Raw genomic sequence first — 49992 nt, forward strand, 5'->3', positions numbered from 1 at the left:
CAGACGGGTGAAGTCAATGGCGGGATCAACCGATTCTTCGTCGGGCCAAAAATGAATCGGGTACGCCGCACCCTGGGCACGCTGCAGCACGGGGCTTTCAGCGAGCACGGGTTCTGCCACGAGCTCGCCGAAGAGGGAGCGCATTTCGTCGCGTCGGTAGTGGTGTTCGCTGTCGTTGGGGCGCATCTTGTTAATAACTACTCCCGCACCGTCAATGCTGATGCCGCTTTCCTGCTGAAAGCGCACGATGGCGCGCAGGGTTCGTTCGGTGCCCGCCACGGAGAAGAGGGAGGGCTCTGCTACCGAGAGGATACGCTCACTCACCGCCCAGCCCATCGAAGACAGGGTTCCGAGGAACGGCGGGCAGTCAATCAGAATCACGTCGTAGGCGTCCGCTGCCGCCTCCACCATGCGCTTGAATCGGCGGATGAACGGCGCGGCTTCCTGCCGGTCCACGAGGGTGGAGCGCGCCGAGCCTCGCGCCACCTTCACGCTACCGGTGGTCACGGGGTTATTGGTCAGCAGGGTGGGTTTGCCGACGAGCGCGTTCCAGGAGGAGCTACCGGCTTCCTCCGCGAAGGCGCGTTCATTGGAGCTGGCAATCAGGGAGGCGACGTCGGGGATGGTTTCATCCACTGCCAGGCCGGTGCTGGCGTCGCCGTGGGGGTCGAGGTCAATAACAAGTGTGGAGAGTCCGCTGTGTAATGCCGCGGAGGCGAGCCCCAAAGTGATGGACGTTTTGCCAACGCCACCCTTGAGGCTGCTGATACTGACGATGCGGGGCATGCAGGTCCCTTTTATGAGTGAGGTGTAATGCCCCTTTATTTTAGCGAATCTTCGCTTTTCTTCTGGCTCTGACAGGGGTGTATCTTGAGTTTTTTCTCAAGTGAGCATTGAATATTCCCTCGCATTTAAAGCTTCAGCCCGCGCTCGCTACCCGATAGGTAGTGAGCGCGGGCTGATTCACGTTTTGTGTTTTATGCCTGTGCGCGGCGGGCACGGCGGGCGGCGAGTTCGTCGCCTTCGAAGTTTTCATGCATTTCTTCGCCGGGCTGGCCGTTGAGGTTCATTTCGATTTCGCGCCAGACGCGACCGATAGCGATACCGAAGACGCCCTGACCTGCCTGAACCAGGTCAATGACCTCGCTCGGGGAGGTGCATTCGTAGACGGTGGTGCCGTCACTCATGAGGGTAATGTTCGCGAGGTCGTCAATGCCGCGGGTACGCAGATGCTCGATGGAGGTGCGAATCTGCTGCAGGGACACGCCGGTGTCGAGCAGTCGCTTCACAATCTTAAGCACGAGCACATCGCGGAAGCTGTAGAGGCGCTGGGTACCGGAGCCGGAGGCGCTACGCACGGTGGGTACAACCAGGTCGGTGCGTGCCCAGTAGTCGAGCTGACGGTAGGTGATGCCTGCTGCCTTGCAGGCGACGGCGCCACGGTAGCCGAGGTTTTCCTCGACGACAGAGACAGGGTCGGTGAAGAGTACGCCCTGTTCACCGCGCGGAGGCGGTGCTACAGGGAAGAGGGTATCGAAGCCATCCAGGGGCTGGTCGAAGCCCTGGGGTGCGTGCGTGGTTGCGGCCTCGCCTGCATTTTCGGCTACCTGCTGCTCTAGCACGGTCCCTCCTTTTCGTTAAACCCTTTTAAGTGCTTCACCGCGCCCCATCAAATGCAGTCGATATCGTTCCGGTGTAGACCCGATTCTCGGGGTGAGATATCGGGGTGAGATTCTAGGGTTGAGGTCTAGAATCTGCGTCTATGATTCGCGTGGCTCCTCTACTGGGTTCCGGCGCGGTTTTCAATACTACACAGCGGTTCGACAGTGCGACCGATGCGCGATAGGCGCGGTTGTTCAATCCATTTTAACTGATAGAGGGCTCTACTTAAAATTGAACCCACCGAAGCGAATGATCTTTTCAGATTCATTCTTGCCTCATTAACGCCTCATAGGGGCGCCCCTCCCCCACTGTTCCCTTCGCTTTTCTGGGCACCCACCCCACAGAGGGAGTTTATGCAGGAGGAGTTTAAAAAGTAAATGCGTACGGACTGGTAGTCCGTACGCATTTACCGCTGAGTTGAGTGAATAGCCTTGGCAGGCCGGGAGCCCCCTGGTGAGAAAGCTCTTCGTGTTGGACGAAGGGGTAGAAATTCCGAGCGTGCCAGCGTCGGCTTCGTCCAAGTCTAGAGGCCGCTACCCGTTGGTGCAGGTAGGGACTGTAGAGGGAATCACCGTGGTCAGTGGTGTTTCCCGAGGGAAATCCCCGTTCGGGGTGCGGTGGAACCGCATGGGTTTTGAAGGGTAGACAGTCCGGTCGTCTGCGTCTTCGGTCGCCTACTCGTAGGTAGGCATCGCCGATTCGACGAGAGTTGCATGCAGCTGCAGGCACAACTTGCGAATCTTGTTGGCTCGTTCCTGCGCCTGAGCCTGGGAGGCTGCGTCGCGGCGCGAAGCCAGCGGAGCCACCGCAATTTCCACGAGGGAAATTTCACGGTCTGCCGCAGACTTAAATGCGCGCAGGTGGCGGGGCTGAATACCGTGCTGGGTCAGTTCTGCACTAACGCGGGCGATCAGCACATCGTAATCGGTGTACTCCACATCCGAACCGTCTTCGAGCAACCCAAAGTCAATCAGCTCGCGAATCAGTTCAGGGGTGGTGTCAGCGTATTCTGCCAGCTCGCGGAGAGTGTAGGTGCGACCTTCCTGCTCGTTCGGGCCGAGGACGGTGTCTAGCACGTCTTCGCTTACGGTGGCAGGCATAGAGTTCAGTACGCGACCGGCTTCCAGGTCCTCCAGGTGCTGACGGATTACCTTGAGCGGCATATAGTGATCGCGCTGCATAGTGAGGATGTAGCGCAGGCGCTCAATGTCAGTCTGGGAGTACTTGCGGTAACCGGTTTCGGTACGGCTGGGGTGCACCAGGCCGCGCTCCTCCAGGAAGCGAATCTTGGATGCGCTAATTCCGGGGAACTCCAGGTCAAGCTGGCTAAGAACCTGACCAATGGTCCGGCTCTTAACGTCACGCGGGTTACGGTCAGAGTCGCCGTTCTCCACGTCCTCTAGTTGAACCTCAGCGTTAGTGAGGTTCTCATCGATGCGTGAGGTCATCTATGTCTTTCGGGTACTTGTTCGGTCGATGACGATACTCGCCGTATTTGAGTGAATGGCTCGTTCCCCCGGTCGGGGGTCTCGCTCCGTGCCGAACATCTTTGCTTAGTGTTGAGAGTGTGATAGATAAGTTTAGTTGTTTATCACGAAATGATAAACCGCAAACCTTCGAGACAATCTTATAGCCTCACAAGGCATTTTGCTATTTAGTTCGCCCTTTTCAGAGGCTTTTTGAACCCAAAAATAGCCACACAATCAAACATTAATCAGTAGAGACAGTACCAATTTTAGCAAAATTCCAATACTTCGAACACATATATCTCATATTGGACTGCTTTACGAGGAAAATTTTATCTTCTCGCGATAGTTGAAGTTTTCATCACATTTAACTTGAAAGAGGCCCCCACTAGGGGTTTAGTCATCCTTCAAGCCCCTTTAGTGAATTCCTGCACCTTCAAGACGAACCTTAAATGCGCCCAACTATTTGCGTTTGTGTGCATTTTAAAAGAAAAACGGCGAGACCAATCGGTCTCGCCGTTTCATCAGTACGTACCTCTTAACACGAGGGACGCCAGAGCTATAGAGTCTATCGAGCTAGACTATCGACTTAGAGCTTAGCCAGCTCAGCCTTGTACGCCTCTGCATCCAGCAGGTTAGCCAGGTCATCAGCGTTCTCGGGGCGAATCTCAATGATCCAGCCCTCGCCGTAGGGATCGGAGTTAACCAGTGCGGGGTCATCCTCCAGGCCCTCGTTCACTGCGACAATCTCGCCCGCAATGGGAGCGAAAAGATCAGAGACAGACTTGGTGGACTCAATCTCACCGAAGCTATCCTCAGCAGCTACAGAATCGCCGACAGAGGGAAGGTCGACGTAGACGACGTCACCCAGTGCATCCTGAGCGTGGTCGGTAATACCAACACGTACGGTGCCCTCGGCGGTGAGAGCGGAAACCCACTCGTGCTCAGAAGTGTACGAGAGTTCTGCGGGAACGTTGCTCATAGCAGCGGTGTCCTTTCAGTGTGTTCTTGCGTAGCGCGGACCGTCCCGCGCACGGTGTCGTTCCGTATGTGGGATGACGGAACGTCCTACACCAATTATCACATAAGAAGTAACGCGGGGCACGTCCAAACACCCCCGTACCACTTCTATGACACTATATTTTCCTTATCCTATCTAACCGCTCAACAAGCGCCCCTTCCCAAGGCCCTAGAAGCACCCCTATTACTCACCTCCAGCAGGGAGCCATCAGACACACCAAAAGGCTCAGGGCCCCACACCATGATGGTGCAGGGCCCTGAGCCTTAGGCTAGAGAGCTAAACTCTCACAGCGCCTTAGCGGGAAGAAATGACGCGCTCGGAGAAGCGGTTCGGGTTACCGAAACGGTGTGCGGTAATCGAAACAGCCTGCTCGCGGAGGAAGGGCAGCATCTCGATACGGCCAGCCTCGGTGACGGGTGCGAAGTACACTGCAACGTCCGGGCGACCACCCAGTGCGGTGTAGAGGGACTTCTCATCGTTACCGATGTAGCGGATACGGGTGCCTTCCAGCGGGGTACCAGCCAGTGCGCGAACCGGGGTCTTAGCGTTCGAAGCCAGGTACTCGCGGAACTGAGCGTCCGACTTGACTTCGTACTTGATGCCCTTGTTCTCGAGGACGCCACGGACGTCGACCGGCAGGTCCTTACCGACGGACAGAGCAACCGGTGCGTTAGCTGCCAGACCGGCGAGCACAACGCGCAGGGTCTCTGCTGCGGATGCGGACTCGTCTGCACGAACCAGAACCTGGGTGGGTACGTAGCGCAGGATGTTGCGCTCCACGCCCAGCTTCGAGGGATCGTGGCCGAAGCCGAACTCGGTGTCCCAAGCGTGTGCGTCAGAGGAGACACCGCGCTTGATGAATGCGAAGTCCTCGCGCTTGCCCAGCTCGGAGTTCTCGATGGTAGCCAGGGTCTCGCGGACGGTCACGGACTGGGTGACAGCGGTTGCGGTTGCCTGTGCGGGCTCCCAATCGGACAGAGCGATCAGGTAGCTGGGGCCACCAGCCTTGGTACCGGAGCCAACGGTGGACTTCTTCCAACCGCCGAAGGGCTGACGCTGAACGATTGCACCGGTAATTGCACGGTTGACGTACAGGTTACCTGCCTGGACCTTGGAGAGCCACAGCTCGAGCTCGTCAGCATCCAGCGAGTGCAGACCTGCGGTCAGGCCGTAATCGGGTGCGTTCTGCAGCTCGATTGCCTCTTCCAGGGTGTCAGCGGTCATGATGCCCAGGATGGGGCCGAAGTATTCGGTCATGTGGTACTCGGAACCGGGCTTGACGCCTTCGCGAACACCGGGGCTCCACAGGCGACCGGTCTCGTCCAGTTCCTTGGGCTGGATGAGCCAGCGCTCGCCCGGGCCGAGGGTGGTCAGACCGCGCAGCAGCTTCTCTTCCGGCTTCTGAACAACGGGGCCCATCTCGGACTCGATGTCCTGCGGGTGTGCCACGTGCAGGGAGCTGACAGAGTCAATCAGCTGACGACGGAAACGCTCGGACTGTGCAACGGAGCCAACCAGGATGACGGTCGAACCAGCGGAGCACTTCTGACCTGCGTGACCGAATGCCGAGTAGACGACGTCCTTGACGGCGAGGTCGATGTCAGCGTTCGGGGTGACGATGATGGAGTTCTTACCCGAGGTCTCACCGAACAGGGGCAGGTCATCACGCCAGGAGCGGAAGAGCTCAGCGGTCTCGTAACCACCGGTCAGGATCAGGCGGTCAACCTCGGGGTGCGAGATGAGCAGCTTACCTGCAGCGCGGTCAACAACCTTGACGAGCTTCAGAACTTCCTTGGGAACGCCTGCATCCCACATGATCTCTGCGATCAGGGCACCGGTGCGAGCGGTAATGGTTGCGGGCTTGAAGATGACAGCAGAACCTGCAGCCAGACCAGCCAGAACACCACCGGCGGGAATAGCGGTCGGGAAGTTCCACGGGGGAACAACCAGGGTCAGGTCAACAGACTTGGGCTTTGCGCCGTCGATCTTCTCGAGGTCCTCAGCCAGCATTGCGTAGTAGTATGCGAAGTCGATTGCCTCGGAGACCTCGGTGTCGCCCTGCTCCAGGGTCTTGCCAGCCTCAGCTGCCATAACCTCCAGCAGGTCACCGCGGCGCAGTGCGATAGCCTTACCGACCTTGCGCAGAATCTCTGCACGCTCGTGGCCGGAGAGCTTGCCCCATGCCTTACCAGCTTCCTCAGTTTCCTTGATCAGCTTCTCAGCGTCAGCTTCGCTGGTCAGCTCGTTAGCCTTGAGGGTTTCGATGCCCAGCTTGGTGGTCTTGGAACGCTCGAGGATTGCGCGGCCCCACTCGCGGTTACCGGAGAGTGCAGGGTCGGTGTCGGGGGTGTTCTCGAAGCGGCCTGCCGGTACGAAGACGTTGTCCTCGTTCTCGGTCAGACGGTTCTGGGTGCGCTTGGATGCGGGAACCTCGTCGGTGACGGAGTTCAGCGCACGCATGAAGCGGTCCTCTTCGCGCTTGAAGATGGACTCGTCGGTTGCCAGGTCGAAGATACCGGACATGAAGTTCTCGGAGGAAGCGTTCTCCTCGAGACGACGGATCAGGTATGCGATAGCAACGTCGAATTCCTTGGGGTTCACGACGGGCACGTACAGCAGCAGGTGGCCAACGCGACGGCGGATGATCTCTGCCTGCTGCTCAGCCATACCAATCAGCATCTCGAACTCGACGCGGTCCTTCACGCCGCGGTCCTCGGACAGCAGCAGTGCGAAAGCAACGTCGAAGAGGTTGTGACCTGCAATACCGAGGCGAACGTTCTTCACGTGCTCGGGGCGCAGTGCGTAGTCCAGAACGCGCTTGTAGTTGGTGTCAGCAGCCTGCTTGGTGTCCCAGGTGGTCAGCGGCCAGCCGTGCATAACAGCTTCCACGATTTCCATGGAGAGGTTTGCACCCTTAACCAGGCGAACCTTGATGCCTGCGCCGCCAGCAGCAACGCGCTTTGCGGACCACTCCTGCAGGTGCTGCATTGCAGCCAGGGTGTCGGGCAGGTATGCCTGGAGCACGATACCGGCTTCCAGGTCCTTCAGGTGGGGCTGGTCCAGAATCTTGGTGAACACCTCAATGGTGAGGTCCAGGTCCTTGTATTCCTCCATGTCCAGGTTGATGAACTTCTTGGGGGAGGTGGATGCAGCCAGCTCGTACAGGGGGGTCAGGCGACGAACTGCGGTCTCAACGACCTCGTCGAATGCCCAGTGCTGGTGGGGGCCGGAAACAGCGGACACCTTGATGGAGACGTAGTCAACGTCGTCACGTGCCAGCAGGCGCTTGGTCTCAGCCAGGCGGTGCTCTGCTTCCTTGTCACCCAGAACTGCCTCACCGAGCAGGTTGACGTTCAGGCGGTTACCGGTCTTGGTCAGCTCTGCAATTGCGTCGCCCAGCTTCTCCTCGGAAGCGTCGACGATCAGGTGACCAACCATCTCGCGCAGCACGCGGCGTGCAACGGGAACGGTGGGCCATGCGACCTTGCCAGCCAGCTTGCCACCGAAGCCAACAGCGGACTTCATGTACCAGGGCAGGAAGGAAGGTGCCAGGCCGGAAATGCGGGAGAGGTTGCGGCCGGAGACGTTGTCGTCTTCGGGGCGAATAACGCCATCAACAAAGCCGACGGTGAAGGGAAGACCATTGGGGTCCTTCAGAACACCGGCGAGCTGCTCAGCTGCGAAGGTGGGCTTGATCGACTGGGACTCATTTACCCACTGGCGAACAAGCTGACGAGCTTCCAGAGCCATCTTCTGGTAGTGCTCAGATGCGAAAGGATGGGTCATCCTTGACTCCTAACTATCTTACTGTGTGCGGTACACACCACGTTTGGCGATGTCTCTATTTCACCACAAAAGGGTAATAAATACCTCATTAGAAAAACTGAATGTTTTTTCCAAAATTCATTTAGATTTTCTTAATGATTGTGCGGTGAGGTTTTCACCCCGCGCCCCCTCCGAACCTCCTGTTCGAAGAGACAAGGTGAAGTTTGTAGCGACATCGCTATCCATCTCTCTCAGGCTAGCACTTTCAGAGCGCAAATATCGAACCCACTTCGTAACAGACGAACACTTCAAAACCAGTCCCAAAAGCATCTTCAACCCCAAGAATCGTCACATTCAGCGCGAAAATACTCGCTACACAAGCCAACATGCCGGCACCCCATTTCAGGCGTCTCAAAAAGAGCCGGCCGGAAGCCTGCGCGGTACCATATACAAGAGTCCACGATGAGAGACGCACCATGGAATACGGTGGCAGCCACAGCCAGCGCAATGCCGAGTGCACCAGGGAGGAAAATATGTCCATCTACGACATCCGACGTATGCAAATGCTCCTCGAAATCCAAGAACGCGGCACCGTCATCGCCGCAGCCGAAGCACTCAGCCTCACCCCCTCCGCCGTCTCCCAGCAGATTGCCACCCTCGAAAAAGAAACCGGCACCCCGCTTTTGCAGCGCATCGGCAGGCGCGTACAGCTCACCAGCGCCGGACTCATCATCGTCGACAGCGCCCGCAGCATCCTGCGCGAACTCGACCGCATGCAAACCTCCGTCGCCAACCTCACCGGCGAACCCGCAGGCATGGTCCGCCTCGCCATCTTCCAGTCCGCGGCCTTCGCACTGCTACCGGAAACCCTCAGCTACCTTGCCGAACACGCACCCTCACTCACCCTGCAAGTACTGCAAATCGACCCCGAAACCGGAACCTCCCTGACCCGAAGCCGCGAATACGACATGGTGCTCTCCGAAGCCTACCCGCACCACCACATCCCCGAATACCCCGAACTGCATTCCGAGCTACTCACCGAAGACCCGCTCAGCCTCATCGTGCCCAGCACCTCCACCATCACCTCGATTGAGGAAGCGCACGCACTGCCCTGGGTCCTCGAAATGGAGCAGAACACCTCCCGCAGCTGGGCGCTCAACCAGTGCCGCACCGCAGGATTCGAGCCGGTCATCCGCTACAGCGCCAATGACATGATTACGAACTCCAACCTCGTCAAAGCAGGATTCGCCGTCACCATCGTGCCCGGCTTCATCCTCTCCTCCCTCTCCACCACCGAGGGGCTACGCATCGTGGAGCTGCCCGGCAAGCCCTGCCGCAAAATCTTTACCGCCGTACGCCGAGAGTCCGCCGCCAACCCCGCCATCGCCATGGTGCGCGAAGCACTGCACCACGCGGTGCAGGTGGCATTCGGCGAACACGACAGGACCGAAACCGCATAGGAAAAATCAGCTACCGCTCACGCCGGCAGACTAGACAATGCAAAGGTCGGGGCCGTTCCCAGGAACGACCCCGACCTTTCAACATACCTTTTTGAACAGGCGCCTATATATAAGGTATAAAAACACACAACGGAGCCACTCCCCCGCCGTGCCCATCCTTCACAGGAGCCAGCCCAACTGCTAGTTCAGCGAAGCAACCACAGCCGAGCTCTGCACCTCGTAGAACGAAGAGGACAAACCAGCCGCCGCCATATCCAGCACAGCGCTCACATGAACCTGCTTCAACGCAGAACCGGCAACACCCGAAGCCACCTGATAATTCAGCTGAACATCCAGGCGATGACCGCGAGGAATAGCAGTGCGCAACTCCAGAACGTTCTCGCTACCGGCACCAGCCTGACCGGTCTGCTCGCTACGGCGCACCGCATCAAGATTCAGAGCATCCACAGGAGCCACCAGGGCCGAAGCACCCAGGTTACCCGAAGGCAGCACCGCCTGACCCGAGGAAACACGAAGAGTCACCGCTGGCTTCAACAACAAACCAGTCTTCGGGTCCTGCGCGCGAGCACGCACCATCAGGCGAGTACCCACCGGCAGCGTCGAATTGCCCTCATTAATAATGCTCAGGCGAGTCGGCAGATTCCGGAAAGCAACAGTACGCGCCGGCTGACTCTGCAAAGGCACAGCCTGCACACCGTTAGCAGCCTTCAACTCCAGGCGGATGCACGACTCGTTATAGCGTATCGGCACCTGCGCCAGAGCGGAACTCGCCGCGCCACCGTGCTGTCCACCGCCGTGCTGACCGCGCTGCCCGCCACGCTGTCCGCCAGGACGCTGGGTCACCGGGGTCACGCGAGCGCGCTTACCGCCCGAACGAGTTGCCGCCTCCGCAGCGCTCACGCCGCCAGCCACCAGGGCAGCCGAAGCGCCCGCAACCTTCAACGCGGTACGGCGAGAAGCGTTCATCAGATTATTCTTAGTCATTTTCTACTCCCCTAAGCCTTCGCGATACGGTACACGCCGCTAATCGTGCCCTGCCACCAAGTGCCGTAACGGTCAATCGTGCCCACCATCTGCAGGGTGTCGCCACCGCCAAGCAGCAGGCTCACATGCTGAGGCAGGCGCTGCTCGTGCATCGTCTTACCGGTTTCCATGTCCAGCGCGACAGCCCACGCGTAGGCACCATTCGCTAAACCAGCCGGGCCGCGGCGACGCTCACAGGTGTAAATTAGACCGTCAGCGGTGGAATAGCGAGGAACAGCCGAAGAGTATACGTCCTTACGATCCCAAATCTTACGCAGACCGCGATTGGTAATATCCCAACGCTCCATACCGGGAGCAAAAAGCGCGTTCGCAGGAACCGACGGGCCGGCACCCTCCGGGTACTTCGGGTAGGGGTAGCCGTAGGTGCTTGCACCGACCATCGTGTTACCCACACCAATCATAGAATTCTCAGTGCCAGAGGTACCGGCAGTAAACAGGCCGGCGCTACCGACCTTCGCACCGTTATCAGTGCGGTACACAATGACCGACTCCTGAATATCAGAGTTATCGGTCAGCATCACGTAATCCGAACCGTTCGGGCCAAAGAACGTCGGGGAGGCACCGGAACCCCACGCGAGCTTACCCGGCTTGCGGGCGCTACCGCGGTCGTACGCATGCCACCATTTGAGGGTGGGCGCACCGGTTGCAGTAGCGTTCAGCATATAAATAGCGTGAGAAGTCACCACGCTCACGCCCTGCGGGCACGCCGAAATCGAGTTATCAATACGCTCACCCGCAATCGACGCCTTATTCAGGCGCATCGAGCGAATCGTGCCGCGGGCAGAATCAATCACCGCAATGTAGCCGTTCTTCGTCGCAACCCAAATGCGGCCGGACCAGTCGGGTACCAGACCGACCACAGCGTCATTGGCACTCTGCGCGAGCATGCGGCTCAGGTCAATACGCTCATCAACTCGGATGCTGCGACCGTCAGCAGAGTGGGAGAGGCGTAGCAGGCACTGAGAGCCATCCACCAAAACCATGCGGTCCTGCGCGTCAAGGTAGGCATACACACCACCGAGCAGTGCGCCCTTCGGGATGTCCAAGTGGGAGAGCTCGCGGCCGGTATGCGGGTCAAGGATAGAGAGCTTCGGGGTAATGAACTCGCCGTGGGCGAAGACCTGGGTGCAGAGCACCTGAATGAAGCCGTCGCGTCCGGCAAGGATCGTCGGGCAGGCGCCGCCGAGCTTCGTGCCGGTAATCTTCCAGTCGCCAGCGCCGGGGCCAGCAAGAGGAGTAGCGTCAGAGGACTGGGCATCACCGTGCATGGTGGTAATGCCGGGTGCGCCCAGGTGCGGATTCACCTGGGCGTTATAGGTGGGGGTCATGGTTGGTTCTTTCTAACGGTGAGTGGCGCACACCTTCAATGGAGTGCACAAATATGCACTTTCACATGCGCAAACGTTTCACATTGTAGGGTCAGAAAGCAGTTTTTGACGACACTAAAGGGCACCTTGAAACATTGTTCATGCGGCGCTTGAGAGCTTCACCAGGAAAGCTCTCAAGCACTACCTTTTCAGATTCAATGTGCCCCTTTCCCCCATCGCCACAGGCCCTCATACCCGCGGCGATTATTTTTAGCTATTTCTCCATGAGCGCCTTTGCCAGCGCGTCATCAAGAACCAAGTCAGTAATCGCACCCGTACGCAAGGCACCACGCAGGGCACGCACACGATGGGTACCGGACGCAACGCAAATACGGCGCGGAATACGAGCCAGCTCCTTCGGAGTCGGACCGGACGCACGCTTATTCAACTCAAGATCAGCCCACGAGCCGTCCTCACGCAGAAGAATCGTGCACATATCCCCTACAACGCCCAGCTCACGCAGCTGACGTTGCTCCTGCGCCTCAAAATAGCCACCCGAATACACGTGAGAAGGAATAGGGCCACCAAAAGCACCCACACCAAAAATAGCGAGGTCAACATTATGCTGAGCATGCAAATTCTTCTGAACGCTACGCTCACGCCACATGGCGGTCTTCGTATCCGCATAGTCAAAGAACGCGGGAACAGGGAAGTGAATCGCCTGCGCATCATAAGCATTCACCAGCTGCCCCAGCAGAGAGCCCAGGTACGGAATACCCGAATGGTGCGCATTACCGGCGCCGTTCATCTGCACGACAGTCACGCCCTTCAGCGGGCGGCGCGGCAGATGACGAGAAATCTCAGTCATGGTCGAACCCCACGCCACACCCAGGCTCGTTCCATTATCAATCAGGGAGTCAAGTAGAGCCGCCGCAGTACGGGATACCTGACTCATACGGGCAATGGGGGTAGCATCCGGGCGCACGTTCACGAGAGTAACGCGCACCTTATAGCGCTCACCGATGCGGCGCTCAAGCTCGCTGCGGGCGCGGAAGGAATCATCTAGACGGATCTGTACCATGCCGCTCTCACGAGCACTTTTAAGCAGACGTGACACAGTGGCTCGAGAAACCCCCAGACGAGCCGCGATAGCGTCCATCGTCATGTTGTGGATGTAGTACAGCTGCGCTGCCTCATATGTGTGGTTAGTGCGTTCGTTCATTGAGTACAGACCTCCGATGAAAATCCGTTCATGTGGCTTGGTTATTATTTCACCATTGGGTTTTACTATTTGCAAGATGAAACCCCACGCCGCTCACGCGGCACGACAAGAAAGAGCAATACATGAGCTCCCAGCACATTGCACAGCAGTCCCAGCTGACCGCTGAGTCCCGCGCCAAGGCCCTCAAGAGCATGGTCAACGAAGAACTCGACATCCTGGTTGTGGGCGGCGGCATTACCGGTGCAGGTATTGCCCTCGACGCAGCAACCCGCGGTCTGCGCACCGGCATCGTCGAAGCAGGTGACTGGGCAGCAGGCACCAGTGCATGGTCCTCCAAGCTCGTTCACGGTGGCCTGCGCTACCTCTACAACCTCGACTTCAAGCTCGTGACCGAAGCTCTCACCGAGCGCGGCCTGTTGCTGAACAAGATTGCACCCCACCTCGTGCACGCACAGCCCTTCCTGTGGCCTCTGAAGATGCCCGTCATCGAGCGCGCATACTCCGCAATCGGCATCGGCATGTACGACACCCTGGCATTCCTCGGATCCCGCGGCAACAAGGGCGTCCCCTCCCAGCGTCACTTCACCAAGGCCGGCACCAAGACCGTCTTCCCCGACATCAAGGACTCCGCATTCAGCGGCGCAATCCAGTTCTACGACGCACGCGTTGACGACGCACGCCTCGTCATCGACGTCGTCCGCACCGCTGCAAGCTACGGCGCACTGGCTGCATCCCGCACCCAGGTTGTCGGCTTCACCAAGGACGCATCCGGCCGCGTCATCGGTGCAGAGCTGGCAGACCTGGAGACCGGCGAGCGCCTGAACGTGCGCGCAAAGCACGTCATCAACGCAACCGGCGTGTGGACCGAAGAGTCCGAATCCCTGGCTAACCCCGAGGGTGGCCTGGAGGTTCTGGCATCCAAGGGTATTCACATCGTGGTTCCCCGCGACCGCATCAACGCAACCAGCGGTATCTTCACCAAGACCGAGAAGTCCGTTCTCTTCATCATCCCCTGGCAGCGTTACTGGATCATTGGCACCACCGACACCCCCTACGCCGAGGACCGCGAGCGCCCCGTCGCAACCAGCAAGGACATCGACTACGTCCTGATGCAGGCCAACAAGCTGATCGCTAACCCGCTGACCCGCGAGGACATCATCGGCACCTACACCGGTCTGCGCCCGCTGCTGCAGCCCAAGGTCAAGGACGGCGCAGCATCCACCAAGGTTTCCCGTGAGCACACCGTGACCGAGGTTGCACCCGGTATGAGCGCCATCGCAGGCGGCAAGCTCACCACTTACCGTGTCATGGCTGCCGACGCTGTCGACTTCGCACTGGGCGAGCAGGCTAAGCAGAACCCCTCCGTGACCGCAACCATCGGCCTGGTCGGTGCAGACGGCTACCACGCAATCGCTGCTAACCGTGCACGCTACGCAGAGCGTTACGGCTGGGATGAGGACCGTATCACCCACTTGCTCGAGCGTTACGGCGCGCAGATTGAGGACCTCGGCGCTCTCATCGACGCTGACCCCTCCCTCGGTGCTCCCCTGGCTAAGGCACCCCAGTTCCTGCGTGCAGACGTCGTCTTCGCTGTCCGCTACGAGGGTGCATTACACCTGGAGGATGTACTGGTCCGCCGCGTACGCCTCGACCTCGAGCAGCGCGACCGCGGCTTGGCAGCAGCAGACGAGATCCTCGATATCCTGCGTGCCGAGCTCGGCTGGGACGATAAGAAGGTCAAGGAGGAACTCGACCTCTACGCCGCACGCGTACAGGCTATCCGCGAGGCAGAGTCCACCTCCACCGACGCTGAGGCATCGGCAAAGATTGAGGCTGTCACCCCCGTGGCACCCCGTGTGAAGCTCTAATCCGTAGAGATTCCACGCACCTTTCGTGACCGGTTATCCGGTACGAACCGACCGTTCACCCCTCACCGAGCATGGGTTATCTCATATTTTCGGTGAGGGGTGGACGAGAGGTTAAATAACCGTTTACGATAATCCCCTGCATAAGAAGCAGCGAGCTAAATACAGGGTTAACCCACTGGTACGATCTGCTTCTCATCCAAAAACATCTATCAATTTTTCGTAGCAATCCGCTACACATTTCAGCACAGCGTTGTGCCCCGATCCGCCCGTGCGGTGAGGACGCACGGGAACACGCAAGCAAAGGTTCGCTTGCCTTCCAGACGCTTCGTCTTCAAGGAGCATCAATGTCTCTTCTTGCTTCCGCAGGAACTGTACTTGCAGCCGGCTCATCCGCACTCGTGGATGCATCCGGTGCCCCCACCACTCTTGGTTTTGTACTTTCCGAGTTCTTCGGCACCTTCATCCTGATTCTGCTCGGTGCCGGCGTATGCGCCGCAGTGACCCTGAAGAAGTCCTATGCTAAGGACGCAGGCTGGGTTGTTATCACCTTCGGTTGGGGTCTGGCAGTGTTCACCGCCGTATACCTCTCCTTCCACTCCGGTGCACATCTGAGCCCCGCTGTGACCGTTGGCCTGGCAACTGCAGGCCGCGACCTGGCAACCGGCGTTCCCGCAACCCCGCTGAACATCACCCTGTACATCGTCGCTCAGATGCTCGGCGCAATGGCTGGTGCAACCGCAGCCTACCTGACTTACAAGAAGCACTTCGATGAGGACCCGGGCGACCGCCTCGGCATCTTCGCAACCGGCCCCGCTATCAAGTCCTACGGCTGGAACTTGCTCACCGAGATTATCGGCACCTTCGTCCTGATTGGTTGGATCATCGCATCCGGTAAGACCCCCGCCCAGATTGGCCCCTTGGCTGTTGCATTGGTCGTTGTTTCTATCGGTATGAGTCTTGGTGGCGCAACCGGTTACGCTATCAACCCCGCACGTGACCTCGGCCCCCGTATCGCCTACACCTTCCTGCCTATCCCCGGTAAGACCGGTTCCAACTGGTCTTACGCATGGGTTCCGGTTGTTGGCCCAATCATCGGCGCTATCCTCGCAGGCCTGATCGTTCCGGCAGTTCTGCCCCTCTAAACCTCTCTAATACCCCCGTTCTTTTGTTCTAAGGAAAAATCAATGACGACTTCTCTGCACTCCGCAACCCTCAACGTCGAACGCAAGTACATCCTCTCCATCGACCAGGGCACCACCAGCTCCCGCGCGATCCTGTTCAACAAGGCGGGCGAGAACGTGGCTCAGGGCCAGCTCGAGCACGAGCAGATCTTCCCCAAGGCCGGCTGGGTCGAGCACAACGCAACCGAGATTTGGCAGAACGTCCGTAAGGTCGTAGCAATGGCTATGGCAAACGGCGAAGTCAACCACCACGAAATCGCTGCAGTCGGCATCACCAACCAGCGTGAAACCACCGTCGTGTGGGACAAGAACACCGGTGAGCCCGTCTACAACGCAATCGTCTGGCAGGACACCCGCACCCAGGAAATCGTTGAAGAGCTCGCAGGCGAAGAGGGCGTTGGCAAGTACCACGACATCGTCGGCCTGAACCTCTCTACCTACTTCTCCGGCCCCAAGATCAAGTGGATCCTGGACAACGTTGAAGGCGCACGCGAGCGCGCAGAACGCGGCGACCTGCTCTTCGGCAACACCGACACCTGGCTGGTCTGGAACCTGACCGGTGGTGTTGACGGCGGTGTTCACGTCACCGACGTAACCAACGCATCCCGTACCCTGCTGATGAACATCCGCACCCTCGAATGGGATCCGCAGATCGCTGCAGACATGGGCATCCCCATGAGCATGCTGCCCGAAATCAAGTCCTCCTCCGAGGTGTACGGCTTCGGCCGCGCAACCGGTCTGCTCGCAGGCACCCCCATCGCGGGCATCCTGGGCGACCAGCAGGCCGCAACCTTCGGTCAGGCTTGCTTCGAGAAGGGCATGGCGAAGAACACCTACGGTACCGGTAACTTCATGCTCATGAACACCGGCAACGAGCCCGTCTTCTCCAACAACGGTCTGCTGACCACCGTCGCATACAAGATTGGCGACGCAGCACCCGTCTACGCTCTGGAAGGCTCGGTCGCAATGAGCGGCTCCCTGATCCAGTGGCTGCGCGACAACCTGCGCATGATTGAGCACGCTGCAGAGTCTGAGGAACTGGCTACCTCCGTCAAGGACTCCGGTGGCTGCTACGTTGTTCCCGCGTTCTCCGGCCTGTTCGCACCTCACTGGCGTTCCGACGCTCGCGGCGTCATCGTTGGTCTGACCCGCTACGTGAACCGTGCACACATCGTGCGTGCGGCGCTGGAAGCAACCGCATTCCAGACCCGCGAGGTTCTGGACGCAATGAACGCTGACTCCGGTGTTGAGCTCTCCGAGTTGCGCGTGGACGGCGGCATGACCGCTAACGAGTTCCTCATGCAGTTCCAGGCTGACATCCTCGGCGTTCCCGTAATCCGCCCGAAGGTTGTTGAGACCACCGCTCTGGGCGCAGCATACGCTGCAGGTATCGCTGTTGGTTTCTGGAGCGGCGAGCAGGACGTTGTGGACAACTGGGCTGAGGACAAGCGCTGGCTGCCCTCCATGGAGCCCGCAGAGGTTGACCGCCAGTACCGCCTGTGGAAGAAGGCTGTCTCCCGCACCCTCGAGTGGGTTGACGAGGACGTTCCGACCGCCTAATCACAGCACCCGTTGCCTAACGGCACGGCCCGCGTACTAGCGACGCCCCGGCTGCTTCTCCCCCGCTATGGGGTTGAAGCAGCCGGGGCTTTTCGCTGTTTTATGACGCTCAATTCAGCGTTTATTGCGGCGTAATTTCTACAAAAATTAGTGCTGGGGTACGGTGGGTGATTGTAAATACAGTATCTTCCGCCGGTTGCTTTCTGCGGTATTGTTCGTGAGGTGTCAGTACCGTCCAGGATTCCGTTGACATATTCTGGGTTTCCTCGCGCAACCAGCGGTTCGCGCTGATACTTATTTACGCTCCTCTCACCGTCCGCCGTGGTGCTTCACGTACCGCGGAGGGCGGTGAGCTTTTATCGTTTCCTACACAGTTCGTAGAGTGAATGAGAGGGTATGGAGTACCCATCTTTTGTGTAAGAATTACGCATTCTATACCTCATATTGAGATACCCGTTCACCTGTTATGTGGGGTTGCTCTAATGGTGTTTGTAAACCTTTGATGTCTACTTCAAGCGCCGTATCATAGATATATAGGCTTATGATTCTATTCTGACCACCGAAGATGGCGGTTAGTTAAGCATCTGACACCTTCGGGTGCACGCGAGAACGGAGAGAAGCTCCGTTGGAAGGAGGGAGCGGGTTTTCCCGCACCGATTATGGTTGATGTCCGTCGCCGTAAGCTTGCAATTATTGCTATGAATATTTCGGTTCTTGCAGCTGCTCTCTCCTGGCTGTTGGTGCTCTTCTCTGTTATGTATTCTGCCGCCGCTGTGCCGTGGGCTCTGGGCATTGCTATCGTGCTGACGGTGATTGGCGCCTACGCGCTGTACCGCTACTACTCCAAGTACTCGCACGTGCTCCCGAACGAGGACCCGGATGCGCACGATGTGCTCGGCCACGACCTGCACTCGACTCACCTGCCGCATCTGCACCACACGGAGGGCAACGCTGATGGAGTAGCCGCTAAGTAGCGAGCTCTTCATCCCCTAGATAGCAAAATGTGCCGCCTCACCAATACCGGTGAGGCGGCACATTTACTTTAAGATTGCGGTTCAGAGTCCGATACTGCAACCATGTCTGAACGGTTTGAGTCAGTACTTTGACGTGTTTCAGCTTCGGCTCTGGCTAGTTCTATCTTTTTGTTCTTTTCGACGATCAGAGCGTTATATTTCCAGCCGGGGATTCGTTCAAAAAGCCACCCAACCCAGAGAAGCGCAGCGGTAATGAGAGCGACAGGAATCAGGTAAATAAGAGCTCTCGGGTCGCGGGTGTGGTCTGAGCCAAGCACGGTGAGTTCCCATAACAGAAGGACTGGTGCCGCCATGGAAGGCATCACCATAAAAAGGATGAGGGCATAGTAAATGCCCATCTTGCTACCGGGCTTGCCTCTATTCATACGAGCTTGGGTAACGGCTCTCTCCAGGCGTTTGTATTCCTGCAAGGTTTCGCCGTCTAGAGGCGAAGCGTTAGGGATCTTGGCCATGATGTACCGTACAGCTTCTAAATCTGAGGGCGAGCAAATAAAGATATGTCCCTGGGACGTAACGGTATATTCTTTCGCAATGTCGAGGCACGCCTGCGCGTAACGGTTATTGAGTTCTCGGCTCTCCGGGTTTTCCTTGAGTTGCCGGCGGATGTCTTTCAGGTCTTCCATGTTTCTCCTTGCAATTTCAGTCGTCGTTGAACCCATCGTTGAGGCACGAGAAACACAGGCCATCCCCCTACCCGCTGCGGGGTGGAGAAGCCGGAGTATTGAATTGCGGTGTATCGGTGTGTACTTCACAGAATGCCAGCTCTTGGGGTTCAGGCAAAATTGACGGGGGCGTCCTAAGATGTTTCAACGGCGGTGCATACATCTCATATATAGCGGTTAGTTATAGACAAAACCCGCTACGGGTACGGTACGGAGGCGCCCCTCCCCTATGATGGTTGAAAGGGGTATTTACCCTTGCACCATCTGCAGTACACACCCACGAGCCTACGAGGAAGAGCATGACCAAAGCGACCGATTCGCCGCAGCCGCCGGAAGCGCTCGCGCGCTGGTACACGCGCTACGCAAGCCCCGTGGGCACTCTCTACATCGCCGCCCGCGCGGATGCGGTTGTCGGCATCTGGTACGAGGATCAGGCGCACTTCCCGCTCCCCCATGAGCTTGGTGGACTGATTGAGAATCCTGACGCCTACCTGCGGGATCACAGCGCTACTGAAGGTGAAGAGCCAGCCGGTGAGTACGCTGCAGCGCGGCTGCTGTCGCGTGCTGCGGCAGAGCTCTCCGAGTATTTTGAGCGCAAGCGCACTTCTTTTACGTTGCCGCTAGATCCTGAGGGCACCGATTTTCAGCTGATTGTGTGGGAGCATCTGAAGACTGTTCCTGCCGGGTACACCACCACTTACGGTGAGATTTCGCGTGCGGTTGGCCCCGGTGCTCCGGCGCAGGCGGTGGGTCAGGCGGTCGGCCGCAATAAGGTTTCTATTATGATTCCGTGTCACCGCGTTATTGGTGCTGATGGTAGTTTGACTGGCTACGCTGGCGGTGTTGAACGTAAGCAGTTCCTCCTCGATCTGGAGGAGCCGGAAGAGGTGCGGGAGGCGCGGCTCTTCTAGCGATGTCACCCGGCAGTGATTGAGACTTATCAGAGGGCGGAGCGTGCATCGGATGCAGGCTCCGCCCTCTGTCGTACCTGTTTTCGGTTTCGTTGCTCTGCACCACGACACATAATCGAATATACTTGCGATTTACTCACGCTAGGGCTAGTGTTTAAGTAGAACATGCTTCCGAAATACTCGGATGAGCACAGCAATCTCATAGAGGAGAAACCGTGACCTCGCAACCTACTATTCCCGCCAACCCCCTCGAAAACACCCCGAGCTACCCCACATGGGTGGCCGATAAGCTTCTGCGCGACTACTACGACGCCGAATGGGGCATGCCCGTCACCGATGAGCGGGGACTCTTCGAAGCCCTGAGCCTCGAAGCTTTTCAGGTGGGCCTCTCCTGGCGCACGATTCTTGCCCGCCGTGAGGCATTTCGTCGCGCTTTCGAAGGGTTCAATCCCGAACGCGTGGCCGCGTTCACCGACCAGGATGTTGCGCGACTCCTCCAGGACGAAGAGATTATCCGTAACGAGCGGAAGATTCGCGCGGTCATCTCCAATGCACAGCTGACCCTTCGGATGCGTGAGCTTGCCGCCACGCCGCATGACGCGTCCGCGGAGGATGTTCATCTTCCTCTTATCACCCACTCTTCTACCCCACCCAATACGGATAGCGTTGAGGCGCCGAATGCCCGCCGCCGTCGAGTTCGTACGCTCCGCGATGAAGATCTTAACCGGATGCGCGAGCGCACCCTATCCGACGGCACGCGTGTACCGGGCGGGTTGTCGGCGTGGCTGTGGTCCTTCGCGCCGCACGAGACTATCGTGCCGCATACCCTGGAGGATATTCCGACAGATACACCCGAGTCTGCGCTTCTTGCCAAATCTTTTAAAGCTCTAGGAGGTGTGTTCTTGGGTCCGGTGACCGCCTATGCGCTTATGTGTGCGGTCGGTATGGTCGACGCTCACCTGGTGGGTTCGCATCGGCGAGGCTGTTCGGGGCTCTTCACCTAAGCTCCCCTCGCTTGGCGTACTCGCGTCCAAGGGCGCAGAAAAGCCGCGTGTTACTTCAGTGGAGTAAGCACGCGGCTTCTATACGTTGAGAGGTTCCGCTCTGAATTAGATTGTCACAGGGTTAGATCATCACGAAGAGGAAAATTAGCGCCAGCAGCGGCGGGGTCAGCTGAATCAGTGCCGGCTTACGCTTATTCGGGGAGGTGAGGAACAGGTAGACACCGGCAATCGCCATGGAGCCCAGGCCTGCGAACATGAGTGCCACACCCACCTGCGGGGAGCCGAACCAGAAAGCGAGCAGACCGGTTGCGGCGATCCAGGCGAGCATCAGGTTGTACAGGCCCTGGTTTGCTGCCATCTCCTTGGTGGACTCGGCGAATTCTTCGGTCATTCCGAAGGTTTCGCGACCCTTGGGCTTAGTCCAGAGGAAGGATTCGATAATCCAGATGTACACGTGAATAGCGATTGCTACGAAGGCAAAAACGGTGGTGACCGTTGCGAGTGCCTGCATTGTTTCTCCTTGAGTAGTAGGTCATCTGTTAGCCGTGTGTCTCACGCAGCGGGCGAGAGAGTAACGCACAGATAACAGCCGGGCAGCCTCTCCTGTGCACGTCTCCGGTGTGTGGGCACAAACACTAATTCTACTCCTGCCGGGTGGATTATCCGCATCGTATGACATTGGGTACCTCAGATACGGCGAACGCCCGCCGCGACATGACCTCGCAACGAGCGTTCTGCGTATCTCTCCGGTTCTTCCTCGAAGACAGGAAAAGTCGCTTAAAAAGCCTAGTGCACGATGAGCGTGAGCAGGTACGTCCAAATGCACAGCAGTACCAGCAGGAAGAGACTGTACTTGATGGTTATGGAGGTAACCTTCGACTCCTGCCCTGCCTCGTTCACGGCGGCAACCGCCACCGCAATCGACTGCGGGGACACAATCTTGCCCATCACACCACCGGAGGTATTGGCCGCAACCAGCATGGCGGGGTCTACACCAATCTGATGCGCGGTGCTTGCCTGCAGACCGGCGAAGAGCACGTTGTTGTTGGTCACCGAACCGGTCACAAACACACCGACCCAGCCGATTACGGGCGAGAAGAGCGGGAAGAGCGCACCGGCTGTAGCTACCGCCAGAGCGATGGAGGAGGTCATGCCCGCGTAGTTCATGAGGTTTGCTACGGACATGACCAGGCAAATCATGTAGATGGGCTTCTTCAGCTGCTGCCATGCGCCGTTAAGCTCCTGCAGAGTCTCACGGACGGTAATTTTCGAGGTGAACGCAGAGAGCAGAGCCGCCACCAGAATGGCGGTACCCGCCGCACCCAGAATGTTCCAGTTGAAGACTGCGTGGATAGCGAGGCCTTCACCGTCGCCAATCTGGTGGTGGATACCGGGCACGTGGAAGCTCAGGTTTGCAAAGCCCAGGGCTCCGTTATGGTCAAAGACGGGGCGCAGCACGGTGGACCAGAGCAGGATGGTGATGGAAAGGAAGATGAAGGGGCTCCAGGCGCTCGCAACTTCGCGCAGGGTGTACGTCGGTTCGTCCTGTGCGGAGAGCTCTTCTAGAGTCGGTGCGGTGGGCTCGCGATAGATGTTCTTGGGTTGCCAGAAACGCATCACGACTGCCAGGAACACCAGGCCGACAAGGGGCGGCAAAATGCCGATGAGCTCGGGGTCCTGCAGGACCCACAGCATGATGCTCTGCATGCCAGAAATCACGATACCGGTTGCGAGCGCTACTAAGCCTACCTCACGAATGCCGCGCAGACCGTCCTGAATAGCTACCACGAGCACGGGTACGAGGGCCGCAAAAATCTGCAGGACCCAAACCATCTGGTTGGATAGGTGCCCCAGGTCTACGTTACCGATAGCGGCACCGGTGGTCACAGGAATACCGACCGCACCGTAGGCGCCCACGGTGGCGTTAGCAACCAGGGAGAGCATAGCGGCTTTGAGCGGGTTGAAGCCCAGAGCAACCAGTAGCGCTACAGAAATAGCAATCGGGATGCCGAAGCCCGCCGCACCCTCAATAAACCCGGCAAAGCAGAGGGCGATGAGTAGCACCTGGATGCGCTGGTCTGCTGAGATTGAGGAGACGGAGGACCTCACGATGGCGAATTTTCCGCTGCGCACCGCGATGCGGTAGAGCCACACTGCCATGAGCACAATCCATGCAATAGGCCATAGCGCTGAGAGGAATCCGTAGAAAATAGAACCTGCGGCTGCTGTCCAGGGCAGGTGGAAGACTCCGAGTGCGATGCACAGGGTCAGGGCTAGGGTGATTAGCGCTGATTTGATGCCGCTGAGTTTGAAAACCGTGAGGCAGAGTAGAAAAAGAATAATGGGGGATGCCGCTACGAGTGCAGAGAGCACCGGGGAGTTGAGGGGATCGTAGGTTTGCGACCACATGAGAGTGGTATGTCCTTCCTCGCCGCAGGGTGTACCTACAGCGGTTTGGATGCCGCTGTAGGGTGCGTCCGCCTGCCCTTATGGGGTAGTACGAGGCGTAGCCTCACGACGCCTCTACCGCTGAGGGTCCCTGAACGTGAAAGGCGTAGCAACATCATGTGTCTGTGTTGTAGCCTTGGCTGAAGGCAGGGGGCGCGGGGAAGGATATTTCCACGATGCGGGGCGTTGGTTCTCTCGTTGGAGGCCTCGAAGCTAAAAGTTCCTTAGCTCGTGCTCTCGCCTACGGCGCCAATGCCCACTGAGAACTGTATCACTGCGGCAGGTGGGCCCTTTGCTAGGTACTGGGCGCTTTTACAGTATGAAACGCTAGTTAAGAGTCATTACGATTTAATCCTTGTCGGTAGTTATTTTCTCCGGCTAGACCCTTTTCTACTACCCGACCTAAATCTATACGGCGGCAGGTAAGAATGAAGCCCCCTCCCCGACCGCACGGGTCGAGAAGGGGGCTTTGCATCAGAATCATCAGGGGTTCAGCGTCATGCCGCTATCTGCCCTGGTGTGAGGCTCACGAATGGCTTTAGCCAGCCATGAGCGAGAGGGCGAAGGACCAGACGCAGACCAGGCCCAGCAGAATAGCGCTGTACTTGATGGACATGGAGGTAATCTTCGATTCCTCGCCTGCGCTGTTCACAGCCGCCGCCGCAATCGCGATGGACTGCGGGGAGACAATCTTACCCATCACGCCACCGGCGGTGTTTGCGGCAACAAGCAGGGTCGGGTCAACAGCGATCTGGGCTGCGGTGGTGGACTGCAGGCCCGCGAAGAGCACGTTAGCATTGGTCACGGAGCCGGTCACGAACACGCCAATCCAACCGATGATCGGGGACAGCAGCGGGAAGACCGGGCCGGCTGCCGCGAGCGCCAGAGCGATGGAGGTGGTCATACCGGCATAGTTCATGACGTTTGCGACGGACATGACCAGGCAGATCATGAGGATCGGCATCTTCAGCTGGTTCCAGGTACCGCCGAGTTCTTCGAAGGCTTCGCCCCAGCTGATATTCGAGGTCAGGATGGTGATGAGTGCCGCCACCAGAATTGCGGTGCCGGATGCGCCCAGCGTGTTCCAGGAGAACATCGCGGTCACGGTCTTGCCGGCACCGGTGGTGATGGCTTCGTGAATGCCGGGGATGGGGAACGCCAGGGTTGCAGCACCGAGCAGGCCGTTGGTTGCGAAAATCGGCTTCAGGGCAGTGGACCAGAGCAGGATGGTTGCGGAGAGGAAGATGAAGGGGCTCCACGCCTTAACGATCTCGCCACCGGTGTGCTTGACGTTCTGCTGAGCCTGGGCTTCTTCGAGGCTGGGTGCGGTGGGTTCACGGTAGATGTGCTTGGGCTGCCACTTCTGCATCACGAGCGCCAGTGCTACCAGGGACAGCAGCGGCGGGATGATGTCGACCAGTTCGGGCGAGCCGAGCAGCATCAGGATAGCTGCCTGACCGCCGGAGAAGATGATGCCGGTCATGAGTGCGACCAGGCCGACTTCGCGGATGCCGCGCATACCGTCCTGGATTGCGACCATCAGCAGCGGCACGAAAGCGACGAAGATCTGCAGTACCGGAACCATGCCTGCGGACAGGTGTGCGGTGTCCAGGCCGCCGACCTTAGCTGCGGTGGTCACGGGGATACCGATAGCACCGTATGCGCCGGATGCGGCGTTAGCTACCAGCGCCAGCATGGATGCTTTGAGAGGGTTGAAGCCCAGGGATACCAGCAGTGCAGCAGAGATAGCGATCGGGATGCCGAAGCCTGCCGCGCCTTCGATGAAGCCACCGAAGCAGAAGGCAATCAGCAGCACCTGGATGCGCTGGTCGTTCGAGATGGAGGAGACGGAGGAGCGCACGATGTCGAAGTTACCGGCGCGTACGGCGATGCGGTAGAGCCACACAGCCATGAGCACGATCCAGCCGATGGGCCATGCGCCCGAGAGGAAGCCGGAGAGGATGGAACCGGCACCTGCGGTGATGGGCAGGCCGAAGATGGCGCAACCGATGATGAGGGTGGTGCCGAGGGTCAGCAGTGCTGATTTGAGGCCGCTGAGTTTCAGGACGGTCAGGCCCAGCAGGAAGAGGATGATGGGCACTGCGGCAACCAGCGCGGAGAGCACCGGTGAGTTCAGCGGGTCGTAGGTTTGCTGCCACATTGGGGCGGGTGTTCCTTTCGGTCTGTGTGTATTAGCGGTCGCTTCTTCCGGTACGGCGTCTGCGCTGTATGGAAGCGTTTGGGCCGCATAAAAACCGATGGGCCCGATCCTTGCGTCGTGGATGGGCCCATCGGTGAAGCGTGATGGTCTTGAGCTTCTGACTGCCTGGTGATTTGCCGCGGCGATACACCCTAGCGAGACGGTGGTGAACGAAGTCTTTCCCACTCACTAGGTGCTCATGACTTTATCTGTTTAAGCTAACAGGTCTCTCCCAAGACTTCAGGATAGGATGACCTTAAGTGTGCACAAATGAAACTTATATGCATATTTACCCCTCCCCCCCCCCAGCCCACAAATACAGAAACGCGAAAGCCCCCTCCTACCGAAGTAGAAGGGGGCTTTCGCTAAACCGTGTCGCGGTACCTCACCTTTCAGGGAAGGCAGGTTACACGCATCGGAGCTTCACGCTGTTTAGGAAACAACCAGGGACAGAACGTAACTCCAAACACAGGTGATAGCCAGCAGGATTGCGCTGTACTTGATTGCCATGGAGGTAATCTTGGATTCCTCGCCGGAGCTGTTCACAGCAGCAGCAGCAATTGCAATGGACTGCGGGGAAACAATCTTCGCCATCACACCACCGGCGGTGTTAGATGCAATCAGCAGGGTCTGGCTGACACCAATCTGATGTGCGGTGGTAGCCTGCAGGCCAGCGAAGAGGATGTTGCTGTTCACCACAGAGCCGGTCACGAACACGCCGATCCAACCGATGATCGGGGACAGCAGCGGGAAGATTGCGCCCACAGCGGCAACAGCCAGTGCGATGGAGGTAATCATACCTGCGTAGTTCATGACGTTAGCAACGGACATGACCAGGCAGATCATGATGATCGGGGTCTGCAGCTGCTTCCAGGTTGCACCGAGTTCCTCGATAGCCTCGCCCCAGCTGATGGAGGAGGTCAGGATGGTGATGATTGCAGCGACCAGAATTGCGGTACCGGAAGCACCAATGATGTTCCAGGTGTAGGTCACGTCAATTGCCTTGGGGGTTGCAACGATCGGTGCGGTCTGCTGGATGGTCTGGTGCAGCCACGGAACGGGGAAGGTGATGTTACTGAAGGCCAGCAGACCCCCCTTAGCAAAGAGCGGCTTCATCGCGGTGGACCAGAGCAGAATCACGACGGACAGGTAGACGAAGGGGCTCCATGCCTTGAGGATTTCGCCACCGGTGTGCTTGACGCTCTGCTGAGCCTCAACCTCTTCCAGGGAGGGAGCGGTGGGCTCACGGAAGATGTTCTTGGGCTGCCACTTCTGCATGATGAGTGCCAGGGCAATCAGAGCCAGCAGCGGCGGGATGATGTCGACGAGCTCGGGGTTACCGAGGCCTGCGAGCAGGACAGACTGGCCGCCAGAGTAAATCAGACCAACAATCAGTGCTACCAGACCGACTTCGCGGATACCGCGCAGACCGTCCTGAATAGCAACAAGCAGTACGGGGATGAGAGCCGCCATGATCTGGATAACCAGGACCATTTCGATGGACAGTGCATGCAGGTCCACGCCGCCGCGGGTTGCTGCGGTGGTCACGGGGATACCGATAGCGCCGTATGCACCGGAGCTCACGTTAGCAATCAGTGCGAACATTGCGGCCTTGAGCGGGTTGAAGCCCAGGGACACGAGCAGTGCAGCACAGATAGCAATCGGGATACCGAAGCCTGCAGCGCCTTCAAGGAAGCCGCCGAAGCAGAATGCGATCAACAGCATCTGGATGCGCTGGTCGGTAGAGATGGAGGAGATGGAGGAGCGAACAATTTCGAAGCCGCCGGAACGCACAGAAATGCGGTAGAGCCACACTGCCATGAGCACGATCCAGCCGATGGGCCACATGCCCGAGAGGAAGCCGTAGAGGATGGAGCCTGCACCGGCAGTGATGGGCATACCGAAGATAGCGCAACCGATGACCAGTGCAATGACGAGGGAGATAACGGCAGATTTAATACCGCTGAGCTTCAGGACGGTGAGGCCCAGAAGGAAGAAAATAATCGGGACTGCTGCCACGAGTGCGGAGAGTGCGCTCGAGTTCAGCGGGTCGTAGACTTGCTGCCACATAGTGTATTGCGTTCCTTTCCACGCCCGGAGGGGCGGGATCGAGTTGTGCCGTAAAGCCTACCCAATGGTGCGCGTGGCGGTGTGTGTGCCGTGTGCATAAGGCCTGGCTCCCTGTCGTCTTGTGCGTTGGGGAGGCTATCCCACCGGGATATTTGCCTTCACTTGGGTTCGTGTTGGTTTTGCGGCTATGAAATTCAGTGTGTATGAAGTCGTGTTTTAGTCACAGAAACCTAAATATTCCTTGATTTGTCAAGGGAAATTCAGTGCCAAAGCTAAAATTTCTGACCGCTAAAACGCGATTCCTTGTGTACCCAATGTACCACTGAACACCCACAAAATCGGGCATATTCCAACATTTAGATCGAAGCTCATAATTGCAACCTAACCTAAAGCCCCACCGCTTTACAGGTGCAATGCCGGCCCCTCCCCCGCCATCCCAAGGAAGAGAGCGCACTTCGGTGCTTCCAGCCGTGTTTTTGGCGCCGACTCCCGTATTTCCCCGTCCAAGCAAGCAAAACAAAAACCACTAAACGGCAGACAAAAAAGCTCCGGAAGGAAAAACCTTCCGGAGCTTTATCTGTCGGGTTGACAGGATTTGAACCTGCGACCCCTTGACCCCCAGTCAAGTGCGCTACCAAGCTGCGCCACAACCCGATTCGTTATTCACGATATTGTTTTCAAGGTTTCCCCTGAACACTCGAATAACTATACCGGGCTTTTAACCCCCGCGCAAGCCAGAATCCCCATTTTTAGAAAAAATCTTAAAAATCTTTTCCTCACGGATTTTCCTCGCAGATTTTCCGCACAGAATCCAGCGCGGGGGCCAACCCTAACAAGGGGCCAAGCCAGCCTAGCAAGGGGCCAGCCCAGCAACACGGCATCAGGCAGACACACCCCGCTACTAACGGCGGCCGCCCTTACCCTTCTTAGCCTTCGCGCTCTGACGCTCACCCAGGGAGCGGCGCTCACGCACACGCATCGAAATCTCAATCGGAGTACCCGTGAAATCAAAAGTCTCACGCAGACGACGCATAATGAAGCGACGGTAACCCGGATCCAAGAAACCGGTAGTAAAGAGCACGAACTTCGGCGGACGCGAAGACACCTGAGTGCCGAAGAGAATACGCGGCTGCTTACCACCACGCAGCGGGTGCGGATGCGCGGCCACAATCTCGCCCAGGAATGCGTTCAGGCGACCGGTCGGAATACGCGAATCCCACGACTCAAGCGAGTGCTCCAGCGCCGGCACCAGCTTGTCCTTGTGCCAGCCGGTCTTCGCCGAAATGTTCACGCGAGGAGCCCACTGCACGTGCGCCAGGTCGCGCTCAATCTCGCGCTCAAGCATGTAGCGGCGGTCCTCATCGAGGGTATCCCACTTATTGAATGCCAGGACCATCGCACGACCCGAATCAATCACGGTCTGCACGATACGCACATCCTGCTCAGAGATCGGCTCGGAAACATCCAGCAGCACCACGGCAACCTCAGAACGTTCCAGAGCAGTCTGGGTACGCAGCGAAGAGTAGAACTCCGCGCCCTTAGCCATGTGCTGGCGACGGCGAATACCCGCGGTATCCACAAAACGCCAAGGGTAGCCGCCCAGCTCAATAATCTCGTCAATCGGGTCACGAGTCGTACCAGCCAGGTCATTCACCACGGCACGCTCAGAACCAGCCAGCTTATTCAGCAGCGACGACTTACCCACGTTCGGGCGACCCACCAGAGCCACACGACGCGGGCCACCCAGCGCCTCCGGCTGTGCGAACTGCGAGTGCTCCGGCATGACCTCAAGGATCTCGTCCAGAGCATCCGCCAGGCCACGGCCGTGCAGACCCGACACCGGGAACGGCTGACCCATACCCAGCGACCAGAGGTTATAAATCTCCGGCTCCAGGTGAGCGTCGTCAATCTTGTTAGCAATCAGAATGATCGGCTTCTTCACGCGGCGCAGCATACGCACAATCTGCTCGTCCGAAGCGGTCACACCCACGCGGGCATCCACCACCAGGACCACAACATCGGCCTGCTCCACAGCAATCTCAGCCTGCTCAGCAACCTGAGCGTCAATACCGCGAGCATCAGACTCCCAACCACCGGTATCAACCAGGGTGAAGCTCTTACCCAGCCACTCAGCCTTATAGGACACGCGGTCACGAGTCACACCCGGCTTATCCTCAACCACCGCTTCACGGCGGCCCAGAATACGGTTAATAATGGTCGACTTACCCACGTTCGGGCGGCCAACAATCGCCACTACCGGATCAGCAAGCTGCTCTTCCTCTTCCTCAATGTCGAAGCCCCAAGCACCCAGCAGGGCGCGGTCCTCTTCATCCAGGTCGTAGTCCTCAAGACCCTCAAGAAGAGCCTGAGCACGCTGGTCAGCGGTCTCATCATCAATCTCAGCGAGGCGCTCGATAACGTCGTCCTCGCCACCGCCCAGGTACTTATCTTCGTAATCGTCGCGGATAGCGTCCTCAGCCATGCGCATTCCTTTCTCTACCCGCCCCCGCGCCCAACCCAAGGGTCAGCACGCGAGCGCGGCTCAACGTCTTCTCGGGAGCGGATGCACCACTCCCCCAGCGTTTCGGCGGGGCCTAGCCCGCGCGCTTCGCCTTCAACTGGTCATTCACAGCGTTAATCACTGCAGAGACCGTCGCATTAAAATCAAGATCCGAGCTGTCCACCAGGGTCACACCCTCGGCAGCTTCCATAAAGTTATTGACCTTCGAATCCTTCGCATCACGCTCAGCGATCTGCTTGCTCAAGTCACCCGAAGCGCCGGACTTCTCGGAGTTCTCCAGGCCGCGGCGCGCCATGCGCACCTCTTCAGAAGCAGTCAGCAGGATGCGCGCATCAGCGTCGGGGGCAACTACGGTGGTGATGTCGCGACCCTCAGCGACCATGCCGTTAATAGCGTGGTTAATCATCCAGCGCTGCAGGCCAATCAGGTGCTCACGAACCGCCGGAACCGAAGCCACAGCAGAAACGGCCGAAGAAATGCGCTCGCTACGAATCTCCTCACGGATATCGGTCGAGCCCATCAGAATCTCTTCTTCCTTAATGTTCGTACCGAACACCAGGGGCATCTCCTCGACAGCCTTCGCGATCGCCTCAGCGTCGTTCAGGTCAATGCCAAGTTCCAGCACACGGTAGGTTGCGGCACGGTACATTGCACCGGTGTCCAGGTACGCCAGGCCAAAGTGGCGTGCAACTTCCTTCGACACAGACGACTTACCGGAACCGGAGGGACCGTCAATAGCAATCGTCAGTTTAGGGTTCTCGTGCATCAGCACTCCTTCAAATTCGTCTCAAACTTTATGCCGGAAAATACAGCTTTAACTCTACTTCACAACACGCCAACCGCGAGCCGACAAATCGCGGACCAGCGCCTCATGAATAGACGGATTGACCGAGATTTCAGCCATACCCACCGGGGCACCCGTCGAGTGCTCCAGACGCAAATCCTCAAGGTTAGCGCCCAGCTCACCAATCTCGGCAAGCAAACGAGCCAGCGTGCCGGGGGTGTCGTCCACCAGCACCGTCATCTTTGCGAACGCGGCGGGGGCAGTACCGTGCTTACCCGGAATACGGCTCACGCCCGCGTTGCCTTCGCTCATCAGCTGCGCCAAATCCAGGCGAGCACCGGATGCCGTCGGGTTCTCCAGCGTCGCAATGAGGCGGTTCAGGTCATCACGCACCCCGTAGAGGGTCTGCACAATCGGGTCAGCGTTCGCCGCAAAAATCTGCACCCACAGCGTCGGGTCCGAAGCTGCGATACGCACCGTATCGCGCAAACCCTGACCCGCCAGGGACAGCGCATACAACGGAGTGTCCTGCAGACGCGAAGCCAACAGCGAACTCATCGCCTGCGGCACATGAGAGATCAGGGCAACCGTCTGATCATGCTCCTCAACGCTCAGAGAAGTCACAATCGCCCCCAGCTCCACCGCCACAGAACGCACCAGACGCACGCACTCGGGGCGAACCGAATCGTGCTCGCAGATAATCCACGGACGCGCCTGGAACAGCTCACCGCGAGCAGCCACCGGGCCCGACTTCTCACGCCCAGCCATCGGATGCGAACCCACGTAACGGGACGCATCCGCACCCGAAGCAAGCACATCAGCCAGCGGCTGCACCTTCACCGAGGCAACATCCGTCACCACGGCGCCGGGGTAGCCCGCCTCCGGTCGAGGCGCATAGGTGTTCAACGCGCGAGCGCACACGGCACCGGCACTATCCGGAGGCGCAGCCACCACCACCAGCTGCGGGGCGAAGGCGGTGCGCTCCTGCTCCGACAGGGTGGAGAAGCTTGTACCTGCACCGATATCCTGCGCCACAGCCTCGGCGGTGGGTGAAATATCTTGGACGTACACGTCCTCGCATCCTACCGCACGCAACCCCAAACCAATGGAGGCACCCAGCAGACCCGAGCCGATAATGAGCACCGGCCCGGTCAGCGTTGAGTCCATGGGCAGCTCAGATGCGGAAAGCTCAGCGGGCGAGCTCATGACAACTCCTTAGCGTTATTACATGTCCACCGAAGCGAGCAGGTGACCGATCTCGACCTTGGAGAGGTTACGGACGGTACCCTGCTTCTGCGAACCAATACGGATCGGGCCCATCTCAACGCGGACCAGGCGCTCAACCGGGTAACCGACAGCGTCGAAGAGGCGGCGCACGATGCGGTTCTTACCGGAGTGGATGGTCACTTCAACGAGCACGTGGCCGGGGGTGGAGTCCACCAGCTTGAACTCGTCCACGCGGGTCACGCCGTCTTCCAGGCGAATACCCTTCTTCATGGCTGCGCCGACGCCGGGCTCCATGGGGCCGGGAACCTGCACCAGGTAGGTCTTGGGCACCTCGTAGGAGGGGTGGGTGAGGCGGTTCGCCAGTTCGCCGTCGTTGGTCAGCAGCAGCAGACCTTCGGTTTCGACGTCCAGGCGGCCCACGTGGAATACGCGCTCGCTCATGGAGGAACGCAGGAAGTCGGAGATGCAGGGGCGACCTTCGGGGTCTTCCATGGTGGAGACCACGCCGGCGGGCTTGTTGAATGCCATGTAGACGAGCTTGTCGTTGGTCTGAACGGTCATGCCGTCCACCTGCACGGTTACCTTGGAGGGGTCCACGCGCACACCCAGCTCGGTCACGACTTCACCGTTGACGGTAACGCGGCCTTCGGTAATCATTTCTTCGCAGACGCGGCGGGATGCCACACCGGCCTGAGCCAGCAGCTTCTGCAGGCGCACGCCGTCGTGGTCGTAGAACTCGTAGTGGTCTACCGGGGCGTTGCGGGGGCGGCGGGGGCGGTGCGGGCCAGCGTAGTTGCTGACGCGGTATTCGCCGCGCTCGTGGGCGAAGGCTTCGCCGGAGCGGTAGGGGCGGCCCGGTGCGCGGCGTTCGCGCTTGGGCAGTTCGGTGCCGCGGCCTCGGCCGGAACCTGCGCGGCCTGCGCCGAACTTCTTCTCGCCAAACTTCTTGTCACCGAACTTCTTCTCGCCGAAGCCCTTTGCGCCGCCCTTGCCCGCACCGTTCTTCGGTGCGCCGGGGCGACCGCCGCGTGCGGAGGCACCCTTAGCGCCGGGCTTACCACCCTGACCGGGACGAGCAGCGCCGGGACGGCCACCGCGGGAGTTCTGGGGGCGACCGGATGCAGAGCGGCCGCCGCGGGAGGAGTTTCCATATGCCATGGTGTTCTTCTCTTTTCTGTCGTATAGTGCGAACGTTTCAGGCTTTTCCCGAACGTTCGTTCGTCTTATTGATTCGTTGTCTTAGTCGTTGCCCTCGGCAAGCACTGCGGCTTCCGTGTCATCGGGCAGGAAGGGCGCGAGCGCCGGCAGCTCCTCCAGGGAGTTCAACCCGAGCTTCGCCAGTAGCAGCTCCGTGGTTTCGTAGAGGGTCGCGCCGCTTCCGGCTTCTCGCCCTGCTTCACGAATCAGCTGCCGTTGCAACAGCTGACGGATTGCCGCGTCCGCGTTTACGCCTCGAATGGAGGCTACCCTCGCCCTGGTCACCGGCTGCTGGTAGGCAATCACGGCGAGCGTCTCGTAGGCGGGCTTGCTGAGGGTTGCGCTCTTGGAGCGGGTCACGAAGCGTGCCACCCAGGGGGCGAAGTCGTCGCGGGCGTAGAGCTTCCAGCCTCCTGCGATGTTCCGCAGCTGGAATCCGCGCGGTTCGGGCGCCACCCGGTTTTTGTCTTCTCCGTAGCCGCTTTCTTCGCCGTTGTACTCGCGGTACAACTGGTCGAGCGCGTGCTCAACAGCTCGTTCGCTGACGATGAGCGCGGCGGAGAGTTCACGCACGCTCACGGGCGCTTCGGCAACGGCGAGGATCGCTTCGATGGCACTTTTGACGCCGCCGGGGATTGCCTCGACCTTCGAGAATTCGGCTTCGGCATCGACCGCCACGCTGGGTGCGGTGGAGGGGCCTCCCGCCGGAATCTTTGCCGATTTCGTTACCGATTTCGTTGCCGGTTCCTTCGACTCGCGGGATGCAGTTTCCTGCGATTCCTCGGAGCCGTCGGAAATGTCGGAACCATCGGAGTCCTCTACCGTTTCGGCGGCTTCAGCCTCCTCAGCTTCTTCGGTCACCTCATCCAGAGGAGCGGCCGCTACCTCGTGCTCAGCCGGCTCAGCGTCCGCCTCAGCAGGCTTCGAGATTTCAGACTCTACCGCCTCTACCGGCACCGAGTCAGCCTGTTCCGAATCCTCGTCTGCGTTCGGATCCCAGTAGCCCATGTTCACGATCGCAAGGTCGTCGGGGGTGAATTCACGGTCAAAGCGTGAGCCATGATTACTCATAATCCTCCTCTACCGATCCCGTGTTAGCTTCAGATTCGTTCGCAGATTCGTTCACTTGGGGTGATTCTGGTGGTTCAGGTGCTTCGCTGGTTTCGTGCGCATCCTGTGTGCCTGCGGTGTCTGCAGTTTCTTCACGGATCACGAACTGTGCCGCGCTCGCGCTCGCACGTACCCGAATAGCTCCGAGCGGTGCGTCCTGTTCCACGTGCAGGGCACCTTCTTTGTAGAGCTCAAGCAGGGCGAGAAAACGAACCACCGCGATTTCTAGTTCGCCGGATCCTTGAACCAGTTCGGCGAAGCTCAGTTCCCGCGCCGCGGTATCGAGCAGGCTGTGCAAAATGTAGTGTTCTTCAGCCGCGATGGTGGTTAGCGGAACGTGCAGGTGCTCGTTGAGTTCTTCAACGATTTCTTCGGGTTCCGGTTCGGGCTCTTTGGGGGTTCGGCTCAGCGCTGCTGCGGCGATGCGGGCGAACTCTTCGGCGCCTCCGGTGAAAACCAGCTCGGGAAGTGCCTGGGCGAATCGTTCTTCGAGGGCTACCGCACGAGGAAAACGTTGTGCTTCTTGCGCCCAGCGTTCAGCAAAAATATCGGCAACTTCACGGTAAGCGCGGTATTGTAGCAGACGGGCGAAAAGCAGGTCGCGTGCCTCCAGCAGTGCAACGTCCTCTTCGAGGGGTTCACGATGCTGCGGGAGCAGGCGTGCGGTTTTGAGTTCCAGCAGGGTTGCGGCGGTGACCAGAAATTCGCTGGCTTCGTCGAGTGCACGTTCGGTGCCTTCAGCGTAGAGGGCGTGCAGGTATGCGAGGAACTCGTCGGTGACCTCTGCGAGCGCCACCTCGGTAATGTCGAGTTTACGGCGCGAAATCAGGGTCAGTAGAAGATCAAAGGGACCCTCAAAATTACTGAGGGTGAGGGTGAAACCGCGTTCCGGGTTCTGCAGGCCGCGGCCCTCAGTCCGGGCGTTCGCGGCGGTGTCTGCGTTCGGTGTCGGTACCCTCACGGCAGCGACGTTCGTGGTCATAAACGACCTATTCTCCTTAGGTTTATTCTCCCCGGCTTTGTTGGTGCCGTCTCAGATGCGGCTTCTGCTTCGCCTATTTTTTCGGCGTAAGCAGTGTGCGGGGGTCTTTAGAATCCACACAATTATACGCCCTCTGCCGGTGTGACTCAAGGGTGAGAGTCACCTCAGCAGAGGGCGTATAGATGTGGGGCTTTAGCGTGCGCCGCCCTTGTAGATCAGTTCGCGTGCCACCTGGCGGTATGCTTCCGCGCCGGGGTGGCTGGAGGCGTAGCTGAGAATCGGCTCAGCGGACACCGACGCGTCCGGGAACTTCACGGTGCGCTTGATGACGGTGTCGAAAACCTTGTCGCCGAATGCGTCCACGATGCGCGCCAGAACTTCCTTGGAGTGGATGGTGCGCGCATCGAACATGGTGGCAAGTACGCCGGAGATTTCGAGGTCGGGGTTCAGGCGGTCCTGAACCTTCTCGATGGAGTCGACCAGCAGTGCGACGGCGCGCAGCGCGAAGAACTCACAAATCAGCGGAATGATGACCCCTTCGGAAGCGGTCAGTGCATTGACGGTCAGCAGGCCCAGGGAGGGCTGGCAGTCGATGAGGATGACGTCGTATTCGTCGCGGACCTTGCGCAGTGCCGAGGCGAGAACCTGCTCGCGAGCCACTTCGTTGACCAGCTGGACTTCAGCTGCGGAGAGGTCAATGTTGGCGGGCAGCAGGTCGATGTTCTCCACGCCGGTAGGCAGGATGACGTCCTTGATGTCGACCTTGCGGTCCATCATGACGTTGTAGACGGTCAGGTCCAGTTCGTGCGGGTTCGCACCGAAACCGGCGGAGAGAGCACCCTGCGGGTCGAAGTCGACCAGCAGCACCTTACGGCCGCATTCTGCCAGCGCCGCGCCCAGGTTAATGGTGGAGGTGGTCTTACCCACGCCGCCCTTCTGATTCACCATAGAGATAATGCGGGCGGGACCGTGGCTGCTCAGCGGAGCCGGGTCGGGGTATACGCGCAGGGGTCGACCGGTGGGGCCGAGTTCTTGAGCCTGAGCTTCAGTCAATGGTTCACCTTCATCAATGAATTCGAAGTTTTAAAGTTTAAGCGTTGTCTATAAGGTTACCTCAAGAGCGGCTGTTCCGCGGATTGACGGGGTTTTATCCCCGTTCGTGAGCACGCGGATGCGCCATGCGGTACACCTCCATGAGCCCCTCGGGCGTAACCTTGGTGTACACCTGAGTGGTGGCGATGGAAGCGTGCCCGAGCAGTTCTTGCACCACGCGAATATCGGCTCCGCCCTGCAACAGGTGCGTTGCGAAGCTGTGGCGCATGGAGTGCGGTGAGAAGTCGGAGCTGAGCCCGGCGGCTTCGGCGGCTTCCTTGAGGATGAGCCAGGCGCCTTGGCGTCCGAGTCTGCTGCCTCGGCCGTTGACGAAGAGCGCGGCGGTGCCTTTACCGTGCGCTACGAGGGAGGGGCGGGCACGCACCAGGTAGTCTTGGATTGCTTTTTGGGCGTAGCTACCAATAGGTACGAGTCGCTCTTTATTTCCTTTGCCGAAGAGTCGAACGTAGCCGGGCAGAGTGATCTGGTTGCCGTCTTCATCGGTGAGGGTTCCTTCGAAGTGCACGTCGTCGATATCGGCGTTGAGCATTTCGCTCACGCGCGCGCCGGTGGCGTAGAGGAATTCGAGGATGGCTCGGTTACGTAGCCCGGTTGCGGTTTCGCGGTCGGGTACGGCGAGTAGCCGCTGGATGTCTTCTACGCTGACTGCTTTGGGTAGGCGTTTAACGTTCTTGGGCGGGGTGACCGGTGCCGCCGGGTCGGTGGGCACGATGAGCGCGGAGACCCAGAAGGCGTGTGCTCCGCGGACTGCCGCCATGGTGCGGGCGATGGAGTTCGGGCCCAAGGGCAGGGGCAGGCTCGGCGCGCCTTCAGCGGTTGGCGTTTCTTTTTCTGGCGCCCCGGCTTTCTCCGGCTGCCCGGCACGACCTTTTCCAGTACCTCGCCCCGACTCGGAGGCGATCATCAGCGCCAGCGATTCTGCGGCTTCTTCCTGCACTTCCTGAAATTCCTGCGCGTTCTGCTTGTTCTTCTCCCCCGCTTCAAATCCGGCAAGGGGCACGGTGGGGGCGGCGAGTTCCCGCATGAAGGAGCGTACCTGCGCGGTGGTGATGCGTTCGGGGTCGATGACGCCGAGGGTCGCCATGTAGGCGCTGTATCGTCGCAGGTCGCGCGCGTAGGAGGCGATGGTGTGTTCACTGCTTCCTCGCTCCACGCGCAGGTGGATGAGGTACTGCTCGATGGCTCTCTGCAGCGGGGTCTGCGCCTCCTGGTGGGAAGCACCCAGGGCAGAAGAACCCAGCATGGAGGAACCAGCAGAAGAGGGCACGCCGAGCAGACCCGCGCCGCGGGGTGTCTTGCTCACCGTACTTTTTGCCTGCTTCACGCTATCTCCTCTGCCGGTTCTGTTGATATTTGGGCCTCTTGACGTTTGGGTTTGCCGTAGGCGAGACTACTCCCCCGCCCTACGTTCGGTTCTTAGTGGTTGCGGAAGTTCTCCGGCTTTTCGCGGCGCTGTCCCATGTAGGGGTGGAACTCCCAGCCGCCCTCGGCGGGGCGCAGACCTTCAAAGTTGTTCTGCGCCGCCGCGTAGGTGGCGAGTACCGCCTGGATAGCGAGCGCGTTGTGAACCTTTCCGCCCAGTACCAGCTGTACTGCCTCGGCGAGGGGCACCCAGCGGTAGGTCATTTCGGCTTCTTCTTCGGTGCGTTCGCTACGTTCTTCGGCGGGCAGTTCCGAGAGATTACGCGCCAGGTAGACGCGGCCTGCTTCGCTGGTTGCGCCGGGGCTGCTGAAGTAGTCGGTCAGAGCGTTCCAGGTGCCTGCCTGCAGGTCTGCCTCTTCGGCAAGTTCGCGCTGCGCGGCGACCAGGGGGTCTTCACCGTCGATGTCGAGCAGTCCGGCGGGTACTTCCCAGAGGTTCATGCGCACCGGGTGGCGGTACTGGTTGAGCATCAGCAGTTCGTTGTTGTCGTTGAGGACCGCCACGGCGACGGCGCCGGGCATTTCCACGACGTCGCGGGTCAGCACGGTGTTTTCGTTGAGTTCGTACTCTTCAACGGTCGTTTCGATCACGTAGCCGCTGTACTTCACGGTGCGGGTGCGGATGGTGCGTTCGGAGGGTGCATCAATAATCTGCTGGTTGTTGCTCATTCTTTCATTGTAGGCGGCTTCTTAGCCCCGCTACGTTTGGCGCGTCAGGTACAGGCACGGAATAAGGCACGTTTAGGTTTAAACGAAAGCATCCCGCTCTCCCCAGTACGGGGTGAGCGGGATGCTGAACGTTCGTGCCTAGATGTTAGGCGCCGCGGCGCTCCAGAGCAGCCTTAATCAGGCCGGAGAAGAGCGGGTGCGGGCGGGTCGGACGCGAGCGGTACTCGGGGTGTGCCTGAGTTGCCACGTAGTAGGGGTGTGCCTCTGCGGGCAGTTCCACGTACTCGACCAGCGAGGAGTCCGGGGAGGTACCGGAGATGCGCAGGCCTGCTTCTTCAAGCTGCTCGCGGTACTCGTTGTTCACCTCGTAGCGGTGGCGGTGACGCTCTGCAACCTCGGTTGCACCGTACGCCTTAGCTACCTGAGAGCCGGGAACCAGGTTTGCCTTGTACAGGCCCAGACGCATGGTGCCGCCCAGGTCGCCTGCACCTTCGACGAACTGCTTCTGCTCTTCGATGGTTGCGATGACCGGTACGGAGGTTTCCGGATCGAATTCGGTGGAGGATGCTTCGGTCAGACCCAGTACGTTGCGTGCGTACTCGATGACCATGGACTGCAGGCCGAGGCAGATGCCCAGGGTCGGGATCTTGTGCTCGCGTGCGTACTTGAGGGCGCCGATCTTGCCGTCCAGGCCGCGGATGCCGAAGCCGCCGGGCACGAGGATTGCGTCCATGTTGCGCAGCTGGTGGTCTGCATCTTCGTCGGTTGCGCACAGGTCTGCTGCAACCCACTTGATGTTGACCTTCACGTTGTTTGCGAAGCCGCCGGCTCGCAGAGCCTCGGAGACGGACAGGTATGCGTCGGGCAGGTCGATGTACTTACCGACCAGACCAACGTTGACCTCTGCTGCGGGGCGGTGCACTGCGTCGAGCAGGCGGTCCCACTGGGTGAAGTCCGGTGCGGGAGCCTCAATGCCGAAGTAGTCGAGGATGTAGTCGTCGAGCTTCTGGCTGTGCAGGGTCTTGGGGATGTCGTAGATGCTGGGTGCGTCGGCGCAGGAGATGACTGCGTCGCTGTCCACGTCGCATGCGTTACCGATCTTGGTACGGTGCGATACGGGAACCTCACGCTCACAGCGCAGGATCAGACCGTCAGGCTGGATGCCCAGGCCGCGCAGTGCTGCGACGGAGTGCTGGGTCGGCTTGGTCTTGAGCTCGCCGGAGGGGCCGATGAAGGGCACCAGGGAGACGTGCAAGAAGAAGACGTTCTTGCGGCCAACATCGCGGCGTACCTGGCGTGCTGCCTCCATGAAGGGCAGGGACTCGATATCGCCGACGGTACCACCGATTTCGGTGATGATGATGTCGGGTGCGTTGTCAATTTCCGCTGCGTGACGCATGCGGGCCTTGATTTCGTCGGTAATGTGAGGGATGACCTGGACGGTGTCGCCGAGGTATTCGCCGCGGCGTTCCTTTGCGATGACGGAGGAGTAGACCTGGCCAGTGGTCACGTTAGCGGACTGGTCGAGGTTTTCGTCCAGGAAGCGCTCATAGTGTCCGATGTCGAGGTCGGTTTCAGCACCGTCGTCGGTGACAAAGACTTCACCGTGCTGGAAGGGGTTCATCGTACCGGGGTCGACGTTCAGGTAGGGGTCAAACTTCTGCATGGTCACAGAGAGGCCACGTGCGCGAAGAAGCTGACCGAGGGAAGAGGCCGACAGACCCTTACCGAGAGAAGATGCAACGCCGCCGGTTACGAAAATCTGGCGGGTTACCTTGTCGTTAGAGGACGCGTTCAGAGCGTTATTTTTTTCATTCACCACGGAATTTAAGCCTACCATTTTCTTGTCTGCTATCCAAGCAGAGGGTTTTGCCGCGAGAGGATTCTCTCAGGCGGTTTTCCCTCCCCTATTTGTCCTTATCACCACTGTAAACGGAGCTGGGGATTTATTATTCCCGCCGCGCCGTGTAGAAGCAGGTGTAGGAGCATTCACAGAGTATCTCACATCCTCTGGGCTCCATGCGCCGCTATTGGTCACCGGCATGGGCTGCACCGGCAACTTTCCGAGGCAGGCTCGCGCACTTCAGCTCTTTTGATGGTCTTTAGTGCGAAAGATGCCACCTTTCGGCGCTTTTGCCAGCACTTTCCCAATGCTTTTCCCGGCAGGTTTGCCGTCAGTTTCAGCGCCCCTGCGGCACTTCTCGACCGGCGGCAAGCAGCTCTCGAGCGTGCTCTCGCGCCGATTCTGATTGATCGTGTCCGGAGAGCATTCGCGCCAGTTCCACCACGCGCTCCTCTTCGGAAAGCACCTTGACCTTTGAGAGGGACGCGTCATCGTTTTTCAGCACGAGGATGTGCTGGTCCGCGAAGGCGGCAACCTGCGGCAGGTGGGTGACCACCAGAACCTGCACGTGTCGGGCGAGCATGGCGAGGCGGCGACCGATTTCGATAGCTGCCTTACCGCCCACGCCGGAGTCCACCTCGTCGAAGATGAAGGTGGGTACGGGGTCCACTTCAGCAAGCACTACCTCCAGGGCGAGCATCACGCGGGAGAGCTCGCCGCCGGAGGCGCCCTTACCGAGCGGGCGCGGCACGGCGGTTCGGTGCGGCGCCAGCATGAAGGTCACGGTGTCTCGGCCGTGTACCGAGAACTTTTCAGCTTCGGCAACCTCCACGACCAGGGAGGCGTTCGGCATGGCAAGAGCAGTGAGCTCTTCGCTGACGGCATCCGCCAGTTTCTGCGCGGCAGCACGGCGCAGGGCGGTCAGCTCTTCTGCCTGGGCGCCAAGCACCTTGCGTAGCTGTACCAGCTCGGTTTCGAGGGTTTCCTGTCGCTGCGGATCATCCACCAGGGTCTCGAGGCGTGCGCGGGATTCTTCGGCCCATTCAAGCACCTCGGCGATATCCGCCCCGTACTTGCGGGTGAGAGTCGCCAGCTGGGCGCGGCGAGTCTGCACCTGCGCCAGACGTTCGGGGCCTTCAACATCCAGGGATGCCATGTAGGAGGACAGCTCCGAGGAGATATCGGTGGCAAGAATCAACAGCTCGTTGACGCGCGCGGCGAGGGAGGCAAGCTCTTCGTCAGCGTCTGCCTGCGCCTGTAGCGCGGAGCGGCTTGCATCGAGCAGACTCATGACGCTCTGCTCGTCGCCGGTGGAGTATTCGCTACCGCTAATCGCTGCGGATGCGGTTGCCGAGGCAATGCGTAGCGCTTCCACGTTCATGAGCTTCACCATTTCGGCTTTGAGCTCTTCTTCTTCCCCGGCCTGCGGATTGACGGCGCTGATTTCTTCGAGGGCACCCTGCAGGGTCTGCGCTTCGAGGGCTCGTGCGCGAGAGTTTTCGCGTACTTCCTTCAGCTCTGCGGCGGCGGCGCGGTATCGCTCGTAGTTTTCGCGGTACTTCTCAAGCAGGTTGGCGAGCTCTTCACCCGCGTACAGGTCGAGGGACTGGCGCTGCTCTGCCGCTGATTTGAGGCGCAACTGATCGGACTGGCCGTGGACTGCAACAAGAGTCTGACCAATCTGAGACAGGGTTCCGATGGGCGCGGAGCAACCTCCAACATGCGCGCGGGAGCGTCCCGAGGCGTTGACGGTGCGTGCCAGAAGCAGCTCGGAGGTCTGTTCGTCGATGTCTTCGGCGGTGCCGCCGGCTTCTTCAGCAAGCTCAAGGGCGCGGTGCCCGTGGGGCAGGCGAATGACTGCTTCGGCGAGGGCGCTCTTGGCGCCGTTGCGCACGCTGGATGCGTCGGATCGGGCGCCCAGGAGCATGCCGAGGGCAGTGACGACCATGGTTTTACCTGCGCCGGTTTCGCCGGTCAGCACGGAGAATCCGGGTTCGAGGGGGAGCCTCGCATCGGTGATGATGCCGAGGTCTCGAATATGGATTTCCTCAATCACGAACGTTCATTCCTTTTCTTTAGTGCTTCTCGGTATCCTGCGGGCCGCGCCAGCCACGGATCGGAAGCTCAAATTTACGCACCAGTCGCTCTGAGAAGGGAGCCGGGTGGATACGGGCGAGCAGCACCGACTTTTCGGAGCGTCTCACCTCAATACGGGAGCCGGGGTCCAGCTCTACGGTTCGGCGGCCATCGCACCAGAGCACGCCGGAAGCGCCGTTTCCGGGCATCATTTCTACCGCCAGAGTGGAGGTCGGCGCTGCTACCAGCGGGCGTGCGAAGAGCGCGTGAGCCGAGAGGGGCACCATGAGAATTGCTTCAACTTCGGGCCAGACGACCGGGCCGCCGCCGGAGAAAGCGTAGGCGGTCGAGCCGGTGGGGGTTCCCATGACCACGCCGTCGCATCCGAAGCTGCTGAGCGGGCGGCAGTCCACCTCGATAATGACTTCAATCATTTTTTCGCGGTTGCCCTTTTCGACGCTGGCTTCGTTCAGCGCCCAGTCGCTGTGCACGCGCTTGCCGTCGTTCCAGACTTCCACGTCGATTGCCATGCGTTCTTCAACGGTGTATTCGTTGTTGACGATGCAGCGAACGGTTTCGGTCAGGTCGCTCTCTTCGGATTCGGCGAGGAAGCCGACGTGCCCCAGGTTCACACCGATGAGCGGAACACTGGTTCGGCGCACCATTTCTGCGGCGCGAAGAATCGAACCGTCACCACCGAGCACCACGCCGAGTTCAATATCGATGAGCGCCACGGATTCGTGGACGACCTGCACGGGGACGGGCTCGTCCCAGTTTTCACTCAGGGTCTCCAGATCGGAGCGAGTCATGACGGGTGCGAGTCCCGCTTCGTAGAGCTGGGTGCATGCCTGTCGGGCGGCATCTCGTGCTTCTTTGCGCCCCACGTGGGCGAAGACGAGAATCTTACGGTGACGTTGTTCCACCGAGTCTTCGGAACCATGACGCGCACCTGCGGTAGCTACCTGCGCGGTTGCTTCCTGCGGTGCGTGGCCTTCGTGTTCTGCCATAACGACTCTCTCCCATCGGGTGTTGAGATGGTGTATCTACACCTATCATACCGAATATGTTCTCGAAGATTTTCTAAATAGCTATATTTTTAGAAAATTATTTCGAATAATGTATAGCTGGGGTATCTCTAAAATACCTGTAAAAATACCTGCGAATAGCGTGGCAGCCTGAGAAAGCCCCGCCCTCAACGCGTCCTGCGTTACCGAGCGGTTTTTCTCAGACTGCCTTAGCACTATTTATTTTCGGCACTATATTTACTTTCGACACCGTTGAATAGGGAGTTGTAAAAAAGTTCCCTTAGCCTGCACAGCAAGATAATTTCGAAACATCTTTGTCAAAAGTTAGGACAGCCAGCTTCAATCCTTCTGCCATTGTTAGATATGGACACATCGTTTCTCTCAGATCTCCAACAGTTAAACCGAATTTCACAGCTAATGTTGCTGCATAAATTACGTCTCCTGCGTTTTCTGCCACTACATGCGCCCCTAACACTTTCAATGTTTTCGCGTCTGCCACTAATTTGAAAACACCTGTTGTTTCCCGATTAACGAGCGCTCTTGGAACAGCATCCAACGGCAATACCGATGTTTTCACTTCATATCCTTTTTCTTTTGCCTGTTGCTCCGTTAAACCAACCGTTGCAATCGATGGAGAAGTAAACGTAACGCCTGGAACCACTTCTAAATTGACCTTTTGATTTAGTCCTCCGATTGCATTACGAGCAGCAAGTCCACCTTCATAAGCAGCTACATAAACAAATTGGGGACCGAGAGTGACATCTCCAGCTGAATAAATTCGGGAATTGGTCGTTTTAAGATAATCATCAATGACAATTTCACCACGGGAACCAACTTCAACGCCTACTGCATGTAAGTTTAATGATTCTGTATTTGGTTTTCTTCCAGTGGCAATTAGCAATTGTTCTGCTTCAATAATTCGCTTTTTACCATTTATCTCAACATGAACTTTTTTAATGTCTCCATCTTGCTCAACTCGTTCATAGGTTGCACCTGTTACTAAATTAATTCCCTGTTCTGTTAAGGCCTTAGTAATGGCTTCTGAAATTTCAGGATCGTATTCTTTTAATAGACGCTCGCTTCTTTGAATCAAAGTGACTTCTGACCCGAGGTTATGAAATAGTTGTCCTAATTCCATGCCGATATATCCTGAACCAATTACGGTAAGACGATTTGGAACCTTCTTTAATTCCAATAAGCTAGTGCTTGTTAAATAATCTACTTCATCTAATCCGGGAATATTAGGTGCAGTTGAAGAAGCACCTGTAGCTATTAAAAATCTTTTGGCTGTGATTTGATTGCCATTTACTTCAACTGTATTTTCATTTACGAATTTTGCTTCACCTTTTATTAATTCAAAACCATAATCATCAATTAAATTCACATATTTTTCATTTCGCATCTCGGTTACTAAATCATTCTTTTGTTTTACTAATGGCGCTAAATCAACATTTGAAGCCGAAGTGTGTAATCCTACAAATGGATTATTTTTTGCTAGATGATTGATTTCCCCTGCTCTTAATAAGGTCTTAGAAGGAACGCATCCGACATTAACGCAAGTTCCACCCACCGTTCCACGCTCAATCATAGCCACTTTTGCGTTCAAAGTAACGGCTTCAATGGCAGATGAAAAGGCAGCTCCACCAGAACCGATGATGATGTAATCATAATCATAGTTACCTTCATCATTTAAACTTACATCTGTCCTTTTTTCCGATTGCACTTGTATTTCTTCTGCTTCGCCCGGGTGATAATTTGCGTCAGCAATCGCCTTTATTGCACTTTCAACCTCAATATCATCGGACAGTTCAAATACTGCTTCACCACGACGATAACTAGACTCAATATTTTTAGCACCTATCTTTTCAAGTGCTGATTCTACGTGTTTTTCACAACCCGTACAAGTCATTCCTGAAATGTTTACCTTAAATTTATTCATAAAAAAGCTCCTTTCGTTTGTTAATTTTTCTATTATAACATAGTTTCAATTCGTTTCAAATCATCTATTTGTTTTCGCACTTCCTTTTGTTTTTTAGAAACAAATTCGAATATATCTTGACAACGAACTTCATCTTTATCTACAACACCAAGTAATTTATAAATCTCGCTTAAAGAGAAACCAAGTTCCTGTATTCGTTTAATAAACCCAACACGCTTAACGTCATCATATGAATATATCCGATAACCAGCTTCCGTTCGGTGAGGTTCTTGTAATAAATTTTTTCGCTCGTAATATCTGATCGTTTCTTTATTAACTCCACATTTATCTGCAAACTCACTAATGCGATAAATCATCTTATTTCACCCCCCTGAATATTATAAACCATGTACCATAGTACACGGTCAAGTAAATTGGACTATTTTATTTTTTCCCAAAGTATCACTCGTATGTGATTGATACTTTTATATAATACTATTGATTATCCTAACATCCCACCAGAAAATCCGATTTAAACACCAGTTGTTTTTAAACTATTAAGAAAGTAATTCCACTATATATTCCGAAGACCCTTTATTTTTTGCACCATAGGAAGTACTCTACGTTGCCGTCCTGTCCGGGGAGCGGGCTGGGTTCCATACCCATCACACGCAACCCGTGGCTCACCGCAGATGCCTGAACTTTTTCCACTGCTTCACGGCGGGCAGATTCTTCGTGCACCACTCCCCCGCGTCCAATGCGGTGCTTGCCGACCTCGAACTGCGGTTTGACCATGAGCACCAGGTCGCCGCCGGTTTCGGTGGCGTTCGCTAGCGCCTCCATGACCAGGGTCAGTGAGATGAACGAGAGGTCAGAAACCGTCAGTTCGACCTGCCCACCAATGTCTTCGGGCTTCATGTAGCGAACGTTGAGTCCTTCGTACACGCCAACTCGCGGTTCTTCGCGTAGCGTGTCCACGAGCTGCCCGTGTCCTACGTCAACGGCGGCTACGTGGGCTGCTCCTCGGCGAAGCAGCACGTCGGTAAAGCCTCCGGTGGATGCTCCCGCATCCAGGCAACGCTTGCCTTCTACCTCGATATCGGGGAACGCGTCGAGGGCACCTGCGAGTTTGTGGCCTGCGCGGCTGACGTATTCGGTCAGCTCGCTCTGGCGCACGTAGAGGGTGTCCTCCGGGCCCACAAGCATGGACGCTTTGCGCGCAACCTTGCCGTTGACTTGCACGTCTCCTGCCGCGATGAGTTTTGCGGCGAGGGTTCGGGAGCTCACGAATCCGGCTTCGACCAGGTATTTATCGAGGCGCACGGTGTCCTTGTCTTCTTTCTGTCGTCGTCTGGTGACGGGTTATCTAGTGCTCCTCAGAGCATTGCTGTTCTGAGGGATCACTGCTGCGAACTAGGAGAGGTTTTCGAGGTCCTTCTCCAGTTGCTCGCTCATCGTTTCGAGGCGCTTGACACGCTCTACGGGGTCCATGGCGAGGGTCGCCGCGAGTTGGCGCTCGAATTCTGCATCAAGCTCAGCGGTTTCCTCTGCCGTGCTATTAGTCTCCGGTTCTTTAGGCACCGGGGATCCCCTGGATGTTGGGGCGTGCGCCCTGTTCGGGGTTTGCTGCCCACCATGCTGCGCAGGCTACGCGCCATGCTTCGGCTTCGCTCTCGCTGCCCGCGAATGCTTCGGTGTCTTCAATCTCGGGGCCGGTCAGGCTCAGGTTTTCACCGCGAACTCGTGCCTGCCAGGTGGGGCCGGTTGCGATGACTTCGTACCCTTCGTAGAGCACCTCAATTTCGGGGTAGGGCGCGAAGAAGTCCTCGAGGGTGCGCAGAATATAGGTCGGACGCTGGTTCGGCACGGCCTCGATGACGTCCTGGTAGGTCTGTACGCCGGTGAGGACGAGGGCGCCGTCCATCTTTGCATTGTTTGCACCGAGAATGTCGGTGTCCAGGCGGTCACCCACGATGACGGGGCGGCTGGAGTTCACAGCCTGCGCTGCGGTGTGGAAGATGGGCGCTTCGGGCTTGCCCGCGACAAGCGGGGTGCGGCGGGTTGCGCTTGCCACGGCTGCTACGAGGGTGCCGTTACCGGGTGCCTGGCCTCGTTCCTTGGGGATGCTCTGGTCGGTATTGGTGGCAATCCAGAGGATGTCGGGGTTTGCGAGGGTGTAGGCGGCTTCCGCAAGGTCTTCCCAGCCGATCTTGGGGTCGAAACCCTGGATGACGGCTACGGGGCCTTCTTCTTCCTTACGTACGGTTTCGAGGCCTACTGCACGAACGCAATCGGCAAGTGCTTCGGTGCCGGTGATGAGTACTTTGGAGCCTGCGGGTACATGCTGTGCGAGCAGTGCGGCGCCTGCCTGTGCGGAGCTGACGACTCGTTCTGCTCGGGTGTGCACACCCAGTTCACGCAGGTGCTCTGCTACGGATTCTACGGAGCGCGATGCGTTGTTGGTGACGAAGATGACCGGTACGTTGAGTTCTTCTTCGGCACGGTTGAGCGCTTCGGGTGCGCCTTCGATGGCGAAGGGACCCGCGTAGACCACGCCGTCCAGATCGGAGAGGAGGGCATCGTAGCGGGATAGGAGTGCGTTCGTGGTCATAGAGTGTTCCTCTCGGGGTCTCTGGCGGTTGTCGCTATTAATCGTACCTGTTAGACACTCTAGCGTTGGTGCCTTCGGGTGATTATGTGGAAAACCGCTGGACGCTCTCCCCTGCTTGGGTGTGGCGTCCAGCGGTTTCACGCTGACACTTAGGTCAAATATTTTAGAATTCTTAGATTCTCTGCAGTCTTATTCTGCGGAGACTTCTTCTGCTTCTTCAGTCTTGGGAGCTTCGGTCTTCTCGTCCTCAGCTACCTCTTCCTGAGCTTCGTTTGCGTCCTCTTCCGCGGAAGCCTCTGCGGTCTCTTCAGCTTCTTCTGCGGTTTCAGTGAGTTCTACGGACTTCTCTTCCTGTTCGAAGAGGCCTGCTTCACCGAACATATCGAAGATTTCAGGTTCTGCGAAATTGCCCTGGCCCAGTGCTGCTTCTGCCATGAATGCGAGGCGTGCCCAGCGTTCTGCTTCCTGGTTACGGCCTGCGTTAGCCAGCGCGTCGGAGTATGCGCTGAACAGACGGGGGCTGTACTCGAAGGCACGCTTGGGGTTCAGCTGAGGAATCTGCAGCGCTACGACAGCTTCAGACTTCTTTCCCTGATCGCTGAGGATGCCGGATTCAACGATGGCGAGTTCTACGCGCACGTTGGCGGGCAGTTCTTCCTTCTTGAATTCTGCAATCATTTCCGTTGCCTTGGGCAGGCGGCCGAGCGCACGTTCGCAGTCCACCAGCAGTGCCAGGTGGTCTACGGCACCGCTAATACGGCGGTGGGTGCGCAGTTCGCGCAGTGCCAGTTCGAAGTCTTCTGCAACGTATGCGGCGACGCCAACGGCTTCGCGTACTGCGGCGATACGGCCTGCGCTGCGGGATGCTGCGACGGCGTGTTCCAGCGCGAATTCGGGGTCGATGTCGAGGTAGCGACCAGCCATGGCGAGGTGCTTTGCGACGGTTTCTGCGTTGCGCGGTTCCAGGGCGCGCAGCTGACGGAAGGTTGCGCCGTCCAGCTCGCGACCGGTGATGTCGTCATCAATTTCCGGCGCCTTGGGCTTTGCGGGACGGTAGCCTGCACGGCCACCAATGCTGCGTACTTCTTCGCGAGGTGCTTCAGCCTCGGGACCGTTAGAGCGAGGTGCCTTGGAACGGGAGTCGGAGCGACGGCCGTCGAACTTCTTGCCTCCGCGGTCGTTACGCTTGAAACCGCCCTTGCCGCCAAAGTTCTTGCCGCCCTTCTTGGAGCGGAAGTCCTTTCCTCCGCTGTTCTTGCGGTGCTGGCGGGGGCCGGAGCCGTTAGACTCGTGACGGGGGGTCTCAGACATGAATCTCCTTGGGAGGTATCCGCCAGTGTGGGCGGGTAGGGTATGCAGTCGATTCGGGCGAACCGCTGCCTGAGGCATCAACTCTATGAGGGGTGCTTTAGATACACCCGCTAATGCCTAAACATAAGCCATACCATTCTAGTATAGAGAGCACCTTCCGTGCACCCGTACTGATGGGATGTTAAAGACAAATGGGGAGGCCTAACGGCCTCCCCAAACAAAAATAGCCCCGGCGAAGCCGGGGCTATTGAATAATAAAGCGGCAATAACCTACTCTCCCACACCCACAAAAGTGCAG

Annotated in this window: 37 protein-coding genes, 1 tRNA gene and 1 pseudogene (1 of these 39 running past the window's edge); 7 read left to right on the top strand and 32 right to left on the bottom strand. The window is 58.2% G+C overall.

Annotated elements, in window-relative coordinates; genetic code table 11:
* From HMPREF2928_RS07295 to HMPREF2928_RS07315, 5 genes are all read right to left on the bottom strand, one after another.
* A protein-coding gene (locus tag HMPREF2928_RS07295; protein ID WP_070688019.1) for a ParA family protein crosses the window boundary here: on the bottom strand, nucleotides 1–786 show its 5' portion. 27 nt of this gene lie to the left of the window's left edge; 786 of the gene's 813 nt are visible here — the first part of the coding sequence; the start codon lies at nucleotides 784–786; the stop codon falls past the left edge of the window.
* A 191-nt stretch (nucleotides 787–977) separates the two neighbouring features.
* On the bottom strand, nucleotides 978–1622 hold the full coding sequence (locus tag HMPREF2928_RS07300) for a MerR family transcriptional regulator (RefSeq protein WP_070688021.1): 645 nt from the start codon (nucleotides 1620–1622) through the stop codon (nucleotides 978–980).
* 714 nt (nucleotides 1623–2336) lie between these two features.
* Nucleotides 2337–3110 (bottom strand): transcriptional regulator FtsR, encoded by a 774-nt coding sequence (locus HMPREF2928_RS07305; protein ID WP_070629531.1) that lies wholly within the window; start codon nucleotides 3108–3110, stop codon nucleotides 2337–2339.
* Nucleotides 3111–3717: 607 nt separating this feature from the next.
* Nucleotides 3718–4110, bottom strand: a complete 393-nt coding sequence (gene gcvH / locus HMPREF2928_RS07310) for a glycine cleavage system protein GcvH (RefSeq protein ID WP_005507722.1) — start codon at nucleotides 4108–4110, stop codon at nucleotides 3718–3720.
* 333 nt (nucleotides 4111–4443) lie between these two features.
* A complete protein-coding gene (locus HMPREF2928_RS07315) occupies nucleotides 4444–7935 on the bottom strand; it encodes a bifunctional proline dehydrogenase/L-glutamate gamma-semialdehyde dehydrogenase (RefSeq protein WP_049359854.1) in 3492 nt (1163 codons plus the stop codon).
* 512 nt (nucleotides 7936–8447) lie between these two features.
* On the opposite strand from HMPREF2928_RS07315, the gene HMPREF2928_RS07320 reads away from it, so the two are divergent.
* On the top strand, nucleotides 8448–9374 hold the full coding sequence (locus HMPREF2928_RS07320) for a LysR family transcriptional regulator (RefSeq protein ID WP_005506591.1): 927 nt from the start codon (nucleotides 8448–8450) through the stop codon (nucleotides 9372–9374).
* A gap of 180 nt (nucleotides 9375–9554) precedes the next feature.
* On the opposite strand, the gene HMPREF2928_RS07325 is transcribed toward HMPREF2928_RS07320, so the two are convergent.
* From HMPREF2928_RS07325 to HMPREF2928_RS07335, 3 genes are all read right to left on the bottom strand, one after another.
* Nucleotides 9555–10358: a transcriptional initiation protein Tat gene (locus HMPREF2928_RS07325; RefSeq protein ID WP_070629533.1), complete on the bottom strand. Its 804-nt coding sequence runs from the start codon at nucleotides 10356–10358 to the stop codon at nucleotides 9555–9557.
* An 11-nt stretch (nucleotides 10359–10369) separates the two neighbouring features.
* Complete coding sequence (locus HMPREF2928_RS07330; RefSeq protein ID WP_070629534.1) at nucleotides 10370–11746, bottom strand: 6-pyruvoyl tetrahydrobiopterin synthase; 1377 nt, start codon at nucleotides 11744–11746, stop codon at nucleotides 10370–10372.
* 253 nt (nucleotides 11747–11999) lie between these two features.
* Nucleotides 12000–12947, bottom strand: a complete 948-nt coding sequence (locus HMPREF2928_RS07335; protein WP_070629535.1) for a sugar-binding transcriptional regulator — start codon at nucleotides 12945–12947, stop codon at nucleotides 12000–12002.
* Between the two features lie 122 nt (nucleotides 12948–13069).
* Between HMPREF2928_RS07335 and HMPREF2928_RS07340 the strand changes: the two genes are divergently transcribed.
* From HMPREF2928_RS07340 to HMPREF2928_RS07355, 4 genes are all read left to right on the top strand, one after another.
* Entirely contained in the window at nucleotides 13070–14815 is a 1746-nt protein-coding gene (locus HMPREF2928_RS07340; protein ID WP_070688023.1) for a glycerol-3-phosphate dehydrogenase/oxidase, read from the top strand.
* Nucleotides 14816–15159: 344 nt separating this feature from the next.
* Nucleotides 15160–15957, top strand: a complete 798-nt coding sequence (locus HMPREF2928_RS07345; protein WP_005507711.1) for an MIP/aquaporin family protein — start codon at nucleotides 15160–15162, stop codon at nucleotides 15955–15957.
* Nucleotides 15958–15999: 42 nt separating this feature from the next.
* Nucleotides 16000–17556: a glycerol kinase GlpK gene (gene glpK / locus HMPREF2928_RS07350; protein ID WP_049345276.1), complete on the top strand. Its 1557-nt coding sequence runs from the start codon at nucleotides 16000–16002 to the stop codon at nucleotides 17554–17556.
* Between the two features lie 659 nt (nucleotides 17557–18215).
* Complete coding sequence (locus HMPREF2928_RS07355) at nucleotides 18216–18530, top strand: N-acyl-D-glutamate deacylase (protein WP_246823128.1); 315 nt, start codon at nucleotides 18216–18218, stop codon at nucleotides 18528–18530.
* Between the two features lie 68 nt (nucleotides 18531–18598).
* Here the strand turns inward: HMPREF2928_RS07355 and HMPREF2928_RS07360 are convergent, their stop codons facing one another.
* The gene (locus tag HMPREF2928_RS07360; protein WP_070688027.1) at nucleotides 18599–19213 is read right to left on the bottom strand and encodes a hypothetical protein; all 615 of its coding nucleotides are present in this window, start codon (nucleotides 19211–19213) and stop codon (nucleotides 18599–18601) included.
* A gap of 338 nt (nucleotides 19214–19551) precedes the next feature.
* Between HMPREF2928_RS07360 and HMPREF2928_RS07365 the strand changes: the two genes are divergently transcribed.
* Together HMPREF2928_RS07365 and HMPREF2928_RS07370 are read left to right on the top strand one after the other, a co-directional pair.
* Nucleotides 19552–20163 carry a methylated-DNA--[protein]-cysteine S-methyltransferase gene (locus tag HMPREF2928_RS07365; protein ID WP_070688029.1) on the top strand — a complete coding sequence of 204 codons (612 nt, stop codon included), beginning with the start codon at nucleotides 19552–19554 and terminating at the stop codon, nucleotides 20161–20163.
* Nucleotides 20164–20378: 215 nt separating this feature from the next.
* Nucleotides 20379–21167 (top strand): DNA-3-methyladenine glycosylase I, encoded by a 789-nt coding sequence (locus tag HMPREF2928_RS07370; protein WP_070600460.1) that lies wholly within the window; start codon nucleotides 20379–20381, stop codon nucleotides 21165–21167.
* Nucleotides 21168–21288: 121 nt separating this feature from the next.
* Here the strand turns inward: HMPREF2928_RS07370 and HMPREF2928_RS07375 are convergent, their stop codons facing one another.
* The 23 genes and pseudogenes from HMPREF2928_RS07375 to HMPREF2928_RS07475 form a co-directional block, all read right to left on the bottom strand.
* Entirely contained in the window at nucleotides 21289–21678 is a 390-nt protein-coding gene (locus tag HMPREF2928_RS07375) for a DUF1304 domain-containing protein (protein WP_070616630.1), read from the bottom strand.
* A 275-nt stretch (nucleotides 21679–21953) separates the two neighbouring features.
* On the bottom strand, nucleotides 21954–23576 hold the full coding sequence (locus HMPREF2928_RS07380) for an L-lactate permease (RefSeq protein ID WP_070688031.1): 1623 nt from the start codon (nucleotides 23574–23576) through the stop codon (nucleotides 21954–21956).
* Between the two features lie 577 nt (nucleotides 23577–24153).
* A complete protein-coding gene (locus HMPREF2928_RS07385; protein ID WP_070688033.1) occupies nucleotides 24154–25776 on the bottom strand; it encodes an L-lactate permease in 1623 nt (540 codons plus the stop codon).
* Between the two features lie 471 nt (nucleotides 25777–26247).
* Nucleotides 26248–27885, bottom strand: a complete 1638-nt coding sequence (locus HMPREF2928_RS07390; RefSeq protein WP_070629545.1) for an L-lactate permease — start codon at nucleotides 27883–27885, stop codon at nucleotides 26248–26250.
* A 580-nt stretch (nucleotides 27886–28465) separates the two neighbouring features.
* Nucleotides 28466–28539 (bottom strand) — tRNA-Pro (locus HMPREF2928_RS07395).
* Nucleotides 28540–28786: 247 nt separating this feature from the next.
* Complete coding sequence (der, locus tag HMPREF2928_RS07400; protein WP_049358671.1) at nucleotides 28787–30367, bottom strand: ribosome biogenesis GTPase Der; 1581 nt, start codon at nucleotides 30365–30367, stop codon at nucleotides 28787–28789.
* Nucleotides 30368–30479: 112 nt separating this feature from the next.
* Complete coding sequence (cmk, locus tag HMPREF2928_RS07405) at nucleotides 30480–31172, bottom strand: (d)CMP kinase (protein ID WP_049358673.1); 693 nt, start codon at nucleotides 31170–31172, stop codon at nucleotides 30480–30482.
* Nucleotides 31173–31226: 54 nt separating this feature from the next.
* Nucleotides 31227–32396 carry a prephenate dehydrogenase gene (locus HMPREF2928_RS07410; protein ID WP_070688036.1) on the bottom strand — a complete coding sequence of 390 codons (1170 nt, stop codon included), beginning with the start codon at nucleotides 32394–32396 and terminating at the stop codon, nucleotides 31227–31229.
* An 18-nt stretch (nucleotides 32397–32414) separates the two neighbouring features.
* On the bottom strand, nucleotides 32415–33575 hold the full coding sequence (locus HMPREF2928_RS07415; protein ID WP_070688038.1) for a pseudouridine synthase: 1161 nt from the start codon (nucleotides 33573–33575) through the stop codon (nucleotides 32415–32417).
* A gap of 81 nt (nucleotides 33576–33656) precedes the next feature.
* Nucleotides 33657–34685, bottom strand: a complete 1029-nt coding sequence (scpB, locus tag HMPREF2928_RS09005) for an SMC-Scp complex subunit ScpB (protein ID WP_083311399.1) — start codon at nucleotides 34683–34685, stop codon at nucleotides 33657–33659.
* Nucleotides 34678–35706 (bottom strand): segregation and condensation protein A, encoded by a 1029-nt coding sequence (locus tag HMPREF2928_RS07425; protein ID WP_070629546.1) that lies wholly within the window; start codon nucleotides 35704–35706, stop codon nucleotides 34678–34680. The genes scpB and HMPREF2928_RS07425 overlap by 8 nt, the downstream gene beginning before the upstream one ends.
* Nucleotides 35707–35898: 192 nt before the next feature.
* Nucleotides 35899–36759, bottom strand: coding sequence for a ParA family protein (locus tag HMPREF2928_RS07430; protein WP_005506637.1), 861 nt, complete (start codon nucleotides 36757–36759; stop codon nucleotides 35899–35901).
* 94 nt (nucleotides 36760–36853) lie between these two features.
* Nucleotides 36854–38143: a site-specific tyrosine recombinase XerD gene (locus HMPREF2928_RS07435; protein ID WP_060823707.1), complete on the bottom strand. Its 1290-nt coding sequence runs from the start codon at nucleotides 38141–38143 to the stop codon at nucleotides 36854–36856.
* A gap of 92 nt (nucleotides 38144–38235) precedes the next feature.
* Nucleotides 38236–38910: an NUDIX domain-containing protein gene (locus HMPREF2928_RS07440; RefSeq protein WP_049350387.1), complete on the bottom strand. Its 675-nt coding sequence runs from the start codon at nucleotides 38908–38910 to the stop codon at nucleotides 38236–38238.
* Nucleotides 38911–39055: 145 nt separating this feature from the next.
* Entirely contained in the window at nucleotides 39056–40750 is a 1695-nt protein-coding gene (locus HMPREF2928_RS07445) for a CTP synthase (RefSeq protein ID WP_005506644.1), read from the bottom strand.
* Between the two features lie 340 nt (nucleotides 40751–41090).
* Nucleotides 41091–42809 (bottom strand): DNA repair protein RecN, encoded by a 1719-nt coding sequence (recN, locus tag HMPREF2928_RS07450; protein ID WP_070634472.1) that lies wholly within the window; start codon nucleotides 42807–42809, stop codon nucleotides 41091–41093.
* Nucleotides 42810–42828: 19 nt separating this feature from the next.
* Nucleotides 42829–43836 carry an NAD kinase gene (locus tag HMPREF2928_RS07455; protein WP_102034204.1) on the bottom strand — a complete coding sequence of 336 codons (1008 nt, stop codon included), beginning with the start codon at nucleotides 43834–43836 and terminating at the stop codon, nucleotides 42829–42831.
* A gap of 298 nt (nucleotides 43837–44134) precedes the next feature.
* The gene (gene merA, locus HMPREF2928_RS09010) at nucleotides 44135–45793 is read right to left on the bottom strand and encodes a mercury(II) reductase (protein WP_083311400.1); all 1659 of its coding nucleotides are present in this window, start codon (nucleotides 45791–45793) and stop codon (nucleotides 44135–44137) included.
* A 35-nt stretch (nucleotides 45794–45828) separates the two neighbouring features.
* A pseudogene (gene merR / locus HMPREF2928_RS09015) lies at nucleotides 45829–46149 on the bottom strand (Hg(II)-responsive transcriptional regulator); the annotation flags it as partial.
* A gap of 217 nt (nucleotides 46150–46366) precedes the next feature.
* The gene (locus tag HMPREF2928_RS07460) at nucleotides 46367–47095 is read right to left on the bottom strand and encodes a TlyA family RNA methyltransferase (RefSeq protein WP_070616645.1); all 729 of its coding nucleotides are present in this window, start codon (nucleotides 47093–47095) and stop codon (nucleotides 46367–46369) included.
* A 90-nt stretch (nucleotides 47096–47185) separates the two neighbouring features.
* Nucleotides 47186–47353 (bottom strand): hypothetical protein, encoded by a 168-nt coding sequence (locus HMPREF2928_RS07465; RefSeq protein ID WP_005506658.1) that lies wholly within the window; start codon nucleotides 47351–47353, stop codon nucleotides 47186–47188.
* Nucleotides 47346–48383, bottom strand: coding sequence for an HAD-IIA family hydrolase (locus HMPREF2928_RS07470; protein ID WP_070616648.1), 1038 nt, complete (start codon nucleotides 48381–48383; stop codon nucleotides 47346–47348). The genes HMPREF2928_RS07465 and HMPREF2928_RS07470 overlap by 8 nt, the downstream gene beginning before the upstream one ends.
* A 189-nt stretch (nucleotides 48384–48572) precedes the next feature.
* The gene (locus tag HMPREF2928_RS07475) at nucleotides 48573–49694 is read right to left on the bottom strand and encodes a tetratricopeptide repeat protein (RefSeq protein ID WP_070616650.1); all 1122 of its coding nucleotides are present in this window, start codon (nucleotides 49692–49694) and stop codon (nucleotides 48573–48575) included.
* Nucleotides 49695–49992 lie beyond the last annotated feature (298 nt).

Source organism: Rothia sp. HMSC072B04 (assembly GCF_001813725.1).
Lineage (GTDB): Bacteria > Actinomycetota > Actinomycetes > Actinomycetales > Micrococcaceae > Rothia > Rothia mucilaginosa.

Excerpts from the sequence above, each read along its gene's own strand:
- HMPREF2928_RS07365 (WP_070688029.1), top strand. The coding sequence starts at position 19,552 with ATGACCAAAGCGACCGATTCGCCGCAGCCGCCGGAAGCGCTCGCGCGC.
- scpB (WP_083311399.1), bottom strand. The coding sequence starts at position 34,685 with ATGAGTAATCATGGCTCACGCTTTGACCGTGAATTCACCCCCGACGAC.
- merA (WP_083311400.1), bottom strand. The coding sequence starts at position 45,793 with ATGAATAAATTTAAGGTAAACATTTCAGGAATGACTTGTACGGGTTGT.
- HMPREF2928_RS07440 (WP_049350387.1), bottom strand. The coding sequence starts at position 38,910 with ATGAGCAACAACCAGCAGATTATTGATGCACCCTCCGAACGCACCATC.
- HMPREF2928_RS07355 (WP_246823128.1), top strand. The coding sequence starts at position 18,216 with ATGGTTGATGTCCGTCGCCGTAAGCTTGCAATTATTGCTATGAATATT.
- HMPREF2928_RS07445 (WP_005506644.1), bottom strand. The coding sequence starts at position 40,750 with ATGGTAGGCTTAAATTCCGTGGTGAATGAAAAAAATAACGCTCTGAAC.
- gcvH (WP_005507722.1), bottom strand. The coding sequence starts at position 4,110 with ATGAGCAACGTTCCCGCAGAACTCTCGTACACTTCTGAGCACGAGTGG.
- HMPREF2928_RS07325 (WP_070629533.1), bottom strand. The coding sequence starts at position 10,358 with ATGACTAAGAATAATCTGATGAACGCTTCTCGCCGTACCGCGTTGAAG.
- HMPREF2928_RS07305 (WP_070629531.1), bottom strand. The coding sequence starts at position 3,110 with ATGACCTCACGCATCGATGAGAACCTCACTAACGCTGAGGTTCAACTA.
- HMPREF2928_RS07345 (WP_005507711.1), top strand. The coding sequence starts at position 15,160 with ATGTCTCTTCTTGCTTCCGCAGGAACTGTACTTGCAGCCGGCTCATCC.
- glpK (WP_049345276.1), top strand. The coding sequence starts at position 16,000 with ATGACGACTTCTCTGCACTCCGCAACCCTCAACGTCGAACGCAAGTAC.
- HMPREF2928_RS07390 (WP_070629545.1), bottom strand. The coding sequence starts at position 27,885 with ATGTGGCAGCAAGTCTACGACCCGCTGAACTCGAGCGCACTCTCCGCA.
- der (WP_049358671.1), bottom strand. The coding sequence starts at position 30,367 with ATGGCTGAGGACGCTATCCGCGACGATTACGAAGATAAGTACCTGGGC.
- HMPREF2928_RS07380 (WP_070688031.1), bottom strand. The coding sequence starts at position 23,576 with ATGTGGTCGCAAACCTACGATCCCCTCAACTCCCCGGTGCTCTCTGCA.
- HMPREF2928_RS07320 (WP_005506591.1), top strand. The coding sequence starts at position 8,448 with ATGTCCATCTACGACATCCGACGTATGCAAATGCTCCTCGAAATCCAA.
- HMPREF2928_RS07410 (WP_070688036.1), bottom strand. The coding sequence starts at position 32,396 with ATGAGCTCGCCCGCTGAGCTTTCCGCATCTGAGCTGCCCATGGACTCA.
- HMPREF2928_RS07375 (WP_070616630.1), bottom strand. The coding sequence starts at position 21,678 with ATGCAGGCACTCGCAACGGTCACCACCGTTTTTGCCTTCGTAGCAATC.
- HMPREF2928_RS07340 (WP_070688023.1), top strand. The coding sequence starts at position 13,070 with ATGAGCTCCCAGCACATTGCACAGCAGTCCCAGCTGACCGCTGAGTCC.
- HMPREF2928_RS07470 (WP_070616648.1), bottom strand. The coding sequence starts at position 48,383 with ATGACCACGAACGCACTCCTATCCCGCTACGATGCCCTCCTCTCCGAT.
- HMPREF2928_RS07475 (WP_070616650.1), bottom strand. The coding sequence starts at position 49,694 with ATGTCTGAGACCCCCCGTCACGAGTCTAACGGCTCCGGCCCCCGCCAG.
- HMPREF2928_RS07425 (WP_070629546.1), bottom strand. The coding sequence starts at position 35,706 with ATGACCACGAACGTCGCTGCCGTGAGGGTACCGACACCGAACGCAGAC.
- HMPREF2928_RS07415 (WP_070688038.1), bottom strand. The coding sequence starts at position 33,575 with ATGGCATATGGAAACTCCTCCCGCGGCGGCCGCTCTGCATCCGGTCGC.
- cmk (WP_049358673.1), bottom strand. The coding sequence starts at position 31,172 with ATGCACGAGAACCCTAAACTGACGATTGCTATTGACGGTCCCTCCGGT.
- HMPREF2928_RS07385 (WP_070688033.1), bottom strand. The coding sequence starts at position 25,776 with ATGTGGCAGCAAACCTACGACCCGCTGAACTCACCGGTGCTCTCCGCG.
- HMPREF2928_RS07330 (WP_070629534.1), bottom strand. The coding sequence starts at position 11,746 with ATGACCCCCACCTATAACGCCCAGGTGAATCCGCACCTGGGCGCACCC.
- HMPREF2928_RS07335 (WP_070629535.1), bottom strand. The coding sequence starts at position 12,947 with ATGAACGAACGCACTAACCACACATATGAGGCAGCGCAGCTGTACTAC.
- HMPREF2928_RS07360 (WP_070688027.1), bottom strand. The coding sequence starts at position 19,213 with ATGGAAGACCTGAAAGACATCCGCCGGCAACTCAAGGAAAACCCGGAG.
- HMPREF2928_RS07315 (WP_049359854.1), bottom strand. The coding sequence starts at position 7,935 with ATGACCCATCCTTTCGCATCTGAGCACTACCAGAAGATGGCTCTGGAA.
- HMPREF2928_RS07455 (WP_102034204.1), bottom strand. The coding sequence starts at position 43,836 with ATGGCAGAACACGAAGGCCACGCACCGCAGGAAGCAACCGCGCAGGTA.